The 57,671-nt window shown below is 37.2% G+C and carries 42 protein-coding genes and 1 tRNA gene (2 of these 43 only partly in view); 27 read left to right on the top strand and 16 right to left on the bottom strand.

Annotated features, from left to right (window positions below; all coding sequences use genetic code 11):
- Window positions 1-634: the 3' portion of a hypothetical protein gene (locus QM524_RS10330; RefSeq protein ID WP_283344512.1), read on the top strand. The gene continues 473 nt to the left of window position 1, outside the view; 634 of the gene's 1,107 nt are visible here — the last part of the coding sequence; the start codon falls outside the window, past its left edge; the stop codon is at window positions 632-634.
- A gap of 42 nt (window positions 635-676) precedes the next feature.
- On the opposite strand, the gene QM524_RS10325 is transcribed toward QM524_RS10330, so the two are convergent.
- Together QM524_RS10325 and QM524_RS10320 are read right to left on the bottom strand one after the other, a co-directional pair.
- Window positions 677-1,831 (bottom strand): phage integrase SAM-like domain-containing protein, encoded by a 1,155-nt coding sequence (locus QM524_RS10325; RefSeq protein WP_283344511.1) that lies wholly within the window; start codon window positions 1,829-1,831, stop codon window positions 677-679.
- Between the two features lie 285 nt (window positions 1,832-2,116).
- Window positions 2,117-2,201, bottom strand: a tRNA-Ser gene (locus QM524_RS10320).
- Window positions 2,202-2,614: 413 nt separating this feature from the next.
- On the opposite strand from QM524_RS10320, the gene QM524_RS10315 reads away from it, so the two are divergent.
- Window positions 2,615-5,206 carry a penicillin-binding protein 1A gene (locus tag QM524_RS10315; protein WP_283344510.1) on the top strand — a complete coding sequence of 864 codons (2,592 nt, stop codon included), beginning with the start codon at window positions 2,615-2,617 and terminating at the stop codon, window positions 5,204-5,206.
- 155 nt (window positions 5,207-5,361) lie between these two features.
- Window positions 5,362-6,258 carry an oxygen-dependent coproporphyrinogen oxidase gene (gene hemF / locus QM524_RS10310; protein WP_283344509.1) on the top strand — a complete coding sequence of 299 codons (897 nt, stop codon included), beginning with the start codon at window positions 5,362-5,364 and terminating at the stop codon, window positions 6,256-6,258.
- 213 nt (window positions 6,259-6,471) lie between these two features.
- Here hemF and QM524_RS10305 read toward each other — a convergent pair whose 3' ends face one another.
- From QM524_RS10305 to QM524_RS10295, 3 genes are all read right to left on the bottom strand, one after another.
- The gene (locus QM524_RS10305) at window positions 6,472-7,278 is read right to left on the bottom strand and encodes a L,D-transpeptidase family protein (protein WP_283344508.1); all 807 of its coding nucleotides are present in this window, start codon (window positions 7,276-7,278) and stop codon (window positions 6,472-6,474) included.
- Between the two features lie 61 nt (window positions 7,279-7,339).
- On the bottom strand, window positions 7,340-7,744 hold the full coding sequence (locus tag QM524_RS10300) for a hypothetical protein (RefSeq protein ID WP_283344507.1): 405 nt from the start codon (window positions 7,742-7,744) through the stop codon (window positions 7,340-7,342).
- Between the two features lie 152 nt (window positions 7,745-7,896).
- Window positions 7,897-8,991 (bottom strand): o-succinylbenzoate synthase, encoded by a 1,095-nt coding sequence (locus QM524_RS10295; RefSeq protein WP_095163520.1) that lies wholly within the window; start codon window positions 8,989-8,991, stop codon window positions 7,897-7,899.
- A 423-nt stretch (window positions 8,992-9,414) separates the two neighbouring features.
- Here QM524_RS10295 and lpxK point away from each other — a divergent pair, with 423 nt between their 5' ends.
- The 4 genes from lpxK to QM524_RS10275 all read left to right on the top strand — a co-directional run bounded on the left by lpxK (window position 9,415) and on the right by QM524_RS10275 (window position 16,593).
- Window positions 9,415-10,473, top strand: a complete 1,059-nt coding sequence (lpxK, locus tag QM524_RS10290) for a tetraacyldisaccharide 4'-kinase (protein ID WP_283344506.1) — start codon at window positions 9,415-9,417, stop codon at window positions 10,471-10,473.
- 51 nt (window positions 10,474-10,524) lie between these two features.
- Window positions 10,525-12,495, top strand: coding sequence for a putative porin (locus tag QM524_RS10285; RefSeq protein ID WP_283344505.1), 1,971 nt, complete (start codon window positions 10,525-10,527; stop codon window positions 12,493-12,495).
- A gap of 214 nt (window positions 12,496-12,709) precedes the next feature.
- Complete coding sequence (gene miaE / locus QM524_RS10280; RefSeq protein ID WP_283344504.1) at window positions 12,710-13,291, top strand: tRNA-(ms[2]io[6]A)-hydroxylase; 582 nt, start codon at window positions 12,710-12,712, stop codon at window positions 13,289-13,291.
- 287 nt (window positions 13,292-13,578) lie between these two features.
- Window positions 13,579-16,593 carry a PD-(D/E)XK nuclease family protein gene (locus tag QM524_RS10275; protein ID WP_283344503.1) on the top strand — a complete coding sequence of 1,005 codons (3,015 nt, stop codon included), beginning with the start codon at window positions 13,579-13,581 and terminating at the stop codon, window positions 16,591-16,593.
- A 265-nt stretch (window positions 16,594-16,858) separates the two neighbouring features.
- On the opposite strand, the gene QM524_RS10270 is transcribed toward QM524_RS10275, so the two are convergent.
- Entirely contained in the window at window positions 16,859-17,296 is a 438-nt protein-coding gene (locus QM524_RS10270) for an FKBP-type peptidyl-prolyl cis-trans isomerase (RefSeq protein WP_095163525.1), read from the bottom strand.
- 179 nt (window positions 17,297-17,475) lie between these two features.
- On the opposite strand from QM524_RS10270, the gene QM524_RS10265 reads away from it, so the two are divergent.
- The 8 genes from QM524_RS10265 to QM524_RS10230 all read left to right on the top strand — a co-directional run bounded on the left by QM524_RS10265 (window position 17,476) and on the right by QM524_RS10230 (window position 27,468).
- On the top strand, window positions 17,476-18,480 hold the full coding sequence (locus tag QM524_RS10265; protein WP_283344502.1) for an oxygenase MpaB family protein: 1,005 nt from the start codon (window positions 17,476-17,478) through the stop codon (window positions 18,478-18,480).
- Window positions 18,481-18,910: 430 nt separating this feature from the next.
- A complete protein-coding gene (locus QM524_RS10260; RefSeq protein ID WP_095163905.1) occupies window positions 18,911-19,195 on the top strand; it encodes an SCP2 sterol-binding domain-containing protein in 285 nt (94 codons plus the stop codon).
- A 100-nt stretch (window positions 19,196-19,295) separates the two neighbouring features.
- On the top strand, window positions 19,296-20,654 hold the full coding sequence (gene mnmE, locus QM524_RS10255; protein ID WP_283344501.1) for a tRNA uridine-5-carboxymethylaminomethyl(34) synthesis GTPase MnmE: 1,359 nt from the start codon (window positions 19,296-19,298) through the stop codon (window positions 20,652-20,654).
- Between the two features lie 87 nt (window positions 20,655-20,741).
- On the top strand, window positions 20,742-21,767 hold the full coding sequence (locus QM524_RS10250) for a LacI family DNA-binding transcriptional regulator (RefSeq protein WP_283344500.1): 1,026 nt from the start codon (window positions 20,742-20,744) through the stop codon (window positions 21,765-21,767).
- Between the two features lie 82 nt (window positions 21,768-21,849).
- A complete protein-coding gene (locus tag QM524_RS10245; RefSeq protein WP_283344499.1) occupies window positions 21,850-22,821 on the top strand; it encodes an aldo/keto reductase in 972 nt (323 codons plus the stop codon).
- 191 nt (window positions 22,822-23,012) lie between these two features.
- Entirely contained in the window at window positions 23,013-23,555 is a 543-nt protein-coding gene (locus QM524_RS10240) for a hypothetical protein (protein ID WP_166576790.1), read from the top strand.
- A gap of 417 nt (window positions 23,556-23,972) precedes the next feature.
- On the top strand, window positions 23,973-25,403 hold the full coding sequence (locus QM524_RS10235) for a BNR repeat-containing protein (protein WP_283344498.1): 1,431 nt from the start codon (window positions 23,973-23,975) through the stop codon (window positions 25,401-25,403).
- 109 nt (window positions 25,404-25,512) lie between these two features.
- Entirely contained in the window at window positions 25,513-27,468 is a 1,956-nt protein-coding gene (locus QM524_RS10230; RefSeq protein WP_283344497.1) for a sialate O-acetylesterase, read from the top strand.
- A 420-nt stretch (window positions 27,469-27,888) separates the two neighbouring features.
- Here QM524_RS10230 and QM524_RS10225 read toward each other — a convergent pair whose 3' ends face one another.
- A complete protein-coding gene (locus tag QM524_RS10225) occupies window positions 27,889-28,584 on the bottom strand; it encodes a tetratricopeptide repeat protein (protein ID WP_283344496.1) in 696 nt (231 codons plus the stop codon).
- Window positions 28,581-29,177: an RNA polymerase sigma factor gene (locus QM524_RS10220; RefSeq protein WP_229363124.1), complete on the bottom strand. Its 597-nt coding sequence runs from the start codon at window positions 29,175-29,177 to the stop codon at window positions 28,581-28,583. The genes QM524_RS10225 and QM524_RS10220 overlap by 4 nt, the downstream gene beginning before the upstream one ends.
- 357 nt (window positions 29,178-29,534) lie before the next feature.
- Here QM524_RS10220 and QM524_RS10215 point away from each other — a divergent pair, with 357 nt between their 5' ends.
- From QM524_RS10215 to QM524_RS10205, 3 genes are all read left to right on the top strand, one after another.
- Window positions 29,535-29,894, top strand: coding sequence for a LytR/AlgR family response regulator transcription factor (locus QM524_RS10215; protein WP_095163921.1), 360 nt, complete (start codon window positions 29,535-29,537; stop codon window positions 29,892-29,894).
- 583 nt (window positions 29,895-30,477) lie between these two features.
- Entirely contained in the window at window positions 30,478-31,251 is a 774-nt protein-coding gene (locus QM524_RS10210) for a hypothetical protein (protein WP_283344495.1), read from the top strand.
- Window positions 31,252-31,413: 162 nt separating this feature from the next.
- Window positions 31,414-34,041: a CHAT domain-containing protein gene (locus QM524_RS10205; protein ID WP_283344494.1), complete on the top strand. Its 2,628-nt coding sequence runs from the start codon at window positions 31,414-31,416 to the stop codon at window positions 34,039-34,041.
- Window positions 34,042-34,087: 46 nt separating this feature from the next.
- Here the strand turns inward: QM524_RS10205 and QM524_RS10200 are convergent, their stop codons facing one another.
- Both QM524_RS10200 and QM524_RS10195 read right to left on the bottom strand, forming a co-directional pair.
- Entirely contained in the window at window positions 34,088-35,590 is a 1,503-nt protein-coding gene (locus QM524_RS10200) for a choice-of-anchor I family protein (RefSeq protein ID WP_283344493.1), read from the bottom strand.
- A gap of 303 nt (window positions 35,591-35,893) precedes the next feature.
- Entirely contained in the window at window positions 35,894-39,511 is a 3,618-nt protein-coding gene (locus QM524_RS10195; RefSeq protein WP_283344492.1) for a GMC family oxidoreductase N-terminal domain-containing protein, read from the bottom strand.
- 284 nt (window positions 39,512-39,795) lie between these two features.
- Here QM524_RS10195 and QM524_RS10190 point away from each other — a divergent pair, with 284 nt between their 5' ends.
- From QM524_RS10190 to QM524_RS10180, 3 genes are all read left to right on the top strand, one after another.
- Window positions 39,796-40,590, top strand: a complete 795-nt coding sequence (locus QM524_RS10190; RefSeq protein WP_166576773.1) for a hypothetical protein — start codon at window positions 39,796-39,798, stop codon at window positions 40,588-40,590.
- Window positions 40,591-41,179: 589 nt separating this feature from the next.
- Complete coding sequence (locus QM524_RS10185) at window positions 41,180-42,121, top strand: hypothetical protein (protein WP_283344491.1); 942 nt, start codon at window positions 41,180-41,182, stop codon at window positions 42,119-42,121.
- Between the two features lie 310 nt (window positions 42,122-42,431).
- On the top strand, window positions 42,432-45,485 hold the full coding sequence (locus tag QM524_RS10180; protein WP_283344490.1) for a PAS domain-containing hybrid sensor histidine kinase/response regulator: 3,054 nt from the start codon (window positions 42,432-42,434) through the stop codon (window positions 45,483-45,485).
- A 165-nt stretch (window positions 45,486-45,650) separates the two neighbouring features.
- On the opposite strand, the gene QM524_RS10175 is transcribed toward QM524_RS10180, so the two are convergent.
- On the bottom strand, window positions 45,651-47,258 hold the full coding sequence (locus QM524_RS10175) for a right-handed parallel beta-helix repeat-containing protein (RefSeq protein ID WP_283344489.1): 1,608 nt from the start codon (window positions 47,256-47,258) through the stop codon (window positions 45,651-45,653).
- A gap of 470 nt (window positions 47,259-47,728) precedes the next feature.
- On the opposite strand from QM524_RS10175, the gene QM524_RS10170 reads away from it, so the two are divergent.
- Both QM524_RS10170 and miaA read left to right on the top strand, forming a co-directional pair.
- The gene (locus tag QM524_RS10170) at window positions 47,729-48,625 is read left to right on the top strand and encodes a hypothetical protein (protein WP_283344488.1); all 897 of its coding nucleotides are present in this window, start codon (window positions 47,729-47,731) and stop codon (window positions 48,623-48,625) included.
- A 14-nt stretch (window positions 48,626-48,639) separates the two neighbouring features.
- Window positions 48,640-49,536, top strand: coding sequence for a tRNA (adenosine(37)-N6)-dimethylallyltransferase MiaA (miaA, locus tag QM524_RS10165; protein WP_283344487.1), 897 nt, complete (start codon window positions 48,640-48,642; stop codon window positions 49,534-49,536).
- A 399-nt stretch (window positions 49,537-49,935) separates the two neighbouring features.
- Here miaA and QM524_RS10160 read toward each other — a convergent pair whose 3' ends face one another.
- Window positions 49,936-50,547: a beta/alpha barrel domain-containing protein gene (locus QM524_RS10160; RefSeq protein WP_283344486.1), complete on the bottom strand. Its 612-nt coding sequence runs from the start codon at window positions 50,545-50,547 to the stop codon at window positions 49,936-49,938.
- Window positions 50,548-50,794: 247 nt separating this feature from the next.
- Between QM524_RS10160 and mnmA the strand changes: the two genes are divergently transcribed.
- On the top strand, window positions 50,795-51,931 hold the full coding sequence (gene mnmA / locus QM524_RS10155) for a tRNA 2-thiouridine(34) synthase MnmA (RefSeq protein WP_095163933.1): 1,137 nt from the start codon (window positions 50,795-50,797) through the stop codon (window positions 51,929-51,931).
- 135 nt (window positions 51,932-52,066) lie between these two features.
- On the top strand, window positions 52,067-52,615 hold the full coding sequence (locus QM524_RS10150) for an NADAR family protein (RefSeq protein ID WP_283344485.1): 549 nt from the start codon (window positions 52,067-52,069) through the stop codon (window positions 52,613-52,615).
- Window positions 52,616-53,052: 437 nt separating this feature from the next.
- On the opposite strand, the gene QM524_RS10145 is transcribed toward QM524_RS10150, so the two are convergent.
- Complete coding sequence (locus QM524_RS10145; protein WP_283344484.1) at window positions 53,053-54,084, bottom strand: glycoside hydrolase family 43 protein; 1,032 nt, start codon at window positions 54,082-54,084, stop codon at window positions 53,053-53,055.
- Between the two features lie 452 nt (window positions 54,085-54,536).
- On the bottom strand, window positions 54,537-54,749 hold the full coding sequence (locus QM524_RS26015) for a LytTR family transcriptional regulator DNA-binding domain-containing protein (protein WP_388045147.1): 213 nt from the start codon (window positions 54,747-54,749) through the stop codon (window positions 54,537-54,539).
- A gap of 801 nt (window positions 54,750-55,550) precedes the next feature.
- On the opposite strand from QM524_RS26015, the gene QM524_RS10140 reads away from it, so the two are divergent.
- Complete coding sequence (locus QM524_RS10140; RefSeq protein WP_283344483.1) at window positions 55,551-56,171, top strand: alpha-ketoglutarate-dependent dioxygenase AlkB family protein; 621 nt, start codon at window positions 55,551-55,553, stop codon at window positions 56,169-56,171.
- Here the strand turns inward: QM524_RS10140 and QM524_RS10135 are convergent.
- Together QM524_RS10135 and QM524_RS10130 are read right to left on the bottom strand one after the other, a co-directional pair.
- Window positions 56,168-56,905 (bottom strand): hypothetical protein, encoded by a 738-nt coding sequence (locus tag QM524_RS10135; RefSeq protein WP_283344482.1) that lies wholly within the window; start codon window positions 56,903-56,905, stop codon window positions 56,168-56,170. The two genes, QM524_RS10140 and QM524_RS10135, sit on opposite strands and share 4 nt — an antisense overlap.
- Window positions 56,906-57,071: 166 nt before the next feature.
- Window positions 57,072-57,554: a peptide deformylase gene (locus tag QM524_RS10130; protein ID WP_283344481.1), complete on the bottom strand. Its 483-nt coding sequence runs from the start codon at window positions 57,552-57,554 to the stop codon at window positions 57,072-57,074.
- A 71-nt stretch (window positions 57,555-57,625) separates the two neighbouring features.
- On the opposite strand from QM524_RS10130, the gene QM524_RS10125 reads away from it, so the two are divergent.
- On the top strand, window positions 57,626-57,671 hold the start of the coding sequence (locus QM524_RS10125) for an aminotransferase class IV (RefSeq protein ID WP_176464429.1). Its footprint extends 536 nt past the window's final position; 46 of the gene's 582 nt are visible here — the first part of the coding sequence; its start codon is at window positions 57,626-57,628; its stop codon lies beyond the right edge, outside the window.

Here is a 57,671-nt window from a genome sequence, read left to right as displayed (position 1 = left end):
TATAAGTCAACATGAAGAATTTGATTTGGAAATTAATAATGATGACATCGTTACCATTTCCTTTGCTGTATTAATTTTTGGGTTAGAGTCAGCGTATGATAAAGTAAATAAAACTCTAAAAGTTAGAACTAGCAGTCCAGAATTTGATACCTCTTATTTAAGAGGTTTAGTAAGGCTAAACGACCTAATATCATCAAAATATCATGATTTTTCAGTAGAATCAGTTACCTACAAATGTCAATATCAACCCTTGTCAAAAGAACATACACTTAAAATAACTAATAAGTCTTTTAAAGGATATGAAAGGGACTTAGAAAATTATTTCAAAAATTTAGACATATTTCTTAAGTTTATATGTTCCCATACAGAAGAATCCGTTGATGGAAAAGAAATAAATAATTTTGGAAACAGTATTACCATATTGGAGTCTCAGTTGACTTTGCACGAACTTTTATTATTATATTTTTATGGTAGAAGTATTATTTCAGATACATTCGGTAATCTTTTTTTAGAAAGTAACTTAATCTTTAGAACACCTCTAAATATGATTGATTTTATCGATACTTTTTCGTATAAAGGTGTACACATTGAGACAAGAAGGAGTAGTAGATATACATATTTGTTTAAATCATAATAGTAAAGTCCAAGGGCTATACCTTTGGACTTTACTATTTTACTACCTCTCCAACTCCAAAATCACTCGGCGCTCGTCGGCTTTACCGTAAGCCTCCAGTGATCGGTCGGATTTGAGACCTAGTAAAACCTTGACAGCCTCTTTACTCCAGCCTTTTACGTTGAGTAACCAGTCTGTTAAGGTTTTTCTACCAGCTTTTACCGACAGCTCCTCATGAAAATCAAGCTCGGCGGCAATGATTTTTAACCAGGTATTCATTTTCTGATTCGATTTGATTGGGAGATTTTCCCAACCGCCGTATTTTTCTATTACATCATTAACTTCTTTAAAAAAGGGAACTTTCGCTTTCACATTGGTCTTTACTCTTTCCCAAAAAATCCAGTCTTTCCCGTCTAATCCTTCTACGATGGCCTTTTTGTAATCTGCCTTGATATTCCTCAAATCCTGATAGTGAAAACCCGTACGACAATACACAATAAAGACGTCGGCCACTTCCTGAGCAGACTTGTTTTTGAACTTGTGAGCCTTGAGCTTTTCAAATTGCTCGTCGGTCAAATACACGTGAGGCTTTTGTTTATCCATAGGTATTCGATAATAATGTAGCGGATTTGTTGGTAACATTTTATGTAAAACTGCCCAGTTCAAAAGCCTTTTGATAGACTGGGAGTACTTCCTAATAGTTGCTTCTTCAAATTTTGCCTCATTCGCCAAATACCTACGATATTCTATAAAATCCGCAAGCTCGAAGCTTTCCAAGTACATCATGTGTTGTTTTTTCGAAATCAAGAACTCTAAAAACTTCTCTCGGTGGTTTCGATAGGTTTTAATCGTTCCTTCAGATAGATTCGGATCACGTTTGATGTCGATCATGTAGCGATCGAAAACCTGCATAATTGTCAGGTCGTCTTGATTGTCGTAAGCTTGCTTGATTTGTTGGGCTGTGAAGGGCTTTTTCTTTCGTAGAAATTCGTTGTAAATAGCGAGTAGCTCTGTTCGTTTAGCAAGAAGTTGTTCGTTTTTAAATGAGTGATGTGGGTCTTGTGACTTTACTGTTTTAGTGGCTGAATCCCAATGGTCAACGAGTATTTCGATGTTAGTAGAACCAAGTTCGACACGTTGGCCATCGACAGTTACCCGGAGGTAGATTTTCGCATAAGCAGGGTTTGAACATTTGTGTTTCCAGAAAAGAATCTCCATTCTTTTTGATTGTTTTTTTTCATGTAGACTTAATTTTTAAAAGTTTCGGGAGAACTTTCAAAATTTTAGCCACCATCGTTGAAAATCCATGTTATCAACAAAATATCAAGGGTTATACACAAGGTTCGAAAAATGTACTGCCACCTTGACATGGAGGTTGAACCTCGGACGCCACCGAAAAATTAAGAAACTGAACAAAAATGGGGAAAAAGGGGCTAGAAATGCAAAAAGCCCATCTTTTGGATGGGCTTTAGTGTGGTAGAATCGTCATTTTGTGATTCTCAGTAGAGAGCGAGGGATTCGAACCCCCGGACCTGTTACAGTCAACAGTTTTCAAGACTGCCGCAATCGACCACTCTGCCAGCTCTCTGTGTTTTGATGATGCAAAATTAGTACTTTTTTACTTTGCCTCCAAATTCGTTTTGCAAAAAAAGTAAAATAAAATAAGAAGAAAATCCTCCTGCCTTTGATTTTCAGGAAGATAAGGGCCGAAAAAAAAGTGAAAAAAATGTTTTCAGCACTAGTTTAAACCATGATTTTTCCACAACATAATCCTATTTGTAGCGATTCTGCACAAAAATTGACTGAATTAGCTCCAGTGCTAAGTAGAATTATTCAGGAATGTTTCTGATAGTTGTAAAGAGGATTTTTGCGCAAAGAATATAATCTTATTAAATGAGCTTAAAAGGAGCTTAAATTATACCCTCAATGCCACGTTTGGACTTGGAAGTATTACCACTTTTATTGTAACTTGTCATTCGTTTTTCCCAGACAGAAAAGTATATGATAAATAAAATAGGTCAATTCCTTAAAAATCTTGGAGTTAAACTTTTTCGACTGATTTGGTTCCTGCCAAACCTTTTGTTGGAGAAAGTACTCGGAAAACAGAAACTCGCTGCTTTCTATCAACAATTTAACTCGGCTCAAGAACAATACGAAGAAAAGAAAAATCAACTGCTCGATTCACTTGGAGTAGATAAAGATGCTCAATACTATCTTGTAGTACGTAAACTTTGGAAGGCTTTTGCTTGGACAGTCTTTGCAGGAGTTTTCTTTATTTTCACGATTGAAAATAACTTTTTATGGCTTACAGGAGAGATGCCTTCAGTAGGTGAATTGCAAAACCCTAAACTTTCACAGTCTTCAGAGATTTATTCTGCTGATGGTGTTTTGTTAGGAAAGTTTTTTCAGGAAAACAGAACTCCTATCAAAAATTATAAAGAGCTTTCTCCTTATTTAGTGAAGGCTTTGATTGCCACCGAAGATGCTCGTTTTTATGAGCATTCGGGGATTGATTACCGTGCTATGTTTGGTGTGGCTGTTGGTATTTTGAAAGGTGGCGAACGTGGAGGTGGTAGTACAATCACGCAGCAGTTGGCCAAAAACCTTTTTAAAACTCGTAAAAAAGAAGGTATCGCCAAAAAAGGTTTACTTGGGGTTATTCCAGGGGTAAAAACGTTGATTATCAAAACTAAAGAATGGCTTACTGCCATCAAATTAGAGCGTTATTATACTAAGGATGAAATCATTTTGTGGTATTTGAATACGGTTGATTTTGGTAGTAATTCTTACGGAATTAAAGTTGCTGCCAAACGTTATTTCAATACTTCACCCGATAGTCTAAATGTTCAAGAAGCAGCTGTGTTGGTTGGTATGCAAAAAGCTACAACTACCTACAATCCAATCAAATACAGAAATAAACCTTTGGACGAAAACAAATCTTGGAAAAGAAGAAATGTAGTGTTGTCTCAAATGGTAAAATATGGCTTTCTGAAACAAGCTCAATATGACTCACTATCAACTTTGCCAATTGTGTTGAAAGAGCATGAAGAGTCACCTTATGATGGTACTGGTAACTATTTTAAAGTGGCCGTTGCGAAATACTTAAATGAATGGGCTGCAAAAAATGAAATTGAATTAGACTTGTATCGTGATGGCTTGAAAATTATCACTACCATTGACTCTCGACTACAAACTTATGCTGAGGATGCTGTATCGGAGGGGATGCGTAATATTCAAAAAACATTTGATGGGCACTGGTCTGGTAAAAATCCATGGGTGGACGAAAAAGGAACGGAAATTCCTGGGTTTATAGATACCGTTGCCAAACGTACAGAATATTATAAGTCTTTAGTAAAGCGTTTTCCGACCAATCAAGATTCTGTTTGGTACTACATGAAGAAGGTAAAACGCAAAATGTGGGTATATTCTCGTAATACTGGTGGCGAAGAGCAACTAGAAATGACACCATACGATTCTATTCAGTATTATAAAAAATTCTTACAAGCTGGGATGATGACCATGGATCCATTCACTGGACATATCAAAGCTTGGGTGGGTGGACTAGATTTCAAATATTTCAAATACGACCACGTCAAACAAGGGAAGCGTCAGCCCGGTTCAACTTTCAAACCTTTTGTATATACTGCTGCTATCGATGGTCCAAAAGATCTTTCTCCGTGTTATACAATGAAAGATGAGCCATTTGAGATTGAAGTAGAGGAGAAGGGAGAAATGAAGCTATGGCGTCCAAACAACGCTGACGGACATTTTAGTTATCAGACTATGCCAATCAAACGTGCTTTGGCAAAATCTATTAACTCTATTACTGCAAGACTAACAGATGAGGTTGGTGCGGATACCGTAATGTATTATGCCAAACAAATGGGTATTGAAAGTCCATTGCGCCCAGTTGCCTCGATTGGTTTGGGTTCTTTTGATGTATCATTATATGAAATGGTGGGTGCATATTCAGCCTTCGTAAATGAAGGTATTCATGCTGAACCTTTATTGGTTTCCGAAATTCAAGATCAAAACGGTAATGTAATCCAACAGTTTGATCCTCAAATCAAGCGTGTAATTAAAAAGGAATCAGCTCAGCTATTACTCAATATGCTACAAGGAACAATTTATGAAGGTGGTACTGGTAGTAGCTTGTTGTGGGGAGATGGGGCTACGTTATTACCCGAAAAAAATCGCTATGCGCCAGCATTTGCAGGTAAAACGGGTACTACCTCGAATCACTCTGATGGTTGGTTTATGGGGATGACTACAAACCTAGTAACGGGCGTTTGGGTTGGTGGTGACGACCGATCTATTCACTTCCGAACAGGTGCGTACGGAGAAGGCTCCAAAACTGCAATGCCGCTGTATCGAAGATTTATGCTTAAAGTGAAAGGTGATCCTGATTTAAAACAATATCATCCTGTGCCTTTTGAAAAATTGGATCAGAAGAAATTTACCAAACAGTTTAACTGTACTGGAAACTGGTGGGGAGAAAGTCGTTCTAGCAATGATAGTACTACCGTTTCTACAGACTCTTTGGGTGGAGGTTCTGGTGGTGGTGTCGAAGTAAAACCTGACTCGACGAACTAAAATCAAAGATTTTATATTCTAAAACACTTAAATAAACTTACATTACAAGTTGAAATGCAAGTTTATGAAACAAAGTATAAATAGGCACAGGGTAATTTTTAGTTTCTGGCTAAAAAATACCCTGTGCCTATTACCTTTGTAAAAACAACAATAAAATGGTTACTAAAGAGGAAATAAAACTATACTTCGAAGGTTTACAAGACCAAATTTGTGCTGCTTTGGAACAAGCGGATGGTGCTGCCAAATTTCATGAAGATTTATGGATTCGTGAAGCTGGTGGCGGAGGTCGTAGTCGAGTAATTCAAAAAGGGAATGTTATCGAGAAAGGTGGCGTTATGTTCTCGGCAGTTTGGGGCGATCTACATGAAAAAATGTTGGCTTCGATGGGTCTGAAAGAAAAAGTAGATTTTTTTGCTACTGGCGTTTCTATTGTTATTCACCCGCAAAGTCCAATGGTGCCAATTATTCACATGAATGTGCGTTATTTCGAAATGAGTAACGGGGTATTCTGGTTTGGTGGTGGTATTGACCTGACTCCGCATTATATTGTCGACGAAGATGCGCAGTGGTTTCATCAGCAATTAAAAGATGCTTGTGATAAGCACAATGCAGAGTATTATCCTAAGTTTAGGACTTGGGCTGATGACTACTTTTTTAATGTTCACCGAAACGAGACTCGTGGTATCGGCGGTATTTTCTTTGATTACCAAAAAGTTGATGAAACAAGAGATAAAAATCAGCTATTTGAGTTTGTAAAATCAATAGGAGAGGCTTTTGCGCCGATTTACACCCATTACATGAACAAGAATAAAGATATTCCATATACCGAGCGTGAGAAGGAATTTCAGGCACTTCGTCGTGGTCGCTATGTCGAGTTCAATTTGGTGCATGACCGTGGAACGAAGTTTGGGTTGGAAACCAATGGCCGTACAGAATCTATTTTGATGAGTATGCCTCCAATGGCTCAATGGGTTTATAACTACCAAGCCGAAGAAGGTTCTGAAGAAGAACGCACACTTTCGTTGTTGAAAAAAGGTATTAAATGGGTGTAGGGTGATTTGAAAATTTGATGATTTGAAAATGATTTATAATTGAATTATAAAATTTGAAAGATAGCCTGTTAAAAATGACAACTAACTTTCGATGATACTAAAAAAGGCTGTTGATTTCTTAGAAATCAACAGCCTTTTTTAATTAATATTAGCAATTAGTTCAAATTATCAAATCTTTAAATCTTCAAATCATCAAATCACCAAATCTTCAAATCATTGATATACATATTTCCCATTTCCTGTTACCTTAAATGATTTTAGTTGTCGGTGAGATTCAAAATATTGATAGCGAGGTTGGAGTTGTGCCCAAAATTGTTGCATGGCATCGCTATTGATGACTTTGTTGCCAAGCCAAGGACGCCAGTATTCGATGTATTCTGGACTTTTACTGTACGTTTTTAATTCCTCAAAAGATTTCTCATCTAATCTTGCTGGGAAAATATCAACTGGGATTTTTTCTTGACCAGCATTTCTAGCTTCAATGGCCAAGATATATACCTCTTTTATTTTGTCGTCGGTAATAGGAATACAACCTGACGTGACATTGGTGCCATGTATGAAGATATCAGAGCCTGGTTTTGACTTATTTCCTAAAATTCGGTCTGATTCATTCGGATAGTTTAGCCCTAAAGAGAGGTAGAAACTACTCATAGGATTAAACCGATTGATATGGTAAAGCCCTTCGGGAATTTGCATATCTCCCTCTTTTCTTTTGGGACCCAATGATCCGCAGTAGCCCGCAAAAGCATAGTTCATGATATGCTGAAATGATGCATCAGTGCGGTTTTTACCCCAAATCTCTAATGTTTTTTCGTTCTTAATTGCTCTGAAATACAACTCTAGTTGATTGGGTTGTAAATGTTTAGACGCCAATAAAGCAAAAACCGCTTCTAATTTTTGGTCATAAGCGGTTTGTACTCGGTCATATTTCAACTGCAATGCCTTGAAATCCTCTACCATAAATGCTGTTGTAAAGAAAATAGAAGCAACTAAAGTGCTGGTTAATTTAAAGTTACGCAATGGGAATCTGTTTTGTTTAAAAAATAAATTTTAATTCTTCTCATCATTGTAACCCAATATTCTATTCTGCTTTCCAAACGATTTTCTTTTGTTTTCCTACGATAAATACGATACGAGTAGGGCTTGGCAATAATACCAGACGAGCGTTTGCCGCAGGATCGTCAACGAACTCAACTTCAACGCCTGCGTCTCTACCGATTTCGATAGCACCATCGGCCGTTACTACAAATTTCTTTGCAAGATAAGCTGTTGGTAATAATACGTCGGACTCTGGACAATATTCATCGTGTACTTCTTTCAAGATTCCTTCTAAAAAGTCTCCATATTCGTCGTTGAAGTCATCTTCCAAATCGTGAAGTTCTTCTTCAATGTCATCATAGCTAGCGTGGTCGTAGCCCATTTGGCTCAATTCTACTCTTTTCTCGAATAGGGCTAGTAAAGCTTCGTCTAATTTTTGCAAATCCATTGTTGGGAATGTTTCGTGTTTTGACTTTTTCCGAAACTAGGTTCGGGGGATTATTTCAAGTTTTTTTATATACTTGAGATAAAAGAAATTTCACAAAAATAACAAATGCCCTTTAACCTAATAGCATAAAATGAAAAATTTCGCAGAATCGTCTACACCAAAAAGTTGAGAATAGACAAATCCCAAGGTTTATCGGCTTGATAAGTCATGAATCCTTTTTCTATAACTAAGGGCGAAGGAATATTGTTATGATAAAGTTGTCCTGTACCTAATCCCTGCGGAAGAGGGTTGGCAAATTCGGCAGCAAACTGGGTAATAGCGTTGAGTCCAACGTTTGATTCAAGCGCTGAAGTCATCCACCAACCAATTTTGAGTCGGTTGGCATTTTCTATCCATTCTCTACATTGTTGGAATCCTCCCACCAATGAAGGTTTTAGGATAATATACTGAGGCATGATTTTTTTGAGTAATTTATATTTCTCAGGATATTCCATCATACCGATTAATTCCTCGTCGAGTGCGATAGGGAGAGGGGTTGTTTGGCATAGTTCAGCCATGATCTCGGCATTGCCTTGTTTGATCGGCTGCTCAATAGAATGAAGATCGTACTCCGATAAGCGCTTTAGTTTTTCTAGGGCTGTATCAAAACCAAATGCACCATTGGCATCTACACGTAGTGTAATTTCATTTTTGGAAAAATGCTTGCGAATATATCCTAACAACTCACATTCTTTCTCAAAATCAATAGCACCTACTTTCATTTTGATGGTTGTATAACCCGCCGCTAGTTTTTCATCAATTTGACGAAGCATAAACTCTTTATCTCCCATCCAGATTAGCCCATTGATAGGCAAATTGCGTTGGTTTTGATGGAAACCATTGTCATAAATGACCCTTTTTCCGCCATTGAGCAAATCCAACATGGCCGTTTCGAAACCAAAAACGATAGAAGGGAAGGATTTGTCAAGAACTTGATCTAAAATAATGCTTAGATTCCAAGAAAAAACCTCAAGGTCGAGTGTATTAAAATATTCGCAGATACTCAATAACTGAAGCTCAAAATCTGGACGGTCATCGATGCTTAATCCTTTCAAGGGCGCACATTCTCCTAAACCGAAGACACTAGGGTTTTCGGTATCAAAAATTTTAATAAAGTAACTATCTTTTTCTGTGAGAACACCCCTCGACGTTCCTGCTTCAAACTTGAAGTTGAGTGTATGTTTTGAAAAGACCGCTTTGAGACTCATTTTTATGTATTAATAAGGACGCAAATAGGAGGATGCTCCGTTTGGTTGATGACTGTTAAATTAGTAGGCAAAATAAAATTTATTTTACCCGCTCTGGGCATTAGACTTTACGCTAAGGCAGATAATGTGAAGACCTTAGAGGTTACATAATAAATTCTTCAATTATCATAAAGCTCTTTTAGAAGCCCTGAGAAAATCTACTTGGCGTGGCAACAAAGTAAAAATTAAAAAACAATTTACGATTTTTTTACTTTGTAATGAATTGACTTTTAGAATATTGTCTAAAATTGTTTTGCCCTATACTCGTTAAACTTTCTTAAAAGGGAGGTGAAATTAGTAAAAAGTCGTTACTCTTTCAGAATTTTGTCTTGTAAAATCAGTCAAATAATTGAATTTATTTAAAAATCGATGTTCAATTAACTTATGAATATTATACTAGTAGGTCTATTGCGACCTTTTTCGATATTATACGGTTGGATTACGACTTTCAGAAATCTACTTTTTGATTGGAGAATAAAATCGTCAAAATCATTTGATTTACCAATCATCAATGTCGGCAATATCACCGTTGGCGGAACAGGCAAAAGCCCTCATGTAGAATATTTGATTCGGTTGCTACAACCACATTATTCGCTTGCCACTTTGAGCAGAGGTTATGGTCGTAAAACCAAGGGCTATTTGCTAGCCAATCCGCATTCAACAGCGGAAGATTTGGGCGATGAACCTATGCAGTTTTATCAAAAATTTGGACACCAGATTTCTGTAGCAGTTTCCGAAAAAAGAGTTTTAGGCGTATCTGAGCTCATAACAGGTGTTCATCCCGAAGTCATTGTATTGGATGATGCCTTTCAACATAGAGCTATTAAACCCTCGTTGAATATCGTTTTAATTGATTTTCAAAGACCCATTTTTCATGATTTCCCCTTTCCTGCAGGAAGATTGAGAGAAAATCGAGGTGGGCTCGAGCGTGCAGATATTGTGATTGTATCCAAATGCCCTGACAACTTTGGTAAAGCCCAACAACAAGGTTTTATCCAAAAATTGAAGCCCTATCTAAACCCAACAAGTCCCGTGTTTTTTTCAACAATACAATATGGTGAAGTTACTTCTTGCATAGACGATTGGGTGCTTCAAATACCTCAAAAAGTAGTATTGGTATCAGGGATAGCCCAACCTCAACTGTTTGAAAAATATGCTAGAGATACCTTTGAAATCATTGAGAACGTAACCTTTCCCGACCATTACTCTTATACCAGAGCTGATGTTGAAAAAATTTTGCTTATCTTAGAAAAGGCTGAATTAGGCGCAAAAGGCGTTTTGATGACAGAAAAAGACATGGTGAAAATAAAGCCATTATTGGTTGATTTTCCTGATAAACAGCATCTTTTCTATTATTTACCTATTCAAATTGGCTTTGACGTCAATCAGAAAAAGCAATTTGACGAATTGATTTTGAATCATTGTCAAATGCACGTGTCTTAATTCTCACAGATATTATGCCGAAGGATTCGGATAATGGATTAATTTTACAGGGTGAAAACATCGCAATATCTTATACTCGTATTTACACTGCTGATTTCAAGCAGTATTTTTTCCCAAACTACCACCAGTAATACCTTTTCTACAGGTGGTTTAGGGAACAATAATGGCTTTCCACCAGCCCAAACTCAACAAAAAAAGACCAATCAAAAAGGCGGATTAGACGATTCCACAAAAGTAATCTATGGGCCAACTTCAAGTAGATATTTTCTAGAAGAAGACGTTTTTAATAATAGAAAAAAACTCTATACCATTGATACCCTTCTGAAGGGCTTTCATAATTATAGTCCTATTTTACAACGGAACAACACACAGGTTGATTTAGGTATTTTAGGATCGGCTTCACGTCCATTATTTTACCAAGCACCTGACCAATTGGGAACGAGGATTGGCTATGATGCATACACTTTTTATGCCATCGAACCCAAGGATGTAAAGTATTACAATACTCGATCACCTTATTCGGATATTTACTATGTGACTGGTGGTCAGGGACAAGATATTTTAAATTTTGACTTTAATCGAAATGTTGACTCGCTTTGGAACGTTGGTCTGACTTTACATAGAATTACTTCTACTAAACCTCTCGTAGGTGGTACTACCACTAGTACTATTCCCAATGCTATAGGACACTGGGAGTTTATGCTTCATTCTAATTATCAAAGTAAAAATAAGAAATATAGTATTATGGGCTATCTAAACCGATTTGACCATAATATTATTGATGAAGGTGGTGTCGCTCGAAATAAAGTTCCATATGATTCATTACTATTGTATGATGACAATAATGCTATTTTGACCGCAGCTAATAGTCGTGATACCTGGAATAACGTACATATATATCATGAATATGCAGGGTATAAAGCATTTCAAATTTTTCAAACCTTAGATTTTGAAAGTAGAAAAACTCAGTTTGTCGACAAAGGATATTCTACCAGTTTGACAAATAAGTTTTACAATATGAGCTATTTGAAAAGCCCTACGACGACCGACACCCTTTACAATGGTTTTAGTGCCACAACTTTTCAACATAAATCAGGGATAAAAGGATTTTATAGAGGGTTTAACTATCGACTCCATTTTCGACAAAGAATCTTAAATTATACCAATTTATTGAATAACGAAAAGTTGAGCCGCAGTGAAAACTTCTTGGGGATTTGGCTCAATCAATATTTAAAAGATAGTACTAGATTCTTCGCCGAGGGTGAATACCATGTAGGAAGTGGTTACCGTTTGAATGCAGAATTGAGAGGGAAGTGGCTAAATTTTGGAGGAACATTTTTTAGAAATGTCCCTACTTTGGCACAACAGTATATGTACAATAGCTCTTATCGTTGGCCAAACGATACCATTAAGCAAGCCAACCAATTGAATAACTTACAGGTATTAAGTTTTTATGCTAATGGTACTTTGAAAATCAAAAACTTCGTATTTAGTCCTTTTGCAAGTTTTCAGACCATAGATAATTATATTTACTTTGACCAAAAAGCTCTTATTCAGCAATCTACGGGTAGTCCGATTGCGATTTTTAAAGCAGGAGGAACCGTAGGGTTTCAGTCTGGGAAATTTACGAATACCAACAATATTTATTGGGCATACACCAAAAGTTCTGATTTAATCCGTATGCCAGCCGTTACGATAAATTCTCGTTTGGCACTCGATATTTTGTATGCCAAAGTGCTCTATATTCAAGCAGGTTTGGAATTATATTACAAGTCGGGCTATTATGGCGATGCCTATATGCCAGCTACTCAACAATTTTATTTGCAAGACAATCAGTATTTGAACAGCAACTTCCAGGCAGATATTTTTGCGGATATGCGTATCAATCGTGTGCGGGTATTTTTCAAATTATCACATGCTAACCATCGACTGTTGGGCTCTAGGGGCTATTACATCGCGCCAGGATACGCAGGTGTAGGCAGAACCTTTGGCTTTGGTGTTAGATGGTTGTTGTTTGATTAATTTAACGATAGAATTCCAAAATTAAATTTTATAGGCTTCAGGCTATCAGCTGTAGGTATTAGGCAAAGGCATATATGAATTTTTGAAAAGTATTTTGCAGAAAGCCAAATGTCAAATAGTTGATTTTAGATTTTCGTTCCTACCTGACATCTAATAATCGATATACAATTAACAGATAGCGTCTATTGCTAAAGAATCTTAATTTTAAACTTCCATGCTTGGACTTAAGCTTCCGACTGACCCGCGTTGGGTAAATATTGCTGAAAAAAATATCGCAGAAATTCTCGTTGACCATGCTTATTGCGAGCAAAAAGCAGCCTCCTCCTGTATTTCACTGATTATTCAATATCCCGAAAGAGAAAAGCTAAGAGAAGTATTAATGCCCGTAGTTTCGGAGGAATGGGCACATTTTCGCATGGTGATTCGGGAGCTCGATAAAAGAGGCCTGCCTCTTGGTAAGCCACGTAAAGATGAATACGTAATCCAGTTGAATGCTAATATCCGTCATGGAGGAACTCAAGATCAACAGTTGGGAGAGCGACTTTTTATCAATGCGCTCATCGAAGCCCGTAGCTGTGAGCGTTTTAGAATATTGTCTCAAGAAATTCAGGATGAATCTTTGAAAAAGTTCTATCATGAGTTAATGATTTCTGAGGCAGGTCATTATGTCAATTTTATAGACCTCGCCAAAGAATATCTTCCAGCAGAATATGTAAAACAACGTTGGAATGAGTGGCTCGAAATAGAAGCCAATATTATTACGAATTTAGAACTTCGTGGTGATAGAGTTCATTAGTGGAGTTTTAAGTTGTGGATGATGAATTGTGAATGATGAATTAGGATTGTACAAAGGATTTTATATTTTTCGGAAGAGTTTATTTCATGAACATTTTTGTAGTAGCGGCAACGCTTGCGGTTGCCCAACTCAACATGGCAACCGCAAGGGTTGCCGCTACTGCAATTTTATTTTAAACATAAAACTTAATTCTTTGTACAGTATTGATTCACAACTCATCATTCACAATTCACAACTCATCATTCAAAACTCTCCGATTTCACCTAAAAAACCTTAAAGGCTATTACATGGAAACCTTTCTCGAAAAAGCTGCCTCTCATATTTTCCAAAAGCACAATATTCATCAACTCAGTAATATTTGTATCGTTATTCCGTCTCGACGTGGGGTTTTGTATTTCAAGCAAGCTCTTGCTAATCAGGCAGATGCTCCATTTTTGGCGCCTGATGTGATGGCAATCGACGACTTTGTGATGAACGTAACGGGACTTAAGCAAATAGACCCCGTTGCTTTGCTTTTTGAACTATATGACGTTTTCAAAACAATTGATCCACTCGTTGTTTTTGAACGCTTTATGACTTGGGCTCCCACTTTACTGAATGACTTCGATAAAATAGACCAATATCTGGTCGAACCCAAAAAGCTTTTTAGTTTTATGTCCGAGGCAAAAGCTTTGGAACGCTGGCAAATGCAATTGGGCGAATCTCAACGTGACCGTCTTAAAAGCACCGAACGTACCGACCGTTATTTCAAACTTTTTGAAAATATTCATGAGGTATATAATCTACTACAAGCTCGCTTGCGTGAAAAGGGTTTAGTATATCGTGGGATGGCATATCGTGAATTAGCCGAACACGTGGATACTTATTTGTTGGATAATCCACAACATAAAAAATACTATTTTGTGGGTTTCAATGCGCTCTCTAATGCCGAAGAAAAGATTATTCGTTCTTTACTAAAAAGAAAAGAAGGGAATGATTTTTTTGCTGAAACCCTTTGGGATTCTGACGCCTATTATTTAACAAATAAGGACCAAAAGGCAGGAAACTGGCTTCGAGATTACCGTACAGGTAACAATATGCCCGACCAATTGCCTTTGTTCAACAATGAGTGGAATTGGGTATCAAATGAGTTGCTAAAAGGTCAAAAAAATGTCCAAATCATAGGTGTTGCCAATGCCTCCATGCAAGCTAAAGTCGCAGGGAAAATTTACGCCGACTGGAATCAACAGATAGAAGGACAAACTCAAACGGCCATTGTATTGGGCGACGAAAATCTCTTGGTACCAGTGATGAACTCATTGGGAAAAGATGTTGCCAATCTGAATATTACGATGGGGCTTTCGCTCAAAAACTCGATGCTATTTACCCTCATCGACGCGATGTTCGAGATGCAACGCAATTTGGTGGAGTTCAAAAACGCAGAAGGAGAAACCAAACGTATTCCTAAGTTTTCGTATCGACAAGTGGTACGTATTCTCAATCACCCATTTGTGCGAAGATATGAGGCAATGCATTACCCTTTGGTTGAGGAACTTATCGAAAATGAATCATTACAAAATCCGATTCGTCAAACTTTACGCGACATTACTGTTCATAATAAAGTTTTCCTAAGTTCGAAAGAATTGAAGGAAATGGGGCAAGATGACCGACTTTTTAATATCGTCTTTAATCACTGGGAACAAAAACCTAAAAAAGCTGTCGAACAGTTTTATGCCCTCATTGATTTGTTGCGTGAGGTATATCGTGAGCGTCAGGATGCGGTCGAAAATGAATATTTGTATCAGTTTTATTTGCTGTTACAACGTATGGAAATGATTTTGGCAGAACGAGGAGAGTCCGTTTCTATCAAAAGCTTTAAGACCTTTTTGTATGAGCTAATCAAACAAACCAAAATACCATTCGAGTCCGAAACAGACCAACGTTTGCAAATTATGGGTATGCTCGAAACACGTACCTTAGATTTTGAACGCTTGATTATTTTATCGGTCAATGAAGGCGTTTTACCACAAGGAAAAAGACAAAATACTCTGATTCCTTACGAAGCTTTGTCTGACCCACAGTTTAATTTACCAACCCATAATCACGCGGATGCTGTTATGGCATATCACTTTTTTAGACTTTTACAAAGAGCTAAAGAAGTGGTATTGGTGCATGTATTGCCATCGGATACGTATGGCGCAGCCGAAAAAAGTCGATTTATTTTACAAATAGAACACGAACTTCGTCACCTTAATCCAAACTTGAATATTACCCAAAATCAAGTCAATTTCGAAACAGAAATTACGGCAGAGGAGGAGGAAAGCGGACTAAAAATCGAAAAAACTCCCGATATGCTCGCGATGATTGAACAGGAAATCAACGAGCGAGGGGTATATCCTTCGCATATTAATCAGTTTGTGGATTGTTCGATGCAGTATTATTTCAACAAAGTGGCAGGTATTGCACCAGAGGAGGAAGTCGCCGAAAAATTGGCCTCTGATTCATTTGGTAACTGGATTCACAAGACTTTTGAAAATATAGACACAGCTTTTTTAAAAGGTGATGATTTAATTGAAAAGACGGATGGTATTATTCAGCAATCAGATTTGGAGTTTGTTCTGAAAAATATAGATACCTATTTGAAAAAAGCATTTGAACAAACCAATCCCGGACTTCGAATGACTGAGGGCGAAAACTACATACTCTATCAAGTTGGCGAAACTTTGGTGAAGAAATTTTTAAAGTTTCAAATCGCCAATGAGTCCTTTCCTATTGAATTATTAGATGCTGAGAAAACCCTGAAAGTTGGCCTAGAAGTAGAAGTAAACGGCAAAACAATTCCTTTTAAGTTGGCTGGACGCATCGACAGAATTGATAGAATTCATGGGCGAACAGTGCGAGTGATTGACTACAAAACAGGTTTGGTAAAACCCGAAGATTTGAAAGTCAAAACTGAGTTGATAGAGGAAGTCTTGCTAGAGGAATCAGAGAAAGGTAAACTCCGTCAATTATGGTTGTACAAATACATGATTCTGAAAAGAATGATGACACAATATGGCTTGAGTATTCGAGGAACAAGGTTGAAGGCAGATGAAAATAAGGTAGTGTCAGGAATTTATTCTTTCCGAAATATAGAGGCAGGTTTGTTAGAGCAAGATTTTAAGTTTTCGGATGATGAGACCATAGAGGAATTTATGATTTCGTCAGAACAATATTTGGCTAAATTTTTAGAAAAACTGCTTAATCCTGAAATCCCATTTTCTCGTACAGAAGATAGAGATATTTGTACCTTCTGCGATTTCAAACGCATTTGCGGAAGATAGGGAGGGAAGAAGTTTTGAATGATGAATTGTGAATTGTGAATTAGGGCTGTACGAAGGATTTTTAGCTATTTCAGATTTGGGATTTTTGATTTCGGAAATAAAGTAAAATACCTTTATGTCTTACAAAATATAGAAGCTTATTTTTCCGAAATCCAACATCTGATATCCGAAATAAACGTTTTTTATAACCCTAATTGTGAATGCTTGAATAATTATTTTCTCATTCACTAATTCACAATTCACTAATTCACCATTACAAAAAGCTCTAGTTGGTTTTCAACAACTCAACTTCAAAAATCAATACTGCACCACCAGGGATATCTGGACCTGCACCACGTTCGCCATAAGCTAAGTTGTGTGGCAAATAGAATTTGTATTTACTTCCTGTAGGCATTAATTGCAAACCTTCAGTCCAACCAGAAATTACTTGGTGCAATCCGAAAGAAATAGGGTCATTGCGCAAAACGCTACTATCAAAAACAACACCGTCGATAGTTGTACCGTGATAATGTGTCAAAACTTTTGCAGTTGGACCTGATGGTTTTGGACCAGTACCTTCTACCAATACTTCATATTGTAAACCACTAGCGGTTTCGATAACCTCTGGTCTTTTTTTATTTTCTTCCAAAAAAGCCTTACCTCTAGCGATTTCGTTTTCTAATACTTCACGAAGTTGTGCACGCTGACGCTCAAAAATGTTCATGTGATAAAAATTTATTAAATGAAAAATGCTTCAGATTCAATTGCCCGAAGGCGATACAAAATTACAAACTTTCCTTTTATGAATACCTTTAAACAAAAAAGGATTACAGTCCGTTAAATTATTGAGATAACCAAAGCGATGATAGCTTGGTTCAAAATAGTCCAATAGATTAGAATTTCATGAAAAAACAAGCCATCAAACCTGCCAGATATTTCTCTAATCAAACACTAGCCGACGCTCGCCAACGAGGCGACCAACTGGCAGATGTTTGTATTCAATCGGTATTTGAACAAGTTGGGATTACTGGCTTGAGAACCTTTTTCCAATGGCTAGTCAAGGAAGATTTTGATTGGAAAAGTCAGTTAGATTTTGTGCAAAAGTATTTTCAGGATAATGCTGTTTTTCCTTCTTTTTACCAAGAAAAACAATTTCAAAGAGGTCTAGATTTTGCCCAAAAACACCAAGCTGATATTGCCTTAATGTTGGGTTGTTTGTCATTGCCGTACTGTTACGCAGGCGCAGATGGAGCGAAAGTTTTATGGATGTCGGAGCGAATAGGCAAAGATACCCAGAAGAGATTAGAAGAAACGGGAAATTTTGTTTTTGGGGTATTAAATCCCAAGCAATGGAAAAGCTCAGAAGCAGGCATTCCAATAGCGATGCTACGTATTTTGAAAGTTCGATTGATGCACGCATCCATTCGATTTTTTACCTTATATCATCAAGCTTGGGATACAAAGGCCTTGGGATTTCCTGTAAACCAGGAAGATATGGCAGGCACAAATCTGGCATTTAGTTATATTGTGATAGTAGGAATGCGCAAAAATAACCTATCCATTTCGGATGAAAATGCAGAGAACTATCTTCACACTTGGAACACCATTAACGCGCTAATGGGCGTAGAGATAGAGCTTTTACCCCAAAACCTTCGGGAAGCATTTGTATTGGCTAAAGCCATTGCAAAACGCCAATTTCGTACCTCCGAAGAGGGTATCAACTTAACCAAAGCACTATTGAAGGTTTTAGAAAGATTTATTGACAATCCATTACTTAAGCCTATCCCAAGTGCTTTTATGCGTCACTTATTAGGAAAAGAAGTAGCAGATTTACTCCAAATTCCCAATAATCCTCTGGAAGAGCGATTGGTGCCTTTTATTCCAGTTAAGGCAGTGTTTGGGGTTTGAGGGAGAGTGGCAAAGGCACAGAGGCACAAAGTGGCAAAGTGTTCTTAGGGGACTGGCAAAGGAACAGAGGGACGGTAGAGACGCAATGCTTGCGTCTAGTGGCAAAAGCGCAAAGGAGCAAAGTGTTTTTTAAAGTGGCAAAGGCATGACGGGACTTCTGCCTTCACTATGCCTCTGCCATTAGACGTAAGCATTGCGTCTCTACTGAAAATCACTTTGTGCCTTTGTGCCTCTTTCACTTATGCCTTCACTATGCCTCTGCCATTAGACGCAAGCATTGCGTCTCTAAAGAAAACCACTTTGTGCCTTTGTCCCTCTGCCACTTGTGCCTTCTTTCTGCCTCCCTCCATTTTGATTTTACAATAAAAATCCGTATGCTTGCATAATAATTTTATTTCTCAAGCAATAATACCTTTTATCATATATACAAATGAACTTTTCAGAAATTTTTGACAAAATCTCTAGCCTAGCATCTCAAAAAGGTGGATTAGGAAACTCTATTAAATTTGCAACAGACCAAGGAAATATCCATATTTCAGCGGATGGCGTGGTGACTAATACCGATGCGCCTGCTGAGTGTACTATTTCGGTAAAAGCAAGTGATTTGGCAGAATTGATGACAGGCAAGCTCAATCCGATGACGGCAGTGATGTTTGGGAAAATCAAAATTGCAGGAGATATGTCTATTGCCATGAAGCTACAATCTTTGTTCTAAGATTTTGGCGGAATCGTTTGGTATGATAAGAAACCCTTTATGCTTAACTTTGCGTTATGGTTAGCAAAAGCAATCATACCAAACGATTAAAAACGCATTCATGAATCAAGATACCATTTGTGCATTAGCCACAGCGCAAGGAGTAGGAGCCATCGGAGTGATTCGGGTATCGGGTCCTCAGACCATCGACGTAGTTCAAAAAATATTTAAAGGTAAAAATCTTCATCAACAACCTTCACATACCATTCATTTTGGTACCATTCGTGACGATCAAAATTTGATTGTAGATGAAGTACTCATATCGCTTTTTAAAGCACCCACTTCGTACACTAAGGAAGATACCATCGAAATTTCATGTCATGGGTCTGATTATATCATTCAGAAAATTCTTAAGCTTTTATTGAAAAATGGTGCTCGCCTGGCCAATCCAGGGGAGTTTACGCAACGTGCATTTTTGAATGGACAACTCGATCTGGCACAAGCCGAAGCGGTAGCAGATTTGATTGCATCAGATTCGGAGGCGTCGCACCAAACGGCCATTAATCAAATTAGAGGAGGATTTTCAAAGCAAATCGCGCAATTGCGTGAATCATTGATTCATTTTGCATCGCTTATCGAGCTTGAACTAGATTTTGGTGAAGAAGACGTAGAATTTGCCGATCGTGACGATTTGCGTCAGTTAATTCATCGAATTCAAAGTGTATTAGTACCTTTGATTGATAGTTTTGAGATGGGGAATGTGATCAAAAATGGCGTTCCAACAGTAATTGTTGGTAAACCTAACGCTGGTAAGTCTACCTTGCTCAACCGACTATTGAATGAAGAAAAAGCCATCGTTTCGGACATCGCAGGGACTACCCGCGATGTTATTGAAGATGAGTTATTTATCGAAGGTATTCGTTTCCGTTTGATAGATACCGCAGGATTACGCAAAACCAACGATACCATCGAGGCAATAGGAGTGGAGCGTACCTTGCAACAAATGGAAAAAGCCAGCATGATTGTTTATTTGTTTGATGCTTCAGAAATCAGTTTGAAAGAAATTGAAGACCAAATAGCCTCATTCAATGCACCTTATGTATTGGTGGGTAACAAGCAAGATAAGCTCAGCATCACTCAGAAACAGGCATTTGAAAAAGCCTATCCTGCCATCATTTGGATATCTGCTTCTGAAAATCAGAATATCGAAAGCTTACAGAAAACATTGGTTCAAAAAGTCAAAACCAAGGAAATAAAAGCAGGAGATACCGTTGTGACGAACCTCCGTCATTATCAGCACTTGCTCCAAACTAGCGAATCTTTGAACCACGTATTAGAAGGTTTATCAAACAGTATTACAGGCGATTTCCTAGCACAAGACATTCGTTTTGCCCTCCATCACCTAGGTGAAATCACAGGGCAAATCACTACGGATGATTTATTGGCTAATATCTTCTCTAAATTCTGTATTGGAAAGTAGGCTGACTTTTATGAAATTTTGAGTAAAAATGCCCTCAGATATTTTTGAGGGCATTTTTAGAAAGAACAAATTTTTACCACTCACCCCTTGAAAACCAAAATCAACATCCAAACCCTTGCCAAAGAGCTTAATGTTTCGACAAGTACTGTTTCGAAGGCTTTGAATGATAGCTATGAAATTAGTGAAGAAACTAAGCGGAGGGTGTTGGAGTTGGCTACAAAATATCAATATTCTCCCAACCCTCATGCGAGTGGCTTGCGCAATAACAAAAGCAAAACTATTGCTGTCGTTATTCCTGAGGTGGGAAATAGCTTTTTTGCCTCAGTCATCAAGGGTATCGAGTCAGTGGCTCGTGTGCAAGGTTATCATGTCCTGATTTATTTGTCCAATGAGAGTTTTGAAAAGGAGCGAATAATTCTTGAAAACTTGCAATTGGGACGAATAGACGGGCTTTTGATGTCGTTGGCATTCGAAACACAAGAGTTTTCGCATATTCAAAATCTCCTTTCTAAAGATATTCCTATGGTCTTTTTTGACCGAGTTCCAGCGTTAATTCCTGCTAATAAAGTCGTAACTAATGAGTTTGAGTTGGGATATAAGGCGGTGCAACATTTATGGGAAAGTGGTTGTCGACAAATTGGTTATTTGTTGAATGGGATATCTAATTCTACTTTAAATCTTCGACAACAAGGCTTTTTAAAAGCACTTTCAGAAAAAAATATCGTTGATCCCGAAACCCATATTGTAGAAATACCCAAAGAAATTTCGGATGCTACTTTTTTTCAATTACTACGAGAAAAGTATTTTGATGGAGTTATTGCCTCAGCCGAGGAATTGGTGACACCTTTGTGGTCGGCATGTAAGTTGGGCAGTCTTACAATCTCTCTAGAGTTGAAGGTATTATCCTTTTGCGATTTTCCGTTAGCTACAGTGTTGAGCCCCACCCTAACTACAGTTAAGCATCCTGCTACAGAAATAGGCGAAAAAGCCACAGAATTGCTCATTACACAAATTGAAAAACCAAAGAAAACCCCGAGTTTTCAATCCATAATGCTTCATTCGGAAATTATTCCTAGAGAATCTACTCAATTTCTTTCGAAAACGATTTCGTAAATAAACCTTTCTACTTTTTTATAAACTCTGTAAAAAATCCAAGAAATTTGAGGTATTGATATACAATCAAAACACTTTGAAAATGGAATACAGAAAATTTGGTCGTACAGGCTGGCAAGTGAGCGAGGTAGGTTATGGTATGTGGGGTATGGCTGGCTGGACAGGTTCGGAAGAACAAGAGGTAAATAATGCTTTGGATAAGTCTATTGAATTGGGCTGTAACTTTTTTGATACAGCATGGGCTTATGGCGATGGTTTGAGTGAAGAGATTTTGAATAAAACACTCAAGAGACATGCTGAGAAAAAGTTATATGTCGCTACAAAAATCCCACCTAAAAACAGAATTTGGCCTTCGAAAGCACATTTCAATATCGCTGACGTTTTTCCTGCGGATTATATCGTTGAATACACCGAAAAGAGTTTGAAAAACCTTGGGGTAGAGGCTATCGACTTACAGCAATTCCATGTGTGGGAAGATGCTTGGGCACAGCATGACGAGTGGAAAGAAGCTATTACCAAATTGACGAAAGACGGAAAAGTATTGTCTTGGGGCTTGAGTGTCAACCGCTGGGAACCTAACAACTGCTTGGAGACTTTAAGGACAGATTTGATTGATGCCGTTCAGGTGATTTATAATATTTTTGACCAAAATCCAGAAGATGCCTTATTACCTCTATGTCGTGAAAAAAATATTGCTGTAATCGCTCGTGTTCCGTTTGATGAAGGAACCTTGACAGGCAATTTGACGAAAGAAACCGTTTTTCCAGCAGAAGATTGGCGTTCTACCTATTTTGTTCCAGAAAATCTTCATTCAAGCGTAGACCACGCCGATGCTCTGCGCCCTTTGATTCCTGCGGGGATGAGTATGGCCGAAATGGCGATTCGTTTTATTTTGAGTAATCCAGATATTTCTACAACGATTCCGGGGATGAGAAAAATCCGTAATGTGGAGTCTAATATGGGTTGTAGTGATGGAAAAGGACTTTCTGGACAACTTTTACAGGAACTAAAAGGACATCGTTGGGATCGCACTCCAACGGAGTGGAGTCAATAGATAGACAGATTTTTAAGGCTTTTCTACAAAAAAGTACCAAGTGTATCAGACCTCATCATAGCGTACCAATTATGGCGTTGATTTAGCATAAAAACAATCTACTGAGTCTCAAAAACAAACCTCGGCAAAGCGTGCAAGTCGAGGTTGATAAACTCCAAAACTCGGTAGGCTAAAAATCAATAACCATGAAAATGATGAAGAAAACACTTGGTGCTTTTGCTTTTATAGCGGCTTTCTGCTTTTCGTTAACAACCTCTGCGCAATTTGGCGGAGGTCCTCCGCAAGGCGGGGGAGGTGGTATGCGTCCAGATTTTGAAGGACGTACTCCTGAACCGCCAGACCCAGAAAAAATGGTAGAACAGGAAGTAAAGTGGATGAAGAAAAAGCTCAAACTCAATCCTGATCAGGTTGACCGAGTAACAGATATTTCGACGAAATATGCCTTGGCTCAAACGGATTTCATGCAAAAACAAATGCGTTCTAGAGCAAGAAATACCTCTGAGGATGGGCGACCATCGGAAAAGGATATGCAGAAAAATAGGGAGATTATGGACAAACTCATGAAAGATAAAGATCGTGAAATGAGTGAAGTGTTAACTGCCGCACAATATGAAAAATACCTAAAGCGCCGTGAAGATATGCGCAAATCATCTCAACAAAATCAGCAGTCTCGTGGAGGAGGATTTGATGGCCCTCCAGGTGGCGGATTCTCAAGAGGTGGCGGGTCGTTTTAATGGAGTAGAAAACATAATCATCAATAATTTCTAGTTTAGCAATTATTTTCAAAATCAATTTTGTAGTAGAGACGCAATACTGTGTGTCTGAAGACGTGTCATTCTGAAATATAGTATCCAAAAAAGCGTTCGAAATTTGCTTTTCGCACGCCTTTTTGGATATATAGACAAAAAATAGATTAACTTGTGGATAATTAGTAGGAAAGATTAAATTAATAGTATATCTGAGGTGAAAATTAACTTTAACATTTTGATTATGAATAACTTCAAATAACCAATATACTATTAACTAATAACGTTTTCCTACCTAAAACAAAGTAGCATACCATTGAATTTTTAAAGAGTATTTCCTTTTACCTATACGATTTCCCCTAAAAAATACCTACTTTGTAGCTACATCTTAAGCCTCATATTCCGATGATTAACCACCAATATTTTATCAAAGGTCTTTTTCTGTTTCTCTTTCTGAATTTTTTTGGAAAAAGTATAGCTCAACCAAAGCTCAATCCAATTCGATCTATTTTATTGGAATCCAAAGCACTAACCGTTCAAGGTGACTATGGAATGAATATCAATGGACAGGCTTTTCAAAAGGAGGCTTTGGCTACTTTTAAGGGATTTCAATATGGAGGGTTTTATAACGCCAATCGTCAGCTCAGTATTTTTCGGAGAAACCTTCAAACCAACAAAATAGATATTCTTAATTTCCCGTACATCTTAAGTAAGGACGATGCTCATAATACTATTTCATTGGGTTTTTGTGCCAATGACGGTACGCTTCATATCGCATTCGACCATCATAATAATACGCTTAACTATATCCGTTCGAAAAAATATTTATTAGATTTTCCTGAAAAAACATCTTGGAAACTAAGCCAGTTTTTACCGCTTTCGCATCAATTAGATGAAGAAATTGAGGAGGTTAGTTACCCAAGTTTTGTGTCTATGCCCGATGGAAACCTTCAATTATTTTACCGAAAGGGCAAGAGTGGTGATGGTCAAACTTGGATGACAACCTATAAAGCTCAAAAATCTCAATGGCAAGAACGCCATGCAATAGATAGCTCAGAAGGATATTTTGAAGACGCTTTGGATAATAGTCGTTCTCGAAATGCCTATTATAATGGTTGGGATTATGACAAAAATGGTGTGCTTTATACCACCTTTACTTGGCGAGAAAAGGCTGATGGCGCAAACCATGATTGGGGCTACGCTTTCAGTAAAGACCAAGGAAAGTCATGGAAAAATAATCGTGGTGAAACCATTGCTCATGCTGATTCTAATATATTGATGAATGTGCAGTCTAAACATTCGATTATCCGACCTATCAACCGCAAACAATCATTGATGAACCAACAAGCACAGGCAATTGACTCAAAAGGTCGAATTCATGTGGTTTATTGGAGTAAATTACCCAACAAACCATTTAAGGAAGGGGTGTTTTGGGATAGAAAAGCTAGTGGTTACTACCATTTATGGCGAGATACCAATGGCAAATGGTATGAAAAACTTATCATTGCCCAAGCAGGTACTCGTCCGCAGATACTTTTTGATGCCAGCGACGAGTTGTATCTTCTTTATTACCGACAATCGGCAAGCGAGAAAACGACACATCCTATCTATTTTGAAAAAGGGGAGTTGGTGATCCTGAAAGCGACCAGTGAAAGCCTTTGGAAAAAATGGAAAATTGTTGGCATAGATACTCAAAATATCAGTATTCTAGAGCCAAAGCCTGATGTTGCCCTATTTCAACAAACTGGAATTATATCCCTAATCCAGCAAGCTCCTCCTACAAAAGCAGGAATGACTTCTCCTTTAAGATTACTTGAATACCAAGTCAAGCCTTAGATTTGACTTCCAGCATCTGATATAAACAGTTTTTATAATTCTTCGTAAATTGCTAATTTACAATTCACTGATAACTTTCTCCAAACAATCTTACCTGATATAACTTTCTATGAAAAAACTATTTCTTTTTTGTTTGCTATTGACTTCTCAATCCATTTTGGCACAGCTCAAAATAGCCAAGGTTTTTACTAATCATGTGGTTTTACAACGTCAAAAACCAATTCCTGTTTGGGGATGGGCAAAACCTAACGAATCAGTCATTTTGACTTTGGCAGGGCAAAAGCAAACCACTCAAGCCAACCAAGAAGGAAAGTGGATGGTGAAATTTTCTCCTTTGGAGGCAGGAGGGCCTTTTACCTTAGAAGTCCAAGGAGTTTCTGAGAAAATCGCTTTACAAGATGTACTCATTGGTGATGTTTGGCTTTGTTCTGGTCAGTCAAATATGGAGTGGACAGTAAAGCAAGCGGATAATTTTTCTAACGAAAAAAAGAATGCTGATTACCCGAAAATTCGTCATTTTTTTGTGGAACATGAAGTGACTACCCAACCTCAAATCGATCTAAAATCAGGTGAATGGAAAGTTTGTAATAGTCAAAATGTTGGCGATTTTACGGCAGTGGGTTATTTCTTTGCACGGGAGGTTTTTCAAAAAACTGGAGTTCCGATTGGACTATTGCATAGCTCGTGGGGCGGTTCACAGGTAGAAGGTTGGATTAGTAAAGAAGGTATGGAAACTTTCGACGAACTCAAGCCTTATGCTCAAAATCTGCCGAGCAATTGGAAGGATGCCGATTTGCTATTGGAAGAAAAAATCAAAGAAAAACTATTAGGGAATGCAAAAATCTCCATTTCCCTTGCCGACGAACAGCAATATGTAAAGGCGGGTTATGATTTTTCGAAATGGCTTACTGGTAATGCTATTGGTCAATGGGATTGGCAAGGTATCTGGGCTTGGCGTGGGAATGGATTTATCGCTAAAACGGTAGAAATTCCAGCCGAAATGATTGGTGAAGTAACTACTTTAGGATTGGCGGAGAGTTTTTCAGAAAATCAAGTGTATATCAATGGAAAGCTCGTTTTTTCTGGTATTTTGAAAGGGATTCGTAAAATAGTAGTTCCTGCAAATACTTGGAAGTCAGGAAGTAATAGTCTTATGATTAAAATGAACAAAACCATTGAGCCTTCGTGGTACGGTGTAGGCATGATGGGAAATGCAGATGATTTGTATGTGAGTTCGGAAAAGCAGAAAGTTGCACTCGGTGCTAGCAATTGGAAATTAATGCCATCTTTTGCTGAGGAGCATACTTTTGCACATTCAAGCAATAATATTGGAACTTACATCTACAATGGTATGATAGCGCCACTTTTGCCTTTCGCCATCAAGGGTGCTTTGTGGTATCAGGGCGAAACAAATGCTGGTCGCTCGTACCAATATCGCAAGTCCTTTCCACTATTGATTAATGACTGGCGCAGACTTTGGAACGATGAGTTTCCTTTCTATTTCGTACAATTATCAAGTTATGGACCTTACCAAAATAGTAATCAAGGTAGCGGTTGGGCAGAATTGAGAGAAGCCCAAACGATGACTTTGAGTTTGCCTAAAACAGGTATGGCGGTTACAACGGATGTGGGTAATCCCAAGGATATTCACCCAACCAATAAGCAAGATGTTGGTAAAAGATTAGCGGCTGAGGCGCTAAAAAATACCTATGGATTTAATATCATATCGGCTGGCCCAATGTATGCTTCTGTAAATTTTGAGAAAGGAAAAGCAACCATTTCCTTCAAAAATGTAGGGACTGGATTAATGTTAAAGGATAAATTTGGCTATTTGAAAGGTTTTGAAATAGCGGGTGAGGACAAAGTGTTTTATTATGCCAAAGCTGAAATTCAAGGTGATAAAGTGATTGTTTACCATCCAAAAGGCTTAAAACCTGCCTCAGTTCGTTATGCTTGGGCGGATGCACCAGAAGATGCCAATTTGTTCAATCAAGAGGGTTTTCCTGCTTGCCCATTCCGTACAGATCAATGGAAAGGGGTAACAGAAGGGGTGAAGTTTAAATAAAAATCTGTTTTAGAGACGTTGTGAGCAACGTCTCTATTTTTCCTGAAATTTTATGTGAAAACTATTCATTAGGCAACAGGCACAAGGCAAAGAGTGTTAAAATATTTTCATTAACCACAGCCATGCTTTTTTCCAAAGCCCACCGCCGAAAGCTGTTACCTGAAAGCCTAAAGCACAATCTTAAATCTTATTCTGCACGATTATTTAAGTATAAATGCAAAATACAATTGCATTTATTTGCTCTAGGCAATAAGCATTAGGCTTTAGGCAAGCACATATTCTTGCCCAAAGCTCATTGCTAAATGCCGAAATCCAAATATTTTACACTTCAACTATTCAAAAAAAAAGCCATTGCATTACGCAACGGCTCGCTGAAAAAGATAGTTGTAATCCTTGTGATCGAAGATAGTAAATAGCCTTTTACCAGTTTTTCAATAACTCTTCCGCTTCTTGTTTTCCAAAAATATCTTCGTTACTTTCTGTAATTTCTACTAAGATACTTTTAGCTTTTTCCTTCTGACCCATCTGCAATAAAGTAATGGCTTCATAGAATTTTCCTTTATTAACCAATAGCTCGTTATTCTTCGCAATTTGCTCAAAAATACTCAATGCACTTGGATATTGTTTGAGTTGCAAATGACATAAGCCTTGATATTCAAGCGCTTGAGGGTCTGTATTGATACGTTTGAACAATTCGAGTGCCTTTTCATAAGCACCTTCATTATAACAATTTACCCCTTGTGAAAGCACATCGTTTTGGCTAGACATAGACGTGGGTAAAGTGCTCAAGTTTTCCTTTACATAAAGCTGGGCAAATTCTTCGGAAGTAGGTGATTGGTTGACGAAGAAAATACCTGCAATAATCATAACAACGGCTGCGGCGGCAACACTGACGAACTTGATAATCTTACCTCTTTGCTTTTGTTTAATCGTAAAATACAAAGCTTTAAGGCGTTCTTTTCGTTCTAAATCAGATAGGTGTCGCATTTGCAAATAGAAAGCCACATCCTTGGCAAAAGAAGGATCACGCTTTATTCGCTGGTTTGCGTGAGCATTTTCTTCTGTAGAAAGTCGGTTTTCACAAAAATCTTCAATGTATGCTAAATGATTGCTCATACTTGGGTGGAATTGTGTACTAAATCTTTAAGTTTTGACAGACATCTTTGACGAGATGATTTTACAACATCTGTGCTATTATAATCCAAGGTATTCATGATCTCGTCATCAGTAAATCCTTCATTCCAGAGCTTTAGTAGATCTTGACATTTTTGACCTATTAAGGCCAATTTTTGATAAATCAACTGGATTTCAGACTGTTGGATTAACTTTTGAAGAATCGTTTGATTATCAGGGATAATTGCCGAAAAATCACTTAAATCTACGGCTTGATGCACAGATGCTTTATTAGTCGTGGTTTTTCGAAAATGGTCAACACATTTATTTGAAAAAATTTGAAAAATAAATGTCTTTAACTCCGAGCGCTGCTCAAATCGCTGCTCTTTGATTTGTTTGATGGCCGCCAAAACGGTATCAGAGTACACGCTTATGGCCTCATCTTGTGCTAGATGATGCCTTTTAATGCCTACATCAACAAGATACATAAATCGTTCGTAGAGGATGTTTTCGTACCGACGATTCTGTGAGGGATTGTTTTGTAATCCTGCCACAAGGTCTTGGTCGGACAACTTCTTGAATGAAAAAGAAATCATAGCTTATTCGGGTATGGCTCAATAACCCAAAGGTTAGTGTTTTGAACTTTGAAATTTAATCAAATTTCAGTACATGGTCTAAGTATTTTCATTCGATTAAGTGAACGGTAATTGGCGTATCAATAAGAAGGGATTTACACTAGAGTAGGAGTGTTAAATTATTCTGTGTTAAAAACTTTTTTTAAAATTTTATATCCTGATTATCAGTGTGTTCGAAATTTTTCTCTAGAAATGTTTACTTTTTTTTACTCTTCATGTTTACCTCTTTTCATATCCTACGACTAATGCTTATGAAAACCAACACAAACACAAATAATCAGTACGAATCATCCCAGTTCCAAAAAACTTTATAAGCTTATGAATACTAATACCTCGACACATTCAAAATTATATATTGATAGAAAGAAAGTTGCTATTGATTATTCAGACATTGTTTACCTCGAAGGAGATGAAAATTATACAATTATCTATCTCTCCAATGGTAAGAAAGTTTTGTGTGCACGCACACTCAAAGACATCACGAATCATATTCAATCCGGTGAATTCTGCCGTATTCACCGCTCATATTGCATCAATCTCAACCATATCCGTAATTATAAACGCTCTGACCAAGAAGTTGAAATGACCAATGGACACCGTTTCGGAGTGGCGAGACGCAAAAAAACATTATTTGAAAAACAGGTTTCAGATTTCTGGAATTCTGAAGAAAATCATTGAAAATACAACAATTAAATTAGTGGTTAGGTAATCGTGTACATCCCTCAATTAATAATTGGGGGGTGTCTATTTAAGTATTAGTGGTGAATTGTGAATTTTGAATGTAAAAATTTGAATATCAATACATTATGTGTTATTTTGAATATTGATACGCTTTTGGCATTAGGTAATAGTGCAAAATAAGGTTTAAATTATATGCCTCGGCTCGAGTCAAGAAGAAGTAGGCAAAGAGTTTTAAAATAATCAAAAACATGCTTTTTTCGAAGCCCACCGCCGAAAGCCGATATCTGAAAACCTTAAGTACAAGTGCTGATTGGTAAGTTAGAAGTGTACCTAAGTTTTAAAATCATTTGAGAGTTCTGATTTCGGAAATATTTAAAAAAGCCTTCATTTTTATAAAACAGGGTTCAAAAAAGTAACTCAAATTTCTACAATCCAATATCCCGAAAGATTACATTTACTACCATTACATGATAGACAGGATTTCTGAGTAAGTATTTGAATACCAGATGATAAAGTATTGTTTTAGTTCTCCCAGCTTTTATCTAGAATACTTTTTTGTAACTAACTTACCCTACTATACATGAAATCTCAAACCTTTAAATTAACCTTCGTTTTGCTATTCGCTTGGATGAGTTTCCAAGCAACAGGGCAAAGTTGTTGCCCGAGTTATATCCAAGACTATGTCGAAACTGCTTACCTGCCATACGATGGATTTGGTGTAGACAATGTACAGTCATTTTTGATTCCCTCTGGTGACAAAATTCCATCCAACATGGGAGCGGCTGCAGAGGCAAACGCCAAAAAGTTTTATAGTATTCTTAATCAATCTTATGTATACGTAAAACCAGACCCCAAAAATGAGGTTCAGATTGTTCAAAAAAACACTTTCTTGATTCCTAAATCACCTAATTCACAGTTTTTTATGAAGTTTCAGCAAGTAAAAACTTGGGGCTTCGACAGTCGATATAACACTTTTGTAGAATTTAGTGCAGACGGTGGTCAAACTTGGACAACGAAGTTTATGGATTTGAGTTTGATGTTTATGGGCGAAGAGATTTGTATAGAATACCATATTAATTATAAAAATATATTAGCGGCTTTTCAGAAAATAGACCCTAACATGACGCTGGCAAAGCTCTTGGAAACACCACTTAATTATCGTTATAATTATGTGCCAAAAACTTCTACAGAAAAGAAAGAATATCTCCGAACACACCCGCATTTTGTGAAGCTTACAGCGGGTGCATCTGTCAAAAATTTGAACTTCCTTCACCTACTTGTTGATGACGAAGACGGTACTGGTGTTACTGGCGGAAGCACGGGTTCGGGCTCGCTGGCACCTCCTCCTCGTTAGTCATAAATTTGTGGTAACTATAATTTAATGTGTAATTTGAGTATTTGGTTATACTGACACTATTGTTGGTATAACCTTTTTTGTTTGTAGCTGTCGTATATCTCTTTAATCTTTGTTATCTTTCGAGATAACTCAATGAGTTATCAATTGAAAAAGGATTATATGAGCAAAATAGTACGTTTTTTAATAGCTTTTATCAGTTTTCTTTGGCCTTACTTTACCTTTTCTGTAAATACACATTTGATTCAAGAGGTTCAATCATTTGAGCAAAATTTGAAAAAGACGCCGCTTCAAAGTATTGACCAAGAATTTTTATATTATAAAAAATCAGAAAAATATTTTTTACAATTAGAAAAACAGAAAAAGTATGAAGAGGCCTACAAACTATGTGTATTTAGAGCAAAGCGCTGGGAAAAACTAGGGTCTTTGCCTGATAAGGAATGGGCTTATGTTTGGTATATCCATGCTTTTTATCAGTGGTATTTTTTTCATGATATTCAGGCTACTCGCAAACTAATTTTCCAAAAAAATAAGATTAGAGATTTTCAATTTGTTGATAAAAGTTGGATTTTATACTCGCGCATTTTAGTGGAGGATGGTTCCTATCAAGAGGCTATCGAATGGTGTACAAAGGGTATTGATAAGGTCAATCAAAAAGGCGATGTCGAAGTATACTTAGGATTATTAACCAATTTGATGAATGCCAAAGTGAAGCTAAATGCTCCCATTAAAGAAATCACAGAAGTGGGAGAGAAGCTACGCAAAGCGAGTATCAACTATAAAGAGAAAATGTTCTATTTCTATGTGTTTACCAATTTGGGTGAATACTATTATCGAAATCAGAATTTTGCTAAAGCAAGGGAATATTATTCACAAGGAGTTGCGGTACGATTGAAGCATAATCTGGAAAATTTAGAAGCAGATAATATGCTTGCTTCTTGTTTTCAAAAGCAGGGTAACTATCAAGCGTCTACAAATCAGTATGATGAACTTATCAAGTTGTTTGAGAAAAACTCGTTTGTCGCCTATGAAAAAAGTAAGTATTATCTGCATCAAGCGGATAACTTTAGACAACAAAAAGAACTAAAAAAATCTGAGGTTTATATTCAAAAAGCAGCAAACGCACTTGGGTATCAGTCGGTAGTAGATACTTATGAAGGCAAAAAATCAGATCTCTTGTACTGGTTTGACTACCGTATTCGGTTATCCTTAGAATATGGGAATCTAAAAAAAGTACAATATTTTCAATTGCAAGTAGATACGCTGATTGATCGTATGCGTAAAGAGCACACGGAAATTAACTCTAAATTATTCTGGAGAGAAAATACCCATCATTTCTATGAAAAAGCGATTGAAGTAAGCTTCAAATTAAAAGATGTAGAAAAGGCTTTCTATTTTATTGAAAAGAGTCGAGCCATTCTTCTGCTCGATGCCTTAAAGGATTTAGAGGCCAATGATCAGTTGCCCTATGAAGTAAAAGTAAGGAAGCAAAAACTCCAGTTTGAGATAGAATCCATGAAGGAGCAACTGACTAAGTTGAATGCCAAAAGTCGAACTTATCAGCAAATAAATCTCAAATTACTTACCTCCAAAGACCAATTAAACAACCTCATTGACTCGACAGAAAAAGTAAATCCAGCTTACCAGAAACTCAAGTATAACCATCATTATATTTCGCTCATAGAGCTTCAAGAAAAACTTAAAGCTAATGATCAATCCTTTTTAGAATACTTTGTTGGCAACGAAGCAGTGTATGCTATTTCGGTAACATCAGCACAGGTAAGACTAAAAAAGATTGCGCTCAAATCATATCTTGATGCGGTCAATATCTATCAAAAACAGTTATTGACTTGTAGAAATACCGCAACCAAAAAGGAGTTTAACTACCTCAAAAAGATTTCATATGCGCTATACAAGCATATTTTTGAGCCTTTTCAGCTACCTAAAGGACGCGTAATTGTATCGCACGATAACTACTTTGTTTCGATGGCGTCGCTATTGCCTGATTGGCGCGTTTCTGAATTTTTGATAAAAGATTATAGTTTTAGCTATGCGTATTCTGCTAATGTTTTTTTCAAAAATACTAATCGAGTAAATATCGGTCGAACGAAATTATTGGGAGTTGCACCCGTCAATTTTGATGAAAAATTGGGGGTTGCTAAGCTATATAACTCCGACCATACACTTGAGAATATCGAGAAAAACTATTTTACAGGAACGCTGCTGACCTATCATAAAGCCTCAAAAGCAAATTTTAAGAAGGATATAGCCGACTATGATATAATTCAGTTGTTTACGCATGGGAAGGCCGATTCAACAGAGTCAACCATTTATTTTCAAGATTCTGTTTTTAGCCTAAATGAACTCCAACGATTACCACAATTACAGGCTAATTTGGTTGTGTTGTCTGCGTGTCAAACCAATATTGGGAAAAATGCTACAGGAGAAGGAATTATGAGTTTTGCCAGAGGATTTGCTAACTTGGACGTTCCAAGTACCGTGTCAACCCTATGGAGTGTAGATAACAATGCTACCTATCAAATCACGGAATTGTTCTATAAGTATCTTTCTGATGGTTATGAAAAAGATATTGCTTTACAAAAAGCTCAGATGGATTATCTCAGGAAACCATTAAACCCTAATGTGCCATTTTATTGGAGTGGTATAGTCTTAATCGGAGATTCGGGGAAGGTGGTATTATTTTCAAAAATCTGGCAATATGCGATTATAGGAGTAGGTTGTTTGCTTTTTGGATTATTGGCTATTTTGGCATATAAAAAACTCTTTTAAAGTATGGATTGCGGGGAGTTAATCCCCGCAATCCATTATCTTAAAACTACATAATTGTCTTCGGTTGGAAAACTTTGATTACACCATCATTTTCGCTACTTACCACCAATAAACTCTTTTTGGTAGGGCTATCTTTTGCAGGAATAAACATAACACCTTCTGGCGCATCACCAGTTTTGAGTAATTGTAAGAAAACAGGAGCTTTTGGATTAGTAATATCATAAACTGCCACAGCATCCGAACGTTCCATGCCTACAAATACTACTTTTTTGTTACCGACCATTCCTGTTGCAATTCCTTCAGGTTCAACGCCTTTGTCGTCGCTTCTTGTGTCATCATAAAGCCCAGCTGTAGCACATTGTGTATCTAATTCTTTCTTACTGTCAAAAATCAATGAGCCATCGTTACCATTCCAAACGCTAAAGGAGCGAGCACCGAAAGAATATAATTCATCATAGTCGCCATCGCCATCGGTATCTCCAAGTGTTGATGTAATGTTCAAGCGACCTAATACAGCATCAGTTTTAAGTGTTGTAGCATTAGGGAAAACAGTCGCATCTAATTTTGCTTTTCCAATACGGAGTGTTTCTACAAACGTATCATATTCTCTGGCGTCACCTTCGTTAGCTGTAAACAAGTATGGCACACCACCAGCCTCATAAACGGCAATTGCATCGGGTTGGTACATGCCTTTTACTGGCCATTTTCCAAAAGCAATGGTATTATCTTTATCGCTTGGATCGATTTCGTTGCCATCCACATTGTAGCTCTTGAAACCTAATGGAAATACATTCGTGATAGTTTTTGAGGCAATACTGATTTTAGCAATCGCATTGTTTTCTTGTAAAGTTACCCATGCTGTTTTAGAGTCACTCGAAACAGTAATGTATTCTGGCTCAACATCTTTTGCCAAACTTGCATTAGGACCAAATACTCTGAAGCCTTTTGCTTTCAAAGCGGTAAGTTGCCCTTCGTATCCTGCAAAGTCAAGCGTTGTAACTGCATAGTTCTCGTCAACTGAAATAATGGAAATACTACCCACAGGGTCATTGCTGTAGCTAGCATTTGGTTCACCTTCGTTAGCTGACAAAATAAATTTGCCGTCTGGCGAGAAAGTCACCATATCTGGCAATGCACCCACGGTAATTGATTTGATCTCCTTGTAATCTGTTGTATTAAATACCACAATTTTACCTGGCGCTTGTTTGTCTGTAGACTCAATAGCTGCAGCTAATTTACCATTGCTTACGCTAACGCTATTTACATAACCACCATAAGGAGCAACAAGAATAGAAGAAATGACTTTGATATTGCTTGGATCAGCAAAGTCCAAAACATCAATTTTATTGACAGCACTATTGTTTACAACGAACAAACGCTTTGTTTGAGGGTCGTAAGCTGAGATTTCTGCTGCGCCAGTTTCGCCAATATCGATTGAGCCTACTTCTGCAAAAGTAGCAGCATCTTCATTAACAAAAAACTCGTTTTCGGTGGTGGTACAACTCGCTAAGGTTGCAGCGATAAGAATAGAAGTAAAAATCTTTTTCATCTTGAATAATTTATTTGTATGTCCGTTAAAGAAACTTGGGTACAAAATTATTATCGCAGTTTTAGGAGAATTGTACTTAAGAATTAAGGCTATATTAGGATTGTGCGCCTTTTGTTAAGGAAATGTTAGGAGATGCTGGGTAATATCGTGAAGAGGAGTGAAATACGCTTAGTTTAAAATAAGGATGTTAAGTAGATTATTGAGTGCAGACGTAAGATTAATGCTTAAAAACAAAAAATCGGATTTGAGAAAAACCTAAGCTTCTCTCAAATCCGAAATCAAATATCCGATATCCGAAATACGCTAACGGTGTTTGGCAAAAATCTTCTTTGCAGCCAACGAAGCCATCGCCATAATAGTCAGTTGAGGGTTGACATTGATACTGGTAGGAAATACGGAAGCATCGGCAACATATACATTGTCCAATCCAACTACCGCAAAATTTTCATCAACTACCCTCTCATAAGAATGTTGTTGACTCGCCATTTTATTTCCTCCTTGTGGATGAGCAGTGCCCATAAACAAGTCTGTCAATTGTAAAGGATAGGTTTCAAAATGCTGGATAAAATCATTGACCTCATTACTATTTTGAAGATTAAGTAAAATGCCAGGTTTGGTAGGAATAATGACCTTTTTTGCTCCAGCAGCTTGACCAAGTTTTACCAGCGTAACAATCGCATATTTGATGTTTTCGACATCACTTTCACTCAAAGTCCAATCAAAAGCCTGTCCGTTCAGAATATTGGCTTTAGGTTGAATACTCCCCATAGCATCCGAACCAATAAGCCCTCCAAAGTTCAGAAGCTTGTCATAATTTTTCATAAAATCATCTCTACGCTCAAAAACAAAAGGCATACAAGCCAACGCAAAAGCCGCAGGAGGGTTGAAATAGGTCTCAAACACAACTCTACTATCAGGTTGTTCGCTATGACTGTATAAGGTAATTTGTTCTCCGTCAAAAGCTTTGATAGGTTCATCAAACTCAAAAGCTAGTGGCATCCCAAAATTACAACTGATTTGCTGTCCGATTTGTGGATTGTCTAGCTCGCTACGCATCAAAAAATGACTCGAGGCAATAACCCCACCAGCTACAATAACGGCTTTATTGACTTTCACAACACGGATAGCACCGTTGTCGGCACGTAGGAGTACAGAACTCGCCTTGGTGCCCGTGTCATTCTTTTGTAAACGTAAGGCAGTCCAATTAGCAATTACTTTCACCCCCCAAGCTTCTGACCATGGAATATAGGTTTCCAACATTGAACGCTTGCGTAGTTTTTTGTTGCCCAAATTCCAGTTGCCATCACCAATATTTTCTAAGTGGTTTACTTCCAAAACTTTTGGTTCTGTAAGTTTAGAAGCCCCCAAAGGTGGATTTTGATTGTAATGTTCGACACCAATTCTGAATTTTTCGGCTACAATTTCATTTATACCGAGTGGATTCAATGGTTTTACGTTTAATTCACTTTTTATGGTAGGGTATTCATTGAAAATCTCCTCGACAGGAATACCGTAGGTTTCTTTCCAAATTTTAGCCACTGATTCAGGCATCTCAAAGCACACCGCATTGTTACTCACTGTCGTACCTCCCACGCATTCGCCTTGAAGCATCGTCATGGTAAACTGGTTTGTTTGTTGAAGACCACCTTCTTTGTAGACTTTCTTCATCATATCAAACTCATTATCTTGAAAATCTTGACGTGGTTGTAAGCGGCTACCTCTTTCAACTACTACTATTTTACTAGCAGCTTCCCTCACTTTTTGCTCATCTATTTTCCCTGAAGCATCGGTAAATTCCTTTTGGATACATTCAACCAAGCGATAGGCAGCACTTGCACCACCTGCTCCCGAACCTATGATGAGATAATCAACTTCTTCTGGCAAATCTGCTTCATGCGTGGGCGTAGAAACCCTTGGCGCAGGAATTTTGAGATCCTGAATTTGTTCGTAATTGTTGGTGTCGTTAGGCGATTTTGGCAATGGAGCAACTTCATGAAATGGAGGGTTAAATAAAGCGCCATTGCTTTGCAAGCGGTCTCGTGCGTCGGCAGGTACATAGCCAATCGAATGTCTGACATTGGCGTTGGTATAAAAAGCAAACTGTGTCAAAGCATTCAACGAAAGTCCGATTTGATACGCAAATTCCGAAATTAAAGGTACACTTGAAGATTTTCGTTGCCATTCATTTCTGAAAATATAATGATTCAAGAAGTACCTTTGTTCATCACGATTCATGGACGAAAATGGTGGTTTCATGCCAAAAAGTGTATTGAAAATATGTTCCAACAAACTAAAAGGCACATTCAGAATACCACGTTTTCTACCTTTGATACCAGAAATATATTGATCAATTGAGCTGGTAATCAAGGAAAGATTTTTCTCGTCACCCAACAACTGATTTTGTTCTGCTCCTAAAGCTTGTACAAGTGCGCGAATGTTGTCAGTCGCCGATGGACTCAAGGTATTGATTCCACAATCAATTTTATAATAAAGCTTACGAAGAAAGGCTAACAATCCTGCAATGAGCAAAAACACACAAGCATAAAGTCCTAAATACCAGTCGATATGCTCGAATATGCCATATTGATTTATGACTTTTACCTCAGCAAAAATAATCCAAACCAAGCCTAAAATAGCTCCAAGTACCATCGGGAATATGATGAGATTGGTAAAATGCTGTCTGAGAGAAATTCTGTTGACTAACAAAATACTAATTGCTGCCCATGACACAAACAACGTTATGGTATTGCCCAACATAGGATCTGGAGCTGAAAAAATAAGTCCCCAACCCTCTGTGGGATTTCCCCAAATACGAAAAGCTAACATGCTGATTCCAATTAAAATACAAATAATAGTGAGTCCAGTGAAGACTATTTTCTGCAGAGTAAGCGGAATCGAAAAGTTTATCGGAATCTCTTTTATTGCTTTAAAATCGCCTCGGTTGGCACGGTACTTGACCATGACAAATATGAAAATTGAGAGCAAGCTTCCCTCCACAAAAGTAGAAGTAAGCAGGTAGTCTCGGTAACTAATAGTGCTTGATGGATTTAGGTAAAAAATAAGCGTATACAGGGTCGAAAATAAATGGCCAGCTACCAATATGACACAAACATAGTAGCGTAATGCAATGTTATAAGCACCCAAGAAGGCAAGCATAATCATAAGCCATTCTTTGATGTACGTGTTCATTGACAAAGCTAAATTGGCATTTCCCATATTAATCATGTATTGAAGGGAATCTGGCCAAGGACTTGCCCCGAGCTGTCCTAAGGCTAAAATGCCCCAAAAGCCTAAATACCCAAATCCTGCCAATCGCAATAGCCAAAAGCCGATATCTCGCTTAGGTTTTGCTATCGTTTCTGTAGCCCAAGACTTTCCGAATAATTGCTCAAATTGCTCTTTTGAAGCACCTTTTACGATAGGTGTACCCCACAAGATACCAGCCACCAAACGAGCTAAAAATAGCGTAAGAATACTAGTGATTTTGGATAAAGAGAGAACGGTAAATACGATTTTGGTAAAATGGTCAGGAAGCCAGAAAGCAAATTTGTCAAAATGAAATATCCATGCGGGATGTGACGCCGTAGCATTAAGCTCGTACTGATAGAGTTCGGCAACGAAGTAACCAAAGAAAATAATACTCCATGAAAACCAAGAACTTGCTTTACGAAAAACGAATAGTAATGGTGATGTGGTAAAAATAATGATGATTGCAATCAGCCAAAATGATGGTAATTTGAAGCCTAGTAATGTAATTTTTTCAAAAACTATCCAATCTAAACGACTGAATAACGTTACTAAAGTAGCAACCAAGATCGTTTGAACTACAGCAATACATCCAAGGCTTTTCCAAACAGGTGTATTGTCGAGTGAATCAGGACGTAGGTATCCCTTTAGGGTAAAGAGAGCGGGGAGTTTCATAGTAGTTTTTTAAAGTATATCGTATAGATTGACGGTTGAAATAAAACAAAGACTGGTTTATTGCTCCAAAGGAGTGGTAAGCGAACTTTAATGACGAAAGCAATATATTTTTGATTATCAACAAAAATATACAATTTGCGTTGGTAATAAGTACTTTTTTAAGGCAAACCATAATTATTAATAAGAACTTTTGAGTAAAAGGCATGAACCCGTAAAATGCCATACTTAGTTATAACTTTTAAAACTGGTGGATTCTTTTCGACCACTTAACAGACGTATTTATAATGAAAAAACTTTTCCTAGCAGCCCATTTGGCAGTATTGTCTATCACCCAACCTATATTTGCCTTCAATACGGTCGTTCAAGCGACAAATGATAAGCCAACTAAAGTGACTTTTCATGGGGTTTATAAGATTCCTGATCATGAAATTTATACGATTGTGAAGGGTATTCGCACCGCAATCAAGGAGAGTTCTGAGCTTCTGATAGAACCTAACAGTAGTATTGTCTTACGTGTTATTGATCTCAAAACAAACCAGATTGTAGCTAGAGAAAAAATCATGTATATGAATTTGGCTACAGATCTAATTTTTGAGTCATTGCAAGGGGAAAACGTTTTGTATAAACGTAAAGCCTCAGTAAGTACGGGAGTAGTGTCCGAAAAAGCAGTAACCAGCACCAAACCTACGGTAATTGCAACCCCAACTGCACAAAAAACAGAAAGTGCACGTCCATTTGTAAAGCCAAAGCCTGGGACATTTCCAGAAAAAGATGGTATACGTTCAGCAAAGGGGATTTCTGAAGAAAAAGTACCAACAACTACAAAGGCAGCAACTCCTGCCAAACCAGTAGAAAACAACGCTGTGGCTGCGCCATCTAAATCAACCAATGCTGCAGAAAGTGAAAAACTTGACCCAAGGGCTACGTTGACAAGGGTAAATTTACCTAAGCCCAAAGAAGAACCTACTCCTAAAGTGGGAAGTTTGGGTGCTATCAATGCTAAGCCAATTATCATTAAAAAAGCAGCAACCACCAAGCCTGCGTCAACTACCAATACAAAGACCAAAACAAAACAGTAATTTATCAGTGTCCAGAAAAGTGCTTTAGAAATCAATCATTTTTATCGGCTCTATGAGGGGATAATTTGATAGAAGTTAGGTATTTTTCTAAGTTATTATGTAGAATGCTATAGATGCGAAAGACTGCAATTTATTTTGTTGGTTTTCGCACCTATAGCGTTCTTCTTTCCCAAGCCCACCACCCAAAGCTCAATCTTAAATTTTATTTTGAGTAAGTTAGTGGGCAAAATAGAATTTAATTTTTGTGCCTAAGGCATTCATGTATCAGCTTTCGGTGGTGGGCTTTAGAAAAAAGCATAGCTGTGGTTAATAAAAACATTTTAACACTCTGTGCCTTGTGCCTGTTGCCTTGTCCCTAAACACATAACTTAAATCTAATTCTGCTCGATTACTTACTAACTTAAGTTTTTGATAAATAGAACTTTATATTTTATTCTTAGTGCTTTAAACGAACTTCTTTTATTTGATATCCTCCCGCTTAATCAGCCTACTCGTTACAACTCAAGAATTCTAATTATCTTTAAGGATATTTTTACCCACGCTGCCAAAATTGGGTTGCTTAGTCTATAGTAAACTGTTAACCATACTCATGAAAAGTCGTTTTTATTTACCAATACTGTTTGTCATTGCCTGTATCGCCTGTGAGAAAAAAGTGCATCGTGAGGTAAAATTACCCATCAGTGATTCAACCTTATTTGTAAATACTCCGATTAAATATTGGATTGAAAATCAAGAGATTGATGAAGCCTCTGGCTTGGCTGCCTCTTACCAAAATCCACATAAGTTTTGGGTACACAATGATAGCGGAGGCGACAATGTATTGTTTTTGATAAATGCCAAAGGGAATGGGTTTCAGAAACTTCATTTAGAGGGTATCAAAAATCGCGATTGGGAAGATATTGCTGTGGTTAAAAACGGCACCTCTTCAGAAATTTATATTTCGGATACTGGGGATAATTTTAAATGGCATTCTACAAAATTTATTTATCGTTTTAAAGAACCAATCATGGCCGAAAAGCCCGAATTGACGGTAAGCCAGATTGAGACCATTGAATTTGAATACCCTGATGGTAGAAAAGATGCCGAATGTTTACTAATAGATCCTATTACAAAAGATATTTTTATTATTTCAAACCGAGAAGCTGAAAAGCATATTTACCGTCTCAAATATCCGCAGTCTACTCAACAGGTGAATACGGCCGAATTTGTTGGAATTTTGAATGCTTCAAAAGAAAAACCTACAGACGATAAGGCTTCACGACAAGATTTGTTTATCACTTCAGGTACTGTTTCGAATAGAGGGGATGAAATTTTGGTCAAAAACTATAAAAATATTTTCTACTGGAAAAAATCTCCTAACGAAACCATTGCTCAAGCACTTCAGCATCCTTCAACCGTACTGCCCTATGAAGTAGAGTCTCAAGGAGAGGCGGTAAGTTTTTCTCAGGACCTTGCAGAATATTATACGATTACAGAAAAAGGGCATCGTAGTAACGCGGTATACCTTTCTTGTTACAAGCGTAAAAAATAAAGTTCATCCAGAATCTTTTTAGGAGAATATTCAAATCAATTGTCATTAAACAGAGGATGATTGTTGTATTGTAGGGTTAATCGTCAAAAATGATTTTTTGTTACCAAATGTTAACTTTTATTTGGTATGATTTTTGCAGCTTTTTTTGTAACTCTCATATTTGACTTAACTAAAACTATTGTGTTGAAAATGAGATAGTTATAGCCTAGCCTTACTATTGTGATTCTCTTTGCCGTCATTTATATAGACACATACAAGCAGCTTCAAATAGTAACTTCCAACCGTTAAGATTATTTGTGGACAGTTGCTTATGCAAAATCTGGTAAATCATATATTTGAGGATACATTTGTTGGATATTGGCTTTGGGATGCAAGCTCCAATCTGAACTCATGTAATCCTATTCTTCTCAATCTTCTGGCATATCCCGAGGCAACATTAAACGCTTCGGAGGTTTTTTGGTATGACTACCTGTCCGCTTCGGATTTATATGCTTTTCAAAACGCATTCGAAGAATTATCTCAAACGATTGAGCCTCGAAATATTTCATTCAAGTGGCGCTTGAAACTACCCAATCAGGAAGTTAGATATGTTCGTGCGGGATTTAGAAACCTCCTCAACGACTTTTCAGTTGAAGCTGTAGTCGGTAGTTTTATCGACATTACTGAAGAAACCTTACAACTGCTGGGTGCTCAAAGGGAAGAAAAACTCTATCAACAAACGTCGCAATTAGGCAAGAGTGGTGCCTGGGAATTCGATCTTAGCAAAAATTGGTTTTATTTCAATCATCCCGCTCTCAAGATTTTGCATCAACCATCAGCTCGGGTGGATTGGGAAGGGTTGAAGGGTATTTTTGCTCAAACCGATGATTTTCTTTCATTCGAACGCAATGTCAAAGCTTTATCTCCCTCTTACAGTACTTTTACCCTAGAGTTTGAGGCAAATAAAAGCCTTGGAACTGGGCGTTGGTTTAGAATTATTGCAGAGTTAAAAAGCGCTACCATATCCTCGACAAAAGTATTTGGCATCATACAAGATATTACTGATTTTAAGTTATTTGACGAACGCCTCAATGTGATATTTGAGCGCTCGACTGACGCACATTTGGTATTTGACGAGAATGGTATTATTGATTGTAATGCTGCGGCAGTCCAAATGCTAGGATGCGACGACAAGGCGACGCTTTTGAGATATCATCCAGCTCATTTTTCACCTGATTTTCAACCTGATGGTATTACCTCATTTGAAAAGTCTAAAAAGATGGATGCTTTGGCGCGTCAAAATGGGTATCATCGTTTTGAGTGGCTACACAAGCGCCTTGATGGCACAACTTTTTTGGCTGAGGTAACACTCAATCCCATTCGATTAAATCAGAAAGATGCACTTTTGGTGGTATGGCATGATATCACTGAAAGAAAAAAAGCGGAGGCAAAACTTGCCAATACGCAACTTTTACTCGCAGAGACGCAATTACTGACACATTCGGCAAGTTGGGTGCTAGATTTATCAACTCATATCAATACATATTCATCGGCGGCTTGTGAGATATTTGAAATAGAAAATGTTTCTAGTTTCCCCAAAATCAATCCGCTTGATTGGATAGATGAAAGTGCAAAGGCACATTACCAACAGGTATTAGAGCAGGCTATTCAAACTGAAGAAGAGTTTGAAATTGAGCTTCTGATTAATTTGCAAAATGGCAAAAAGAAGGTAATACGAAAAATCGGAAAACCAACCATTTCTGAAAGCGGGAAAGTAGATAAAATTATTGGTGCTATCTTGGATATAACGCAAGAAAGAAAAGACCAAGAAGCAATATTAATTAAGCAAGAGCAGTTTGCCAGCTTTATTACAAATACGCCTGCTGCTATAGCAATCTTTGATACCAAATTGAATTATATCGCTTACAGTCAGCATTGGATAGATTCTTTGCTCATTAAAGAACAAGATTTGGTAGGAAAAAATCATTACGAGGTTTTGCCATATATTCCCCAAAAATGGAAAGCGATTAATGATTTGTGTTTGAAGGGAGAAATTCATCATTCTGAAAGTGATTCCTTTACTCGTACAGATGGCAAGCAAGAATGGATACGCTGGGATGTTCGTCCGTGGTATATAGAGGCAGGTGAAATAGGTGGAATTATCATTTGTATTGATGTAATTACTGATCAAGTTGAGGCCCAAAATACACTTATTCTCGCCAAAGAGGAGGCAGAACAAGCGGCAGTTGCCAAAACACAGTTTTTGTCAACGATGAGCCATGAAATACGTACACCAATGAATGCTGTGATTGGAATTACACATTTGTTGATGCAAAATGCGCGAGAGGATCAAGCTGAATACTTGAAAATTTTGAAGTTTTCAGCAGAGAATTTATTAGTGTTAATCAATGATATTCTTGATTTTAACAAAATAGAGGCAGGTAAAATTACTTTTGAAGAAGTTGATTTTAACCTGAAAGATTTATTGCTCAATATCCGAGCTGCGTTATTGCAAAAGGCTATTGACAAAGGGATTCAGTTGAAACTGTTGATGGAGGATGATCTTCCTGAGGCGGTAAAAGGAGATTCGGTGAGAATAGGTCAGATCCTGACTAACCTAGTTTCCAATGCGGTGAAGTTTACAGATTATGGACGTGTTACGATTTCGGCATCAATTCTGAAAAAAGATGCAGATTCGACCACTATAACGTTTGAGGTGAAAGATACAGGAATCGGTATACCTCAAGACAAATGGGATTCTATTTTTGACAGTTTTACGCAAGCCAGTTCAGAAACTACCCGTAAATACGGAGGCACTGGACTAGGGTTGACCATTACGAAGCGATTGTTGGAGTTACAAGGCAGTAAAATCCAACTAGAAAGTGCTCCAGGAGAAGGATCAACATTTTATTTTGACCTTCGTCTGAAGAATAGTTCATTCCAATTTAAAAAACGTACTGAACCTGACATGACAAACCAAAAACACCCAAGTTTGAAAGGACTTAAATTATTAATTGCTGATGACAATCGAATAAATATTATAGTAGCACAACAATTCTTTAAGCGATGGGATATTGAAAGCGATGTTGCCGAAAACGGCATACTCGCTGTTCAAATGGTACAACAATCAGACTATGATATGGTCTTGATGGATTTACAAATGCCTGAAATGGACGGTTATGAGGCAACCAAAAGTATCAGAGCGTTAAGTAATGATAGATTCGCGCAGATTCCAATCATTGCCTTAACAGCCTCAGCCATGCTCGATATTAAGGATAAAGCATTTTCGGTGGGTATGAATGATTACATTTCCAAGCCTTTTAATCCTGACGATTTATATCGCAAAATTGCATTGTATAAAAAGGAAAATACTCAGGAGGTTTAGATGTGCTACCTGCTTGTATGAACATACCTTTGGTAGGTATTCAAATTGACTGGGGATATAGAGAATGAGTGATTTTTATTTGTATTTCAGCCATACATTTCTACCGCTGGAATAGCGATATTAAAAATAATGAAATCACTCAATCTCCATTCAATAAATGAGAAATCAAGGTACCTTCAACACTTTTCCGCGATAGACTGGAGCAATTTTAACATTACCTGTAGCAGGAGTAACCGAAATCAGGTAAAGATTAGGGGATAGCTCTGCCATGTCTAGGGGAAGAAGGTTGTTTTCTGCAATCATATTTTCGTGTTCCTGCACTAGTCTTCCTGCACCATCATAAATCTTCACATTAAAAAATTGGCTCTCTGCCTCCAAGCGTACAAAAAGAATTGAACTACAAGGATTAGGATAGGTTGGTAATTCTTGAACAGGGATGAAATCATCAACTGTCCAGTTGCCCGTATATTCATAACAACCAATATCGTAAGCGCCGCCAATAGGTCTAAGCGTATCAGTTAAATCCGTTCTGATTCGAAGATGAGATAGATCTTTTCCTGCATTTACTAATGGAGAGGAAAGTCTTGGCTTATAGTTGTCATCGTTGGAATATTGTAGCTTTGCGTTGTCGATGGACTTATCAGTAAAGTTATTCGAGACTATAGATTTTACGGTTGTATTGGTTTTGATATATTGATTGGTTGGAGTTTTGAGCAGCAAATTATTGTATACTTCATATTGTTGAATATTACTGTATAGTTTAATACTTTCTCCCTTGGTACTGATGATACTATTATTCATAATTCGAACGTAGGTATTTTCAGAAGAACGCGGTCGGGTATCTGAAAAAATACCATTTCCACCCACATTATAAATTAGGTTATTATATACCTGCTGATTTCCCAAACCACCTAGCATAATAATACCGGTGCCGTTGACATCATGAATAATATTGTTATAACAATCTCCTCCTGCACCGCCTCCGATTTGAATGCCATTTACTTGATATACTGAAAATGGATTATAGCCTGTGTGTTGAAGTTCATTGTGGTGGACTTTAGCATCGGGTGCACACGCATACTGAATTCCTTCGGCAGCGGTTCTCAATATTTTATTATGATGTATATCTAAACCATAAATCAGGTGGGGCCAAGCTAAAGTTTTGCTACCATCACAAGTGATTTCCTGACCTTCATTCCAAAACGAACTACCAATGTACATGCCTTCGCTGCCTGTATCATGAATATAGTTGTGATGTATCAAAATATTAAACATCGCAAAATTCCCTTCCCAGTTGCTTTGGTCACAAAAAGGGTCAGATTTGACCATGATTCCCGCAAAGCCCACATGTGACACTTCTGTATTAGCTACCTCGATATCGCTACTGGTTCCTTCTATTTTGATCCCCATGGATGCATTGGCAGTGGCACTAATCCCAAAACCTTCTTTCACAGTAGCATCGCCTGAGCCTAAAAATTGAACATAATTACAGTCCGAAAATAAAACCCCCACATTATACCCGGTGATGTTTACTTTTCCACTACAGTTGATGATTTTGATAGGTTGAGTGGCGGTTCCTTTGATATTATTAAATCGAATTTCGGAATAATTACCTGCGCTAAAACATACAGTTTGTCCGGGCTTTACTGGTAAATTAGAAGGGTCAAAATAATTTGCTTTGCTTATGGTAATATCGCAATTACAGTTCTGTGAATAGGAAGAATAACAGACAAGAAGACTCCAAAAAGATATTATTTTTATGATTATGCGCATAATTCTGTACACTAAGATGAATAAATTAATAATTGGCGGATAATTAATCAAAACATTAAGCTTAGTAATAGGTGCTGTTAACAAAATTATGAATTTTTTGCATTTATGTATCTTTTTGCTCTAAAATGTATTTACAAAAAGCCTTCTCTATTTTTATTACAAAATAATACGAGCACGAGGAATGATTAAACAAATCGTAAAACTGTATTTTAGCCTTTGTTGGAGTTATTTTTAATAAATATGCGCCAGCAACAAGCTGGCTCAATTATACAGGTAATCTTGGGTTTGTTGCTAACGCAAGGCTCGTTGCAACAACCTCCAACCATGGCGAAATGATAGGAGCTTATAATCATAATTCTACATTCTTTATGTTTGTAAGCACTTACAAATAACAGATATACGATTAACTAGTAACATCTATCAACTTACGATAATAGGATTGACTATCTTTGTGGCAAAATAAAATGAAAATGGCAGATAGTGAATGGATAGATGAGCTTTCTCAATGGCTCGAATTGCAGGGAATTCCTTTTGAAAAAACCGTAGAGGAGTTGGAAGGACAGATTTTGCCTTTGATATATTTTCCGACCAAAAATATAAAACTTCTTCTTTTTGATATTTACGATTGGGAGCAAAAACCACTTTCGGAATCTTATGGTACCAAATTGAGCCAGTTGGCAGCTACTACGGGTAACAAATACATTTGTCTTTGGCAAGATTTATGGTACACCAAGCAAGCACTTCTCAAGGCAAGAATTCGTAGTGTGTTAGGCTTTTTTACCAGATTACATGCGCGTCATTGTGTGGTGTCCAGAATTGATAAACCTTTGATGGAATCGTTCTTCAATACACATCATTTACAAGGAAGTACGCAAGCTAAGCTTAAATATGGACTTTTTCTCAAAAAACAATATATCCAGAAATACTTGGGCGAAAATTTTCCTACTCACGAAAATGCACTGATTGCCGTAGCGAGTTTTAGTGGTGCTCGAACCATGAAGTGGGGTGATAGACAAGATTTTCGTTCGTATGAATTACTGCGATTTGCCTCATTGCAAGGATATGTTGTGGTAGGAGGAATGGACAAACTTATGAAGGCTTTTATGCATGAGAACCAACCAGATGATATTATGAGTTATGCTGACAAAGATTGGTCTAACGGACGGAGTTATCATGTTCTAGGATTCAAACAAGTGGTTGATTTTGAAATAGCTACCTATTATTGGGTGAATTCAAAAACGTATGAACGCTATCCTGAAAACCGTATTTTGCAACAATATTCACTAGAAGAATTGAAATCCCAAGGTTGGATTAGGATAATCAACTCTGGTAGTTTGAAGTATATAAAAACACTTTGTAAAGAATAGAAAGATTTTATTTTATGCAATATGAACTAATCACCATATTAGGACCAACTGCCTCTGGCAAAACCCATCTGGCGGTACAATTAGCTTCCCTGCTCAATGCCGAAATTATTAGTGCAGATTCAAGACAAGTTTATCGAGGAATGAATCTCGGAACAGGAAAAGATTTGGATGAGTATACTACAGACAACAAAAATATCCCTTATCATTTGATCGATATCGTGGATGCTGGTGAAAGCTATCATATTTTTCAGTTTCAACAGGATTTTCAAAAAGCATTTGACAATATCCGAAGTCGTGGTAAAATTGCCATTCTTTGCGGAGGAAGTGGCTTGTATTTGGAAGCAGTTTTAAAAGGTTTTCAATATACTGCTGTGCCAATTGATGAAGCATTTCGTGCTACCTTACTTCCTTTGAGTCATGAAGAACTCTTAAAACGGTTTGAATCATTGTCTGCTTTGGTGCCCAAAGCAGATACCTCTACGCACAAACGTACCATCCGAGCCATTGAAATAGGAACGTATCTTCAGGCACATCCTGAGTTTGAATTACCGCAGCAGCAAGCAATTAATTCCATCATCTTTGGACTAAATCCACCTGTAGAATTACGTCGAGAAAAAATTACTAGACGCTTGCGACAGCGTTTTGAACAAGGGATGGTGGAAGAAGTAAAAGCACTACTCGACCTAGGCGTAAGTCCTGACAAATTGATATTTTATGGCTTGGAATATAAATGGATTACGGAATATCTGCAAGGTGCAATAGACTACCAGACGATGTTTGATCGATTGAATGTAGCAATTCATCAATTTGCCAAAAGGCAAATGACATACTTTCGAAAAATGGAGAAAGATGGTTTGATTATCAATTGGTTAGGTGAGGAGCCGTTTACTCAAATTCAACAATTTATATAGGCTTTTTTAAGAGTGTTTTGTTACTTTGTTATAGAAAAATCGTATAAATATTACAATTCGATTAGGGTTAGCCTGTTCAAAATTGTCATTGTATCAAATTAGAGATTTTTTCACACTCTTTTTCACTCCTATCTAAAATGTCAGTAGTTATTTTTGCCCTTGTATTATTAGGAATTGGTTTCTACCTTTCCTATTCAGTGAGTAGTACTCACAAAGAAAAAAAGTTTTCTAAGTAAGAAAATTTTGATATGCTTGATTCGTAGTAAGGCAATATATGCACGGAAAATATTACTTACTAACCCATAAGTGTTCCTGCTTTGTTAAATACAATTAAATGTTAGGTTTTGAAATTTGAAAATGTGTACGGTGTTTTCAAATTTCAAAACCTTTATTGTTTGCCTAGAAATCATCATCTAGTGCCTCCAAAATATTGATTAACTCGTCCATGTTAGCAAAACCCGGGCGAATTTCTTCTCCGCCCTTCAATGCCAAGCCTTTAAACCCTACTTCTTCCAATAATTGATTGGCGTTGTCCTCTGTAATGCCAAAACCCAAAAGAATAGGATATTGCGCTGCCCAAGTTTCGATTTGATTGGTGATAGCATCTATTGTCGTAAATTCATCAGAATTTTCTAACAAAAAATAGGTAACATATCCCGCTGTCGATTGAAACAAAGCTGGAAGATTAGCTTCTGCAAAATCAGTTTTAAGAATAATGGGTAAATTCAACTCTTTCAAAGCATCCAAATCTGGCAAATCACTGCCCGAATTAGCTGAAATTTGAATCGCATCTGGTAAAAAAGTACTTACCATTTCTTGAATATGCAACGCATTATTCGAGCTGGTCTCACCCACGATTTGAACACCTGCAAGCCAACCTCTCATTTCTTTGTATTTCTCAAAAGGAACATTGTCCATTGAAAAACCAATATATTCAACGCCCATTCCTGCACAGTAGCGAGCATCTGATAAATTATTTACCTCCGAAACCTTAACGATAGTTTTTAACATAATTGTTTTCTTCTTGTAGAGCAAAACGTTTACCCTTGAATTTTTGCAAAAGTACAATTTGACCAACTCAGAACCAAAAAGCTAGCCGTGGTGTTAGAAAAATATTGTATTTTTGCAAAAGAATATTTGGTTAGGAGAGGTTACTCATCTTTGATAAGTACCATTATTGGGTTTACAACACTGATCAAATCACTATTCGAAAATCATATTTAAAAACAACGGAGGACTTTGAATCCTCGCCGAAAACATGAGTAAACACGGAAGAATTTTAGTCGCCATGAGTGGCGGTATCGACAGTTCGGTAGCAGCGGTAATGCTTCACGAACAAGGCTATGAAGTAGTAGGTATGACCATGAAAACATGGGATTATGCTTCATCAGGTGGTACCAAGAAAGAAACAGGTTGCTGCTCGTTGGACTCCATCAACGACGCCCGTAACATTGCTGTAGAGTTGGGTTTCCCACATTATATCCTTGATATTAGAGAAGAATTTGGTGATTATGTGATTAATCACTTTACGGGTGAATACTTAGAAGGACGCACGCCAAACCCTTGTGTGATGTGTAATACGCATATCAAGTGGGATGCGCTTCTGCGTCGTGCAGATAAGCTTGATTGTGAGTTTATTGCAACAGGACATTATGCTAATATTCGTGAAGAAAATTCACGTTTTGTGATTTCTAAGGGTGTTGATACTTGGAAAGATCAAAGTTATGTGTTGTGGGGTGTTTCGCAAGAAAGTCTTTCTCGTACCAAGTTGCCTTTGGGTCATTTGACCAAAAATACCATTCGAGAAATGGCAAAAGAACGTGGGTTTATGGATTTGGTCAACAAATCTGAAAGTTATGAAATTTGCTTTGTGCCAGATAACGATTATCGTGGCTTCTTAAAACGTCGTGTGGAAGGTTTAGAAGATCAAGTTCGTGGTGGAAACTTTGTGGATACCAGCGGTAAGGTACTTGGCAAACATGAAGGCTATCCGTTTTATACCATCGGACAAAGAAAAGGTTTGGGTATTGCATTAGGCTATCCAGCTTTTGTGACAGAAATTCGTAAAGAAACTAACGAGGTAGTTTTGGGACGTGATAAAGATTTGGAGCGTGATGGTATGTGGGTTGGACAATTGAATTTGTCGAAGTATGCGTCAATCCCAGATACATTAGAAACCATCACCAAAGTTCGTTACAAAGATCAAGGTACACCAGCGAAAATTATTCAAGAAGGAGAAAAAATCCGAGTAGACTTTCATCAACCAGTATCGGGTATTGCGCCTGGTCAAGCGGCGGTGTTTTACGAAGGAGATGATGTTGTAGGTGGAGGCTGGATTTCAAGATCTTTTAAACAAGATGCAACTTCAGGGATTTATGCTGCTGAAATGCGTTAATTAATAATTTTGGAAAGCTTTTTATTTTTGAAAAACATACTAGGAGGATAGATTCGAGAGAGTCTATCCTCTCTTTTTTGTTGATAGATTTACTTAAATTTTACTATTTTTGATTTTCTAACCAAAATGATAACTATGAAATACAATCAACAATGGCTCTGTGAAAAGTACAACTACGGAGAGCCAATCAAATATCTATTTTTCTGGGGTCATCAACCTTCAAAAGATGGAAGTCTTTCTAAATCGTGTTTTAGTCAATGGTGGCAGTCGCCATTTGAGGTCAATAGAGAGATTTTTATAACCGCCGAGCATTGGATGATGGTACATAAAGCCAGACTTTTTCAAGATGAATATACAGCCGAAAAAATCTTAAAAGCAAAAAGCCCCGCAGAAGCTAAAAAGTTAGGTCGCTCGGTGAAAAACTTTGATGCAAAGATTTGGGATACTCATAAATTTGATATTGTTGTTGAGGGTAATTTTTATAAATTTTCACAAGACAGCGCTTTAAAAGAATTTTTATTGACTACTAATAACAGAGTTATCGTGGAGGCCAGCCCTGTAGATGCAATCTGGGGCATTGGCATGGCTTCTGACCATCCAGACGTCGAAAATCCAATGGAGTGGGAGGGCGAAAATCTATTGGGATATGCATTGATGGAGGTGAGGGATAGGTTGCTGTCATGAGGTATTAGGGGTCAGGCATTAGTGAAGAGTGTCTAATTTGTTTGAAAATATCACTCTATTAATATTGGCTGTATGTAAGTAATAAAACATAAACACAAGCCTTCCCGAGTTTTTAGATTATCTGAAAAGAAGACCTGCTCTTGTTGAGATTAATAAAGTAGACTATCTCAGTTTTTCCTAATAGGGTGCGACTTAAGTCGCACCCTATTAGGAAAAAAGGTCCAAAGAATTACAAATTGCTTAAACGGTAGGCATTTAATGGTTGTAAATCAAAAAAGGCGGTCGAAAAACTAATTTCAACTGCCTTTTTTTTGCTAAAATTCCTGTTGACTAATCTCTAGAAGCAAAGCATTGCGTCTAAACCAGAAAATGTAGATTAAAATAATCACTCATTCGCTCAATTACTCAATCACTAAATTCCCTTATAAAAAAATTCCCTACTTCAATTTCTTAGGTTCAACGCCTTCGAAGGTCATTTTTACATCTTTGATGGTACCGTCTTCGTTAAAGTACAAGTGATCAACGCATACTACACGATGATCACGGTCGAGATTGGGAATAGGGCGACGGTGATACACAATGTACCAATCATCAGATTTGGGAGTATTGATCACCGAATGGTGCCCTGCACCCGTTGCCACTTTCTCATCTGCCACCAAGATGGTAGATTTTTTCTCAAACGGTCCCCAAACAGAATCTGCTACGCCGTAAGCCACTTTGTAGGTGCCATTAGTCCAGCCACCTTCCGACCACATCAAATAATATTTGCCTTTACGGATAAACATAATAGGGCCTTCTACATAGCCTTTTGGGGTGATTTCCTTAACCATTTCGCCGTTTTCTAGAGGCATCAAGCCTGAAAAGTCAGGTTTAAGTTTGGCAATATTACAGTGTCCCCAACCGCCGTAAATAATATAATATTGTCCGTCTTTATCTTGAAAAACTGCTTGGTCAATGGGTTGCGCTTTATTGTAAAATTGATTGATAAGAGGTTTACCAAGATAGTCTTTGTAAGGACCTTCGGGTTTAGAGGCTACGGCAATACCGATTCCGCCCACCTTATCATCTTTGTCTGGATTGTTTGCGCCAAATCCTTTACGCTCAGAACTTTGAATATCATTTGCCGAAAAGAACAAAAAATATTGCTTACCTTTTTGTACTATCGAAGGAGCCCACATTGCCATTTTTGCCCATTTGATAGCAGTGGTGTCTAAGATTCTAGGGTATTTTTTCCAATTGACCAAATCTTTAGATGAAAAGGCATCAAAGAAAATTTGGTCTTTGTACTTGGCCGAAAACGTTGGGAAAACCCAATATTCTTTATTCAAAATGACCGCTTCGGGATCGGCATACCAACCTTCAAAAATGGGGTTTCCAGAGGTTTTTTTAGGGGATTGGGCAGATACAGTTGAAAGCGTGATAATAAATGTTAAAAAACAGTAAATAGAAAATTGAGTTATTGATTTCATAAAATTTGGGTTTGATTATTCCCACAAGTTATGACCAATAAAAATCGAATCCAAAGAGCTGACATCCTACAGCAGGACATAACCCTGTAGCCCAATCTCTAACCCTATTGATAATACGTTAATATTTACTTTACAAAAAAAATAGAGTTACAAGATAAACATTTATAGGTTTTTATAGGGATGCTTAATATTGTGCGAAAGGCATCATAAACAAAAGGGGTTTGAATCCGCTGTCCATAGTTTTGATGACAGCAAGGGCATTGATTTTTGACAGTGGTTCTACTTTTCATCTTAAAGTAGTAAAGCATACCAATAATTATACTCACAACGAGAACAATCGTAGTGAGAAAAGCTAGGTTTAATAGTTCGGATTTCATGTGTTCTAACTTGTCAAGTATAAATAGTGTGTTAAATTGAAAAAAGTATCAAATCAAAATAGTTTAAAATAAGGTTTACATAAGTACTGGACACTTGAGTACAAGGCTAATAAAGTTTTCTTGAAAGTGTTTTCCAATGGGTAAAATACACCCATTGCTTAAGGTGACCTCCTGAGTACTAAATTCAATAAGGTGTTCAATATTAATTAAATAGGAGCGATGAATGCGAATGATTTTATCGTATCTTAACGAATTTTCTATTTGCTGAATACTTGATTTAGTGTGTATCTTTTTTGATTACTAGTCGTTAATTCTACATAGTTGCCAGAGCTGTTTGCAAAAACTAAATTTCTATACGGCAGTTTGACATATAGATTATTTTGTTTAACAAAGACATATTCATGCCTATCGTTATCCTCAGGTTCGAGTGCTGGCGAAATCGAATAATTATCACTTTTTTTTAGATAAACCATTTAATACATAAGTGTTTGAAAGCAACTAATTTGAGAGTAGAAGCTTAAAACAATTCTATTCATTTTAATTGCCTAAGGTGAATGTTTAATAATGTCAAAAACAAGGTTTTAAAATATTCTAAAAACGGACAATTTAATAAGTACCTAGGCGAGATGTACAGTGGTAAAATGATGTTGTGGTTTTCTTTTCAAGAAATAAATTCTATGAGAAGGTAATGGCGATACCTACAATAGATTTTATCCTAGCAATTTGCAAGAAGAAGAAATTTGACTAATTAAAATTGTGGCAAGAAAAGTTGATTGGAATTCAAATGATGTAGCTGTTGAAAAATAATAAAATGTCACAGGTTTTAAATTTTATGGCGAAAATTCTTCAGTTATCTTTTGAATTCTTTACAAATCTCGTCAAACTGATGCCTGAAAGCAATATCTTATTGGATATAAATTTATACTTAAAGATAATTAGAAGCAAATGATTTTTGTTACTTAGTCAAGAAATCATGTATTTTCTTTAAATACTTATAATTAGGTATTGGAGGAAAAATAATTCAGCAATTTTCGGGTAGGATGACCAAAGATTATTCATAAAATTTGCTTTATAAAACCAACAAATTACATGAGTCTTTTTTTATATAATGAGTATGATTCTCAGTACAATTGGCTTCCTCAAGATGGTGTGGTCAACTATTATGGTAAACTTTTTTCGGAGGAGGAATCTAATACCTTTTTCGAAGAGCTCTGGCATACCATTGATTGGAGAAATGATGAAGCAATGATGTTTGGTAAAAAGATTATTACCAAACGAAAAGTGGCATGGTATGGTGATAGTCCTTTTCGATATACGTACTCAAAAGTTACTAAAGAAGCACTGCCTTGGACTCCTGAATTATTGACGCTCAAAAATAGAATCGAAACGGCAACGGGCGAAACATTTAATTCATGTTTGCTCAACCTCTATCATTCTGGCGACGAAGGTATGGCATGGCATAGCGATGATGAAATCGATTTGAAAAGAAATGGTGCTATTGGTTCAATTACCTTTGGTGCTGAAAGAAAATTTGCTTTCAAACATAAGCATACCGACCAGAAAGTGGAAATGTTATTAGAACATGGAAGTTTACTGGTGATGAAAGATACCACTCAAACGTTTTGGCTGCACCGATTGCCACCTACTAAAAAAGTAAAAAAGCCAAGAATTAATCTTACCTTCAGAACCATCGAAAATCAGCGATTTTAGGTTAAAGAGGGTTGTATTTTTCGTTCATAATACCAAACAATTTTGTCCAAAAGTACATCGCCTCCACCATAAAAAAATACCGCTCCTAATGGAGGGTTGGCAGTGGCTAATCCTCCGTAGGTAATGGGGCGCCAAATCCAGCAGTTGTAATAGGTACCGATGAGTTCGGTCGTAAAAACTGCTATCCCAATGAAAAAATACACATTTTGCCATCTTTTTCGTCTGACTAATACAAAAAATAATAGCCCAAATAACAATGAAAAATGGTCGTTCCAATAATATCCAACGAGTAAAAATACGACTGCATAAAAGACTATGAAAATAGGTCTTAACGCTTTGTCATGTCGTGCTGCCCATTGGGTGTGTGCGAATATATAACCCGTGGCATATACGATACTATGACCAAATGGGACATAGAATGGCACATAAGGTGTACGATAATCATACATTCCTGCACCATTACAGAAAATTAACTCGCCTAAATATGACAAAAAAATCATCACGAAAAGCAATTTTCGCAAATGCGCATCGCTGTGATGAAATAGTAAACCAAAATATGAAAGCGTCAGTACATCAGCGAGATACCTGCCGTCAAAAATGTTTTGGGCAAACCACGGAGAATCAACAAAAAGTAAGACTGTAATAAAAGGAAAAAAGCCCCAAGCCAGCATCAATAGTGCCTTGAAGTTTTGAGTAGTATGATTAAAAATGGGCAAAGAAAGAATATATTTCATCGAAAGTAATATCAAATTTATTTGATTGTGAATGTAGCATTTTAGGCAAGGACAACTCACCACTATTACTTAATCTTGCAGAATTAAGTTGAATTAAATATGAGATAAAACATTAGTAATCAAAAAATACACTCAAAACTCATCACTCATAATTCAGCACTACTACCTATCTCCATTTAAAAGACTTATTATCGATAGCTCGCATAGTACACAAAATACCATCCAAATGGTCGTATTCATGTTGGAGAAGTTCTGATAAATCATTTTGCATATCCCAAATTTGCTCTTGCCAATTTTCATCCAAATAACGAATCGTTAGGCTTTTATGTCGCTTTACTTTGACCAAAAGACGAGGAAAGCTCATACAATCATCCCATAGCTCAAATTGTTCTTCGCTGAGATTTTCTAAAACTGGATTAATAAATACCACAGGTTTATCGATATTCATATAAATAACTCTCTTCATAATGCCCAACTGAGGTGCTGCTATAGCCCTACCAAAATTGTACTTTTCTCGTATTTCCTGCATAACATTATGTAAGTCGGCGACCCATTCTTTCACTAATGGTAGTTCTTCTTTGGTCACTTCTTGACAAATCTCATAGAGTCGAGGGTCGCCCAAGACTAGCAAATCATCTAAGGTTTTCATTTTTGAATCAATTATTTATGCAAAATCTGGAATATCTATTTAAAAAAAGTAGTTTAAATTTACAGAAGAATATGAGAATTTTAGAAACTATACAGATACAAAATGGTGAGATATTAC

Origin of the sequence: Flectobacillus roseus (genome assembly GCF_030056595.1) — a bacterium.
Classification (GTDB): domain Bacteria; phylum Bacteroidota; class Bacteroidia; order Cytophagales; family Spirosomataceae; genus Flectobacillus; species Flectobacillus roseus.
Note: the sequence above shows the minus strand (reverse complement) of the source record. Positions and strands in the feature narration are given on the sequence as shown.

Bases quoted from the DNA above. Each gene is read 5' to 3' on its own strand.
- QM524_RS10205 (WP_283344494.1), top strand. From the start codon at position 31,414: ATGAGCAAAATAGTACGTTTTTTAATAGCTTTTATCAGTTTTCTTTGG.
- QM524_RS10240 (WP_166576790.1), top strand. From the start codon at position 23,013: ATGATGAAGAAAACACTTGGTGCTTTTGCTTTTATAGCGGCTTTCTGC.
- QM524_RS10140 (WP_283344483.1), top strand. From the start codon at position 55,551: ATGAGTCTTTTTTTATATAATGAGTATGATTCTCAGTACAATTGGCTT.
- QM524_RS10245 (WP_283344499.1), top strand. From the start codon at position 21,850: ATGGAATACAGAAAATTTGGTCGTACAGGCTGGCAAGTGAGCGAGGTA.
- QM524_RS10185 (WP_283344491.1), top strand. From the start codon at position 41,180: ATGAAAAGTCGTTTTTATTTACCAATACTGTTTGTCATTGCCTGTATC.
- QM524_RS10325 (WP_283344511.1), bottom strand. From the start codon at position 1,831: ATGGAGATTCTTTTCTGGAAACACAAATGTTCAAACCCTGCTTATGCG.
- QM524_RS10275 (WP_283344503.1), top strand. From the start codon at position 13,579: ATGGAAACCTTTCTCGAAAAAGCTGCCTCTCATATTTTCCAAAAGCAC.
- QM524_RS10200 (WP_283344493.1), bottom strand. From the start codon at position 35,590: ATGAAAAAGATTTTTACTTCTATTCTTATCGCTGCAACCTTAGCGAGT.
- QM524_RS10170 (WP_283344488.1), top strand. From the start codon at position 47,729: ATGGCAGATAGTGAATGGATAGATGAGCTTTCTCAATGGCTCGAATTG.
- QM524_RS10265 (WP_283344502.1), top strand. From the start codon at position 17,476: ATGAAAAAACAAGCCATCAAACCTGCCAGATATTTCTCTAATCAAACA.
- hemF (WP_283344509.1), top strand. From the start codon at position 5,362: ATGGTTACTAAAGAGGAAATAAAACTATACTTCGAAGGTTTACAAGAC.
- QM524_RS10130 (WP_283344481.1), bottom strand. From the start codon at position 57,554: ATGAAAACCTTAGATGATTTGCTAGTCTTGGGCGACCCTCGACTCTAT.
- QM524_RS10295 (WP_095163520.1), bottom strand. From the start codon at position 8,991: ATGAGTCTCAAAGCGGTCTTTTCAAAACATACACTCAACTTCAAGTTT.
- lpxK (WP_283344506.1), top strand. From the start codon at position 9,415: ATGAATATTATACTAGTAGGTCTATTGCGACCTTTTTCGATATTATAC.
- miaA (WP_283344487.1), top strand. From the start codon at position 48,640: ATGCAATATGAACTAATCACCATATTAGGACCAACTGCCTCTGGCAAA.
- QM524_RS10160 (WP_283344486.1), bottom strand. From the start codon at position 50,547: ATGTTAAAAACTATCGTTAAGGTTTCGGAGGTAAATAATTTATCAGAT.
- mnmA (WP_095163933.1), top strand. From the start codon at position 50,795: ATGAGTAAACACGGAAGAATTTTAGTCGCCATGAGTGGCGGTATCGAC.
- miaE (WP_283344504.1), top strand. From the start codon at position 12,710: ATGCTTGGACTTAAGCTTCCGACTGACCCGCGTTGGGTAAATATTGCT.
- QM524_RS10150 (WP_283344485.1), top strand. From the start codon at position 52,067: ATGAAATACAATCAACAATGGCTCTGTGAAAAGTACAACTACGGAGAG.
- QM524_RS10210 (WP_283344495.1), top strand. From the start codon at position 30,478: ATGAAATCTCAAACCTTTAAATTAACCTTCGTTTTGCTATTCGCTTGG.
- QM524_RS10195 (WP_283344492.1), bottom strand. From the start codon at position 39,511: ATGAAACTCCCCGCTCTCTTTACCCTAAAGGGATACCTACGTCCTGAT.
- QM524_RS10180 (WP_283344490.1), top strand. From the start codon at position 42,432: ATGCAAAATCTGGTAAATCATATATTTGAGGATACATTTGTTGGATAT.
- QM524_RS10225 (WP_283344496.1), bottom strand. From the start codon at position 28,584: ATGAGCAATCATTTAGCATACATTGAAGATTTTTGTGAAAACCGACTT.
- QM524_RS10260 (WP_095163905.1), top strand. From the start codon at position 18,911: ATGAACTTTTCAGAAATTTTTGACAAAATCTCTAGCCTAGCATCTCAA.
- QM524_RS10190 (WP_166576773.1), top strand. From the start codon at position 39,796: ATGAAAAAACTTTTCCTAGCAGCCCATTTGGCAGTATTGTCTATCACC.
- QM524_RS10145 (WP_283344484.1), bottom strand. From the start codon at position 54,084: ATGAAATCAATAACTCAATTTTCTATTTACTGTTTTTTAACATTTATT.
- QM524_RS10220 (WP_229363124.1), bottom strand. From the start codon at position 29,177: ATGATTTCTTTTTCATTCAAGAAGTTGTCCGACCAAGACCTTGTGGCA.
- QM524_RS10175 (WP_283344489.1), bottom strand. From the start codon at position 47,258: ATGCGCATAATCATAAAAATAATATCTTTTTGGAGTCTTCTTGTCTGT.
- QM524_RS10235 (WP_283344498.1), top strand. From the start codon at position 23,973: ATGATTAACCACCAATATTTTATCAAAGGTCTTTTTCTGTTTCTCTTT.
- mnmE (WP_283344501.1), top strand. From the start codon at position 19,296: ATGAATCAAGATACCATTTGTGCATTAGCCACAGCGCAAGGAGTAGGA.
- QM524_RS10135 (WP_283344482.1), bottom strand. From the start codon at position 56,905: ATGAAATATATTCTTTCTTTGCCCATTTTTAATCATACTACTCAAAAC.
- QM524_RS10230 (WP_283344497.1), top strand. From the start codon at position 25,513: ATGAAAAAACTATTTCTTTTTTGTTTGCTATTGACTTCTCAATCCATT.
- QM524_RS10215 (WP_095163921.1), top strand. From the start codon at position 29,535: ATGAATACTAATACCTCGACACATTCAAAATTATATATTGATAGAAAG.
- QM524_RS10315 (WP_283344510.1), top strand. From the start codon at position 2,615: ATGATAAATAAAATAGGTCAATTCCTTAAAAATCTTGGAGTTAAACTT.
- QM524_RS10300 (WP_283344507.1), bottom strand. From the start codon at position 7,744: ATGGATTTGCAAAAATTAGACGAAGCTTTACTAGCCCTATTCGAGAAA.
- QM524_RS10270 (WP_095163525.1), bottom strand. From the start codon at position 17,296: ATGAACATTTTTGAGCGTCAGCGTGCACAACTTCGTGAAGTATTAGAA.